Annotated in this window: 53 protein-coding genes; 32 read left to right on the forward strand and 21 right to left on the reverse strand. The window is 63.8% G+C overall.

The window, feature by feature from the left end; genetic code table 11:
• Positions 1-448: 448 nt before the first annotated feature.
• On the reverse strand, positions 449-1,225 hold the full coding sequence (locus NCR39_RS11690; RefSeq protein WP_250452338.1) for an enoyl-CoA hydratase: 777 nt from the start codon (positions 1,223-1,225) through the stop codon (positions 449-451).
• Between the two features lie 138 nt (positions 1,226-1,363).
• On the opposite strand from NCR39_RS11690, the gene paaN reads away from it, so the two are divergent.
• The 4 genes from paaN to paaK all read left to right on the forward strand — a co-directional run bounded on the left by paaN (position 1,364) and on the right by paaK (position 5,807).
• On the forward strand, positions 1,364-3,073 hold the full coding sequence (paaN, locus tag NCR39_RS11695) for a phenylacetic acid degradation protein PaaN (protein ID WP_250452339.1): 1,710 nt from the start codon (positions 1,364-1,366) through the stop codon (positions 3,071-3,073).
• 126 nt (positions 3,074-3,199) lie between these two features.
• Positions 3,200-3,991, forward strand: a complete 792-nt coding sequence (paaG, locus tag NCR39_RS11700) for a 2-(1,2-epoxy-1,2-dihydrophenyl)acetyl-CoA isomerase PaaG (RefSeq protein ID WP_250452340.1) — start codon at positions 3,200-3,202, stop codon at positions 3,989-3,991.
• A 58-nt stretch (positions 3,992-4,049) separates the two neighbouring features.
• Positions 4,050-4,436 carry a hydroxyphenylacetyl-CoA thioesterase PaaI gene (paaI, locus tag NCR39_RS11705; protein ID WP_250452381.1) on the forward strand — a complete coding sequence of 129 codons (387 nt, stop codon included), beginning with the start codon at positions 4,050-4,052 and terminating at the stop codon, positions 4,434-4,436.
• A 66-nt stretch (positions 4,437-4,502) separates the two neighbouring features.
• A complete protein-coding gene (gene paaK / locus NCR39_RS11710; RefSeq protein ID WP_250452341.1) occupies positions 4,503-5,807 on the forward strand; it encodes a phenylacetate--CoA ligase PaaK in 1,305 nt (434 codons plus the stop codon).
• 23 nt (positions 5,808-5,830) lie between these two features.
• Here paaK and mltA read toward each other — a convergent pair whose 3' ends face one another.
• Positions 5,831-6,997 (reverse strand): MltA domain-containing protein, encoded by a 1,167-nt coding sequence (gene mltA, locus NCR39_RS11715; RefSeq protein WP_040050050.1) that lies wholly within the window; start codon positions 6,995-6,997, stop codon positions 5,831-5,833.
• Here mltA and NCR39_RS29900 point away from each other — a divergent pair.
• Positions 6,996-7,145: a hypothetical protein gene (locus tag NCR39_RS29900; RefSeq protein ID WP_502800206.1), complete on the forward strand. Its 150-nt coding sequence runs from the start codon at positions 6,996-6,998 to the stop codon at positions 7,143-7,145. The two genes, mltA and NCR39_RS29900, sit on opposite strands and share 2 nt — an antisense overlap.
• Positions 7,146-7,157: 12 nt before the next feature.
• On the opposite strand, the gene apaG is transcribed toward NCR39_RS29900, so the two are convergent.
• Entirely contained in the window at positions 7,158-7,532 is a 375-nt protein-coding gene (apaG, locus tag NCR39_RS11720) for a Co2+/Mg2+ efflux facilitator ApaG/CorD (protein ID WP_250452342.1), read from the reverse strand.
• A 292-nt stretch (positions 7,533-7,824) separates the two neighbouring features.
• Between apaG and rpe the strand changes: the two genes are divergently transcribed.
• The 8 genes from rpe (at position 7,825) to NCR39_RS11760 (ending at position 15,006) form a co-directional block, all read left to right on the forward strand.
• Positions 7,825-8,514 carry a ribulose-phosphate 3-epimerase gene (gene rpe, locus NCR39_RS11725; protein WP_040050047.1) on the forward strand — a complete coding sequence of 230 codons (690 nt, stop codon included), beginning with the start codon at positions 7,825-7,827 and terminating at the stop codon, positions 8,512-8,514.
• Positions 8,511-9,251 carry a phosphoglycolate phosphatase gene (gene gph / locus NCR39_RS11730; protein WP_250452343.1) on the forward strand — a complete coding sequence of 247 codons (741 nt, stop codon included), beginning with the start codon at positions 8,511-8,513 and terminating at the stop codon, positions 9,249-9,251. Before rpe ends, gph begins: the two co-directional genes overlap by 4 nt.
• A gap of 397 nt (positions 9,252-9,648) precedes the next feature.
• Positions 9,649-11,145: an anthranilate synthase component I gene (trpE, locus tag NCR39_RS11735; protein WP_250452344.1), complete on the forward strand. Its 1,497-nt coding sequence runs from the start codon at positions 9,649-9,651 to the stop codon at positions 11,143-11,145.
• A 12-nt stretch (positions 11,146-11,157) separates the two neighbouring features.
• On the forward strand, positions 11,158-11,748 hold the full coding sequence (locus NCR39_RS11740) for an aminodeoxychorismate/anthranilate synthase component II (RefSeq protein ID WP_250452345.1): 591 nt from the start codon (positions 11,158-11,160) through the stop codon (positions 11,746-11,748).
• Positions 11,745-12,776, forward strand: a complete 1,032-nt coding sequence (trpD, locus tag NCR39_RS11745) for an anthranilate phosphoribosyltransferase (RefSeq protein ID WP_250452346.1) — start codon at positions 11,745-11,747, stop codon at positions 12,774-12,776. The genes NCR39_RS11740 and trpD overlap by 4 nt, the downstream gene beginning before the upstream one ends.
• A gap of 11 nt (positions 12,777-12,787) precedes the next feature.
• Positions 12,788-13,573, forward strand: coding sequence for an indole-3-glycerol phosphate synthase TrpC (gene trpC, locus NCR39_RS11750; RefSeq protein ID WP_250452347.1), 786 nt, complete (start codon positions 12,788-12,790; stop codon positions 13,571-13,573).
• Positions 13,574-13,585: 12 nt separating this feature from the next.
• On the forward strand, positions 13,586-14,239 hold the full coding sequence (locus NCR39_RS11755) for a CYTH domain-containing protein (RefSeq protein WP_250452348.1): 654 nt from the start codon (positions 13,586-13,588) through the stop codon (positions 14,237-14,239).
• The gene (locus tag NCR39_RS11760) at positions 14,236-15,006 is read left to right on the forward strand and encodes a uracil-DNA glycosylase (RefSeq protein WP_250452349.1); all 771 of its coding nucleotides are present in this window, start codon (positions 14,236-14,238) and stop codon (positions 15,004-15,006) included. Before NCR39_RS11755 ends, NCR39_RS11760 begins: the two co-directional genes overlap by 4 nt.
• 73 nt (positions 15,007-15,079) lie before the next feature.
• Here NCR39_RS11760 and NCR39_RS11765 read toward each other — a convergent pair whose 3' ends face one another.
• From NCR39_RS11765 to NCR39_RS11780, 4 genes are all read right to left on the reverse strand, one after another.
• Positions 15,080-15,676, reverse strand: coding sequence for an FMN-dependent NADH-azoreductase (locus NCR39_RS11765; protein WP_250452350.1), 597 nt, complete (start codon positions 15,674-15,676; stop codon positions 15,080-15,082).
• A 145-nt stretch (positions 15,677-15,821) separates the two neighbouring features.
• Positions 15,822-17,645, reverse strand: a complete 1,824-nt coding sequence (locus NCR39_RS11770) for a M61 family metallopeptidase (RefSeq protein WP_250452351.1) — start codon at positions 17,643-17,645, stop codon at positions 15,822-15,824.
• A gap of 112 nt (positions 17,646-17,757) precedes the next feature.
• Positions 17,758-18,489 (reverse strand): DsbC family protein, encoded by a 732-nt coding sequence (locus tag NCR39_RS11775; RefSeq protein WP_250452352.1) that lies wholly within the window; start codon positions 18,487-18,489, stop codon positions 17,758-17,760.
• Positions 18,490-18,549: 60 nt separating this feature from the next.
• Positions 18,550-19,722, reverse strand: coding sequence for a UbiH/UbiF family hydroxylase (locus NCR39_RS11780; protein ID WP_250452353.1), 1,173 nt, complete (start codon positions 19,720-19,722; stop codon positions 18,550-18,552).
• Positions 19,723-19,925: 203 nt separating this feature from the next.
• Between NCR39_RS11780 and ychF the strand changes: the two genes are divergently transcribed.
• Together ychF and NCR39_RS11790 are read left to right on the forward strand one after the other, a co-directional pair.
• Positions 19,926-21,020 carry a redox-regulated ATPase YchF gene (gene ychF, locus NCR39_RS11785; protein WP_250452354.1) on the forward strand — a complete coding sequence of 365 codons (1,095 nt, stop codon included), beginning with the start codon at positions 19,926-19,928 and terminating at the stop codon, positions 21,018-21,020.
• A 139-nt stretch (positions 21,021-21,159) separates the two neighbouring features.
• Entirely contained in the window at positions 21,160-21,471 is a 312-nt protein-coding gene (locus tag NCR39_RS11790; protein ID WP_250452355.1) for a DUF3761 domain-containing protein, read from the forward strand.
• A 32-nt stretch (positions 21,472-21,503) separates the two neighbouring features.
• On the opposite strand, the gene NCR39_RS11795 is transcribed toward NCR39_RS11790, so the two are convergent.
• The 3 genes from NCR39_RS11795 to NCR39_RS11805 all read right to left on the reverse strand — a co-directional run bounded on the left by NCR39_RS11795 (position 21,504) and on the right by NCR39_RS11805 (position 24,112).
• Entirely contained in the window at positions 21,504-22,709 is a 1,206-nt protein-coding gene (locus NCR39_RS11795) for an MFS transporter (RefSeq protein ID WP_250452356.1), read from the reverse strand.
• Positions 22,706-23,032 (reverse strand): hypothetical protein, encoded by a 327-nt coding sequence (locus NCR39_RS11800; protein WP_250452357.1) that lies wholly within the window; start codon positions 23,030-23,032, stop codon positions 22,706-22,708. The genes NCR39_RS11795 and NCR39_RS11800 overlap by 4 nt, the downstream gene beginning before the upstream one ends.
• Positions 23,033-23,155: 123 nt before the next feature.
• A complete protein-coding gene (locus NCR39_RS11805) occupies positions 23,156-24,112 on the reverse strand; it encodes a LysR substrate-binding domain-containing protein (RefSeq protein ID WP_250452358.1) in 957 nt (318 codons plus the stop codon).
• Between the two features lie 271 nt (positions 24,113-24,383).
• On the opposite strand from NCR39_RS11805, the gene ettA reads away from it, so the two are divergent.
• Together ettA and NCR39_RS11815 are read left to right on the forward strand one after the other, a co-directional pair.
• On the forward strand, positions 24,384-26,051 hold the full coding sequence (gene ettA / locus NCR39_RS11810) for an energy-dependent translational throttle protein EttA (RefSeq protein ID WP_250452359.1): 1,668 nt from the start codon (positions 24,384-24,386) through the stop codon (positions 26,049-26,051).
• Positions 26,052-26,186: 135 nt separating this feature from the next.
• Positions 26,187-27,311, forward strand: a complete 1,125-nt coding sequence (locus NCR39_RS11815; protein ID WP_250452360.1) for a DUF748 domain-containing protein — start codon at positions 26,187-26,189, stop codon at positions 27,309-27,311.
• On the opposite strand, the gene NCR39_RS11820 is transcribed toward NCR39_RS11815, so the two are convergent.
• The 4 genes from NCR39_RS11820 to NCR39_RS11835 are packed head-to-tail and all read right to left on the reverse strand — an operon-like array spanning position 27,312 to position 30,649.
• Entirely contained in the window at positions 27,312-27,935 is a 624-nt protein-coding gene (locus tag NCR39_RS11820) for an HAD family hydrolase (protein WP_250452361.1), read from the reverse strand.
• Entirely contained in the window at positions 27,932-28,483 is a 552-nt protein-coding gene (locus NCR39_RS11825) for an isochorismatase family protein (protein WP_250452362.1), read from the reverse strand. Before NCR39_RS11825 ends, NCR39_RS11820 begins: the two co-directional genes overlap by 4 nt.
• Before the next feature lie 13 nt (positions 28,484-28,496).
• Complete coding sequence (locus tag NCR39_RS11830; protein WP_250452363.1) at positions 28,497-30,326, reverse strand: aminopeptidase P family protein; 1,830 nt, start codon at positions 30,324-30,326, stop codon at positions 28,497-28,499.
• 50 nt (positions 30,327-30,376) lie between these two features.
• The gene (locus NCR39_RS11835; protein ID WP_250452364.1) at positions 30,377-30,649 is read right to left on the reverse strand and encodes a hypothetical protein; all 273 of its coding nucleotides are present in this window, start codon (positions 30,647-30,649) and stop codon (positions 30,377-30,379) included.
• Positions 30,650-30,850: 201 nt separating this feature from the next.
• Here NCR39_RS11835 and NCR39_RS11840 point away from each other — a divergent pair, with 201 nt between their 5' ends.
• The 7 genes from NCR39_RS11840 (at position 30,851) to NCR39_RS11870 (ending at position 37,010) form a co-directional block, all read left to right on the forward strand.
• Positions 30,851-31,663 (forward strand): galactosyltransferase-related protein, encoded by an 813-nt coding sequence (locus tag NCR39_RS11840; RefSeq protein WP_250452365.1) that lies wholly within the window; start codon positions 30,851-30,853, stop codon positions 31,661-31,663.
• Between the two features lie 170 nt (positions 31,664-31,833).
• On the forward strand, positions 31,834-33,129 hold the full coding sequence (gene hemA / locus NCR39_RS11845; RefSeq protein WP_250452366.1) for a glutamyl-tRNA reductase: 1,296 nt from the start codon (positions 31,834-31,836) through the stop codon (positions 33,127-33,129).
• Between the two features lie 94 nt (positions 33,130-33,223).
• On the forward strand, positions 33,224-34,306 hold the full coding sequence (gene prfA / locus NCR39_RS11850; RefSeq protein ID WP_040050007.1) for a peptide chain release factor 1: 1,083 nt from the start codon (positions 33,224-33,226) through the stop codon (positions 34,304-34,306).
• Complete coding sequence (prmC, locus tag NCR39_RS11855) at positions 34,303-35,130, forward strand: peptide chain release factor N(5)-glutamine methyltransferase (protein WP_250452367.1); 828 nt, start codon at positions 34,303-34,305, stop codon at positions 35,128-35,130. The genes prfA and prmC overlap by 4 nt, the downstream gene beginning before the upstream one ends.
• Before the next feature lie 79 nt (positions 35,131-35,209).
• Entirely contained in the window at positions 35,210-35,521 is a 312-nt protein-coding gene (gene grxD / locus NCR39_RS11860) for a Grx4 family monothiol glutaredoxin (protein ID WP_040050005.1), read from the forward strand.
• Between the two features lie 8 nt (positions 35,522-35,529).
• Positions 35,530-36,129, forward strand: a complete 600-nt coding sequence (locus tag NCR39_RS11865; RefSeq protein ID WP_250452368.1) for a UbiX family flavin prenyltransferase — start codon at positions 35,530-35,532, stop codon at positions 36,127-36,129.
• A 95-nt stretch (positions 36,130-36,224) separates the two neighbouring features.
• Positions 36,225-37,010, forward strand: coding sequence for a DODA-type extradiol aromatic ring-opening family dioxygenase (locus NCR39_RS11870; protein ID WP_250452369.1), 786 nt, complete (start codon positions 36,225-36,227; stop codon positions 37,008-37,010).
• 91 nt (positions 37,011-37,101) lie between these two features.
• Here the strand turns inward: NCR39_RS11870 and NCR39_RS11875 are convergent, their stop codons facing one another.
• On the reverse strand, positions 37,102-38,694 hold the full coding sequence (locus NCR39_RS11875) for an APC family permease (protein WP_250452370.1): 1,593 nt from the start codon (positions 38,692-38,694) through the stop codon (positions 37,102-37,104).
• A gap of 447 nt (positions 38,695-39,141) precedes the next feature.
• Between NCR39_RS11875 and NCR39_RS11880 the strand changes: the two genes are divergently transcribed.
• On the forward strand, positions 39,142-39,345 hold the full coding sequence (locus NCR39_RS11880; protein WP_016346375.1) for a cold-shock protein: 204 nt from the start codon (positions 39,142-39,144) through the stop codon (positions 39,343-39,345).
• A 63-nt stretch (positions 39,346-39,408) separates the two neighbouring features.
• Here NCR39_RS11880 and NCR39_RS11885 read toward each other — a convergent pair whose 3' ends face one another.
• Positions 39,409-40,659 (reverse strand): Hsp70 family protein, encoded by a 1,251-nt coding sequence (locus tag NCR39_RS11885; protein WP_250452371.1) that lies wholly within the window; start codon positions 40,657-40,659, stop codon positions 39,409-39,411.
• 219 nt (positions 40,660-40,878) lie between these two features.
• On the opposite strand from NCR39_RS11885, the gene NCR39_RS11890 reads away from it, so the two are divergent.
• Positions 40,879-42,330, forward strand: coding sequence for an MFS transporter (locus NCR39_RS11890; protein WP_250452382.1), 1,452 nt, complete (start codon positions 40,879-40,881; stop codon positions 42,328-42,330).
• Positions 42,331-42,337: 7 nt separating this feature from the next.
• Here NCR39_RS11890 and NCR39_RS11895 read toward each other — a convergent pair whose 3' ends face one another.
• Both NCR39_RS11895 and NCR39_RS11900 read right to left on the reverse strand, forming a co-directional pair.
• Positions 42,338-42,934 carry a nitroreductase family protein gene (locus tag NCR39_RS11895; RefSeq protein WP_250452372.1) on the reverse strand — a complete coding sequence of 199 codons (597 nt, stop codon included), beginning with the start codon at positions 42,932-42,934 and terminating at the stop codon, positions 42,338-42,340.
• Between the two features lie 85 nt (positions 42,935-43,019).
• Positions 43,020-44,303, reverse strand: a complete 1,284-nt coding sequence (locus NCR39_RS11900) for an MFS transporter (RefSeq protein ID WP_250452373.1) — start codon at positions 44,301-44,303, stop codon at positions 43,020-43,022.
• A gap of 118 nt (positions 44,304-44,421) precedes the next feature.
• Here NCR39_RS11900 and NCR39_RS11905 point away from each other — a divergent pair, with 118 nt between their 5' ends.
• Both NCR39_RS11905 and NCR39_RS11910 read left to right on the forward strand, forming a co-directional pair.
• On the forward strand, positions 44,422-45,081 hold the full coding sequence (locus tag NCR39_RS11905; RefSeq protein WP_250452374.1) for a TetR/AcrR family transcriptional regulator: 660 nt from the start codon (positions 44,422-44,424) through the stop codon (positions 45,079-45,081).
• Positions 45,081-45,632: a DUF1415 domain-containing protein gene (locus tag NCR39_RS11910; protein WP_502800207.1), complete on the forward strand. Its 552-nt coding sequence runs from the start codon at positions 45,081-45,083 to the stop codon at positions 45,630-45,632. Before NCR39_RS11905 ends, NCR39_RS11910 begins: the two co-directional genes overlap by 1 nt.
• A gap of 3 nt (positions 45,633-45,635) precedes the next feature.
• On the opposite strand, the gene NCR39_RS11915 is transcribed toward NCR39_RS11910, so the two are convergent.
• On the reverse strand, positions 45,636-46,502 hold the full coding sequence (locus NCR39_RS11915) for a class I SAM-dependent methyltransferase (RefSeq protein ID WP_250452383.1): 867 nt from the start codon (positions 46,500-46,502) through the stop codon (positions 45,636-45,638).
• A 383-nt stretch (positions 46,503-46,885) separates the two neighbouring features.
• Here NCR39_RS11915 and NCR39_RS11920 point away from each other — a divergent pair, with 383 nt between their 5' ends.
• Entirely contained in the window at positions 46,886-47,206 is a 321-nt protein-coding gene (locus tag NCR39_RS11920) for a hypothetical protein (RefSeq protein WP_040049997.1), read from the forward strand.
• Between the two features lie 48 nt (positions 47,207-47,254).
• On the opposite strand, the gene NCR39_RS11925 is transcribed toward NCR39_RS11920, so the two are convergent.
• On the reverse strand, positions 47,255-47,953 hold the full coding sequence (locus tag NCR39_RS11925) for a FadR/GntR family transcriptional regulator (RefSeq protein WP_250452376.1): 699 nt from the start codon (positions 47,951-47,953) through the stop codon (positions 47,255-47,257).
• Between the two features lie 264 nt (positions 47,954-48,217).
• On the opposite strand from NCR39_RS11925, the gene NCR39_RS11930 reads away from it, so the two are divergent.
• The 3 genes from NCR39_RS11930 (at position 48,218) to NCR39_RS11940 (ending at position 52,300) form a co-directional block, all read left to right on the forward strand.
• Complete coding sequence (locus NCR39_RS11930; RefSeq protein ID WP_250452377.1) at positions 48,218-49,348, forward strand: mannitol dehydrogenase family protein; 1,131 nt, start codon at positions 48,218-48,220, stop codon at positions 49,346-49,348.
• 120 nt (positions 49,349-49,468) lie between these two features.
• A complete protein-coding gene (locus NCR39_RS11935) occupies positions 49,469-50,749 on the forward strand; it encodes an MFS transporter (protein ID WP_250452378.1) in 1,281 nt (426 codons plus the stop codon).
• A gap of 9 nt (positions 50,750-50,758) precedes the next feature.
• Positions 50,759-52,300, forward strand: coding sequence for a UxaA family hydrolase (locus NCR39_RS11940; RefSeq protein WP_250452379.1), 1,542 nt, complete (start codon positions 50,759-50,761; stop codon positions 52,298-52,300).
• Positions 52,301-52,397: 97 nt separating this feature from the next.
• Here the strand turns inward: NCR39_RS11940 and NCR39_RS11945 are convergent, their stop codons facing one another.
• A complete protein-coding gene (locus tag NCR39_RS11945) occupies positions 52,398-54,032 on the reverse strand; it encodes an NAD(P)/FAD-dependent oxidoreductase (protein ID WP_250452380.1) in 1,635 nt (544 codons plus the stop codon).
• Between the last annotated feature and the right edge of the window lie 174 nt (positions 54,033-54,206).

The raw sequence follows: 54,206 nt of genomic DNA on the forward strand, positions 1-54,206 counted from the left end.
TCAACGTACTGACGATGATTATTGTCCTAAGACAAAAACCTTCCTCTTAATACTTCGTGTGAGACTCTTGATTACTTTTGCTATCGCCGATTCCGAAGAACCGGCCGCACTCGCCATCAAGCGCCCACACTTATCGGCTGTTAGTTTTTAAAGAGCACACCGCCTGACTTCTTACTTCACCGCACCGAGCACCTTGCTCAGCGCCGCTTCCGTCCGGCGTTTGCTGCATCAGCAGCAGAGAAGCGAGATTATGAACATCGCTTCGGAGTCTGTCAACAAGTTTTTGAACCGCTTTTACTTGCTGACTGCGCTTGAGAAACCTTTGCATCGCTCTCACCCGCACCCACGAAACTGCTTACTCCCGCTTCCTTCGCGTTCAGTGAATCGCGAAGGAACGGAATTCTAGTGAGTCGATGTGGGATATGCAAGCGATTTCGCAATTAAAGAATCACCGATGCTTGAACGCCGGCTTTCGCTTTTCGACGAACGCAGCCATACCCTCTTTCTGATCTTCCGTCGCGAACAGCGAATGGAATAAGCGCCGCTCGAAGTGGACGCCTTCCGCGAGCGTCGTCTCATATGCGCGATTGACGGCCTCCTTGGCCATCATCACGGCTGGCAACGAGAACCCGGCGATGATCGTCGCGGCCTCGACGGCCTCGTCGAGCAGACGGTCAGCCGCAACCACTCGAGACACCAACCCCGCCCGCTCGGCTTCCGCGGCGTCCATCATGCGCGCGGTAAGGCACATATCCATTGCCTTGGCCTTCGATACCGCCCGGGGCAGGCGCTGCGTACCGCCCGCACCCGGGATCACGCCCAGCTTGATCTCCGGTTGTCCGAATTTCGCGGTGTCGGCGGCAATGATGATGTCGCACATCATGGCAAGCTCGCATCCGCCGCCCAGCGCAAACCCCGCCACTGCCGCGATGACCGGCTTGCGGATGGAACGGATGGCTTCCCAGTTACGCGTGATGTAGTCGCCCTTGTAGACGTCCATGTAGGAATAACCCGCCATCATGCCGATGTCCGCTCCCGCCGCGAACGCCTTCTCACTGCCGGTCAACACGATGGCACCGATGTCCTCGTCGGCGTCGAAAGCCTTGAGCGCAACGCCAAGCTCGTCCATCAGCGCATCGTTGAGCGCATTCAGCGCCTTCGGACGATTCAGTGTGATCAATCCGACTCTGCCGCGTGTTTCCACCAGCACGTTCTCGTATGCCATTCGCTCCTCCTGGCGATCCTCTGGTAAGTCCTAATGACTGACGTTGTTGACCATCATCTCGATAATGCTACCATCACCAACCAACCGGTCGGTTAATTAATCGGCCTGCACCGTCCTTCACTTCTCTCTCTTGCGACCATGACACATCCGCTATTCACGAAGCACGAAGCGATGCTCGACAAAGCGCTCTCCGCTATCGAAACTCGCGGCTACTGGAGCCCGTTTGCCGAAATGCCGAGTCCCAAAGTGTACGGGGAAACGGCCAACGCGGACGGTGAAGCCGCCTTCAAAGCACATCTTGGCAAGACGTTCGAGCTCGATCAACCATCGACGGGCGATGTCGTCGGCGAAGAGCGATCGCCGTTCGGAACGTCGCTCGATATCAAATACCCAAAGGCCGATCCTGACGCTCTCGTTCGCGCCTCGCAGCAGGCGCATCAGCAGTGGCGCGCGGCGGGTCCGCAAGCCTGGGTTGGCGTCAGCCTCGAGATTTTGTCTCGGCTGAACCGGGCGAGCTTCGAGATCGGCTACAGCGTGATGCACACCACCGGTCAGGCGTTCATGATGGCGTTCCAGGCCGGCGGCCCGCATGCGCAGGACCGCGCGCTCGAAGCCGTCGTCTATGCCTGGGATCAGTTGCGGCGCATTCCGACCCAAGCGCATTGGGAAAAGCCGCAGGGCAAGAATCCGCCGCTCGCGATGCAAAAGCGCTTCACCATCGTCCCGCGCGGCACCGGTCTCGTGCTCGGCTGCTGCACTTTTCCGACGTGGAACGGCTATCCGGGCCTGTTCGCCGATCTCGCCACGGGCAATACCGTCATCGTCAAGCCGCACCCCGGCGCGATCCTGCCGCTCGCGATCACCGTGCGCATTGCCCGCGACGTGTTGCGTGAAGCCGGCTTCGACCCCAACGTCGTCACGCTTCTCGCCACCGAACCGAACGACGGCGCCCTCGTTCAACAACTCGCCGTGCGTCCGGAGATCAAGCTGATCGACTTCACCGGCAGCACGCAGAACGGCACCTGGCTCGAGCGCAACGCGCATCAGGCGCAGGTGTTCACCGAGAAGGCGGGCGTGAATCAGATCGTGATCGATTCCGTCGACGACATGAAAGCCGCCGCGCGCAACATTGCGTTCTCGCTCGCGCTGTACTCGGGCCAGATGTGCACCGCGCCGCAGAACATCTACGTGCCACGCGACGGCATCCGCACCGCCGACGGCCAGCTCAGCTTCGACGACGTCGCGAAAACGCTCGCTGGCGCAGTCGAGAAGCTCACGTCGGACCCCGCGCGCGCCGTCGAGCTGACCGGCGCGATTCAGAACGAAGGCATTGCGGCACGCGTCGCTGAAGCGCGCAAGATTGGCGACGTACTGCTCGATAGTCGGACGCTTCAACATCCTGCCTTCCCCGATGCACGCGTGCTCACGCCGCTTCTGCTGAAACTCGACGCACGTACGGACGAGCGCACGTTCACGAAGGAATGGTTCGGCCCGATTGCGTTCGTCGTCGCGACCGATTCCACGGCGCAATCGCTCGATCTCGCCGGCTCCATTGCGCAAGAGCACGGCGCGTTGACGCTCTCGGTCTACAGCACCGACGACGCCGTCATCGACGCCGCGCACGAAGCCGCGATTCGCGGCGGCGTCGCGCTCTCGATCAACCTCACCGGCGGCGTCTTCGTCAACCAGTCCGCAGCGTTCTCCGACTTCCACGGCACCGGCGCCAACCCGGCCGCGAACGCCGCGCTCGCCGACGCCGCGTTCGTCGCGAATCGCTTCCGCGTCGTGCAGAGCCGGATGCATGTTGCACCGGAAGCGGTTGCTGCGGAAGCTGGCCAAACGGCATAGGCAAAACAACGGGAAACGCAAAGTCGGAATCGGCTTATGCCATTCGGCCTAATGGAAAGCGCCGGGCCGCGCGTCTAGTATCGGCGTGTGAGGAATTCGAACGCGGCTCGCGCCCAAGGAGATGTCATGTCCGAGCAGTCTGTCCTGTTTCAAATCGATGGCGATACGCGCGTCGCGACCATCACGCTCAATCGCCCCGACAAGCTGAACAGTTTCACGCGCGAGATGCATGGTCAACTGAGCCGCGCGCTCGATGAAGCCGAATCGGGCAACGCGCGCGCAATCGTTCTGACCGGCGCGGGGCGTGCGTTCTGCGCTGGGCAGGATCTCGCCGATCTGGACTTCACTCCGGGATCGATGTCCGATCTCGGCGAGCTGATCGACGCGCACTTCAATCCGCTCGTGCGCCGTCTTCAGTCGATGCCGCTGCCGATCATCGCGGCAGTCAATGGCACGGCTGCGGGCGCGGGGGCGAACCTGGCGATGGCCTGCGACATGGTCATCGCGGCGCGTTCGGCGAGCTTCATTCAGGCGTTCGTGAAGATCGGCCTCGTGCCGGATTCCGGCGGCACATGGCTCTTGGCACGGCGCGTCGGTGAAGCGCGCGCGCTGGGACTCGCGCTCACCGGCGACAAGCTCGACGCAGGGAAGGCCGAAGCGTGGGGCATCGTGTGGCGCGTCGTCGACGATGCCGAGCTGCAGCCCGCAGCCGCGCGACTGGCCGCCCAGCTTGCGAAACAGCCCGTCCGCGCTGTCGCCGCGATCAAGCGAACGATGCGCGCGAGCGCAACGAACTCGTTCGACGCCCAACTCGACCTCGAACGCGACGTGCAGCGCGAACTCGGCGCATCGCCCGACTATATGGAAGGCGTCGCCGCGTTCAAGGAAAAGCGCGCGCCGCGCTTCGAAGGCCTGTGAATCGACTACGGAGAATCGTGTGACGCCTCAACAACTCGCCGAAGCCACGGCCAAGGCCATGTACGAAGCAGACGCGTGCTCGCGCGCGCTCGGCATCGAGCTAGTAGAAGTGCGGCCCGGCTATGCGCGCCTTCAGATGAACGTCCGCCCGGACTTTCTGAACGGCCACGCAATCTGTCACGGCGGCCTCATGTTCACGCTCGCGGACTCCGCGTTCGCCTTCGCGTGCAACTCTTATAACGTCAGCACGGTCGCGGCGGGTTGCTCAATCGAGTTTCTGCGGCCGGTACACGGCGGCGACCGCCTGACCGCGGAGGCGGCGGAGCAAGCGTTGAGCGGACGCACCGGCATCTACGATATTCGCGTCACCAATCGCGAAGGCGAAGTCGTCGCGATGTTTCGCGGCAAGTCCGCCCAGATCAAGGGCACCGTGATTCCCGCGTGACGGGACCGATCGATCAGGCGGACGCGGCCACGATCCGCGCCGCATAGCGACATGAAGGAGACATCGATGACTACACCGTTGCCGCTCGACGCGATCGAGAAGGCGAGCCGCGACGAACTCGTCGCGCTCCAGCTCGCGCGCCTGAAATGGTCGCTCAAGCACGCCTACGAGAATTCGCCGGTCTATCGGCGCAAGTTCGATGAAGCGGGCGTGCATCCGGACGACGTTCAGTCGCTCGCCGACCTCGCACGCTTTCCCTTCACGACAAAGAAGGACTTGCGCGACAACTACCCTTTCGGCATGTTCGCCGTGCCGCAAGAGCGCGTCGCGCGCATCCATGCATCGTCGGGGACGACGGGCAAGCCCACGGTCGTCGGCTACACGGCGAAGGACATCGAGACGTGGTCGGATCTCGTCGCGCGCTCAATCCGCGCGGCGGGCGCGCGTCGCGGAGACAAGGTGCACGTGAGCTACGGCTACGGCCTGTTCACCGGCGGGCTCGGCGCGCATTACGGCGCGGAGCGCGCGGGGCTCACGGTCATTCCCTTCGGCGGCGGACAGACCGAGAAGCAAGTGCAACTGATTCAGGACTTCCAGCCCGACATCATCATGGTGACGCCGAGCTACATGCTATCCATCGCGGACGAACTGGAGCGGCAAGGTCTCGATCCGGCGAGCTGTTCGCTGCGCATCGGCATCTTCGGCGCGGAGCCGTGGACGAACGACATGCGCCGCGCTATCGAGGAGCGCATGGGCATCGACGCCGTCGACATTTATGGCCTTTCGGAAGTGATGGGGCCGGGCGTGGCCTCGGAGTGCGCCGAAACGAAGGACGGTCCGACGATCTGGGAAGACCACTTCTATCCGGAGATCATCGATCCCGAAACCGACGAAGTGCTGCCGGACGGCGAATTCGGCGAACTCGTGTTCACGTCGCTCACGAAGGAAGCGCTGCCGATCATCCGCTATCGCACACGCGATCTCACCCGGCTCCTGCCGGGCACGGCGCGCACGATGCGTCGCATGGAGAAGATCACCGGGCGGTCGGATGACATGATGATCGTGCGCGGCGTCAATGTCTTCCCGACGCAGATCGAAGAATTGTTGCTGAAGCGGCCAGTGCTCGCGCCGCATTATCAGATCGTGCTGACGAAAGAAGGTCCGCTCGACGTGCTCACGCTTAATTGCGAGCCGTGCCCCGAATCGGCGCCGGACATCGCCGCGCTCGACAGCGCAAAGGCCGCGCTCGCCTATGACATCAAGGCGCTGATCGGCGTAAGTGCCGTGGTGAACGTGCTGCAGGTGAACGGCATCGAGCGGTCTGTGGGGAAGGCGCGGCGGGTGGTGGACAAGCGAAACGCGAAGGTCTAGTCAACGCTTCGCGCTTCGTCGGCTCACGAGTTCGGCATCAGGAGCCACATCCGGCCGCCCTGCTTCATGCGGCCGGCCAGATCGCCCGCGTCGTCGCCGAGGCCCCAGAAGTAGTCGGCGCGCACGCCGCCCTTGATTGCCGTGCCGGTGTCCTGAGCGAAGACCAGCCGGTTCATCGGCTGGTTGCTGAGCGGCCGTGTGGTCTGGAGGAACACGGGCGTGCCGAGCGGAATCGCGGAAGGATCGACCGCGATCGAACGTTCGGGCGTCAGAGGCACGCCGAGCGCGCCGACAGGGCCATCGCCGAGACTAGCCGTCATCACGTCGTTCGCGGGCATTTCGCGGAAGAAGACGAAGCGCGGATTCACGTCGAGCAGCGCATCGACGCGCGCCGGATTCGCCTTCGCCCACGCCTTGATGCCTTGCATCGTCGCCTGGGCCGGCGTGAGTTCGCCCCGGTCGAGCAACTCCCTGCCGATCGACCGATACGGCTGGTTGTTCGTCCCGCCGAAGCCCACGCGCATGACGCTGCCGTCTTCCATGACGACGCGCCCCGATCCCTGCACTTGCAGGAAGAACGCTTCGATCGGATCGTCCACCCAGACGAGTTCGTTGCCGTTCAGCACGCCCGAGCGTTCGAGCTGGGCGCGCGCGGGCAGCGCGGCGCCGGGCTTGTAGCGATACGGCCATCGATACAACGCGTACTGATACGCCCCGTGACGCGTGCGCGAGCCGCGCAAGAGCGGTTCGTAGTAGCCGGTCACGAGACCGTCGAGCGTGCCGTCGGTGTTCGCCAACTGGAATGGCGTGAAATAGGTCTCGAAGAAACTGCGCGCTTCGGACATGTCCAGGTCATCGAGACGCTGCGCCGCTGCGCACGCCCGCTGCCAATTGGGTTGGCGTGCGAGCCGGCTGCAATTCTGGCGCAGCGCGGCGGTCGCGCCGATGAGCGAATCGTCCTTCCAGCCGGGAACCTGCTGCCAGCTCACCGCAGTGAGCCGCGACGCGGCGCGCTGCCCCGTCGTGATCGGCGTGCCGCCCGCCGTGCTCGGCCCTGGCTTCACATAAGTGCCGCCGCCGCACGAGGCGAGGAGGACGGCCGTTGCAACCGATGCGGCCCAGGCCGCTCCCCGTGCCGCGCTTCGCACGATACTGCGCATACAATGCTCGTTCTTGATGGGAACCGCCATGTCTGATCTGTTCGACGAATATCCGATGCTGATTTTTGCGCTCGAGGCGCTCGTGGCGCTTGCCTTGCTGATTTTCATCGTCGCGTGGACGGCGTCGGGGAAGAAGAAACACCAGAATCGCGCGAACGACGCCGCCAAGCGCCGATAATTTCCGCAGCGCTCAATGCAGCGTGCGCGGCATGTGCAGCGCGAATTCGGCAATAGGCGCCTCGAAACGCTCGCCGTCTTCCGCGACGCAGAAATACTCGCCGCGCATGGTGCCGACGGGCGTCGCGATCACGGCCCAGCTCGTGTATTCGAATTGCTGGCCGGGCGGCAGAAGCGGCTGCTGCCCGATTACACCGAGCCCTTTTACTTCCTGCACGTGGTTGTCGCTGTCGGTGATGATCCAGTGACGCGAGATGAGTTGCGCGGCAACCTCGCCGGTGTTGCGGATCGTCAGTGTGTAGGCGAAGGCGTATTGGCGGCTGTCCGGGTCGGACTGGTCGGGCAGATATCGCGTCTCGACGGAAACGCTGAATTCGTACTGGCTCATTGTTGTTCCAATTCAATTCGTCGCTTCGCTGCCGGCAGACAACGAGCGGGTGCGCCGCTATTGGTCAGGCATTCTGCTTGATGCAGCCCGTGCCCGCAACATGGAATCCGGCGCGCCGGCCGCACGGCGCCGCGTCCACCTGGCCGTTCGGCCGACTTACGCCGCGAAAATCGCGGGTTAGAATCATGACTTCGACGCACGGCCGCACCGGGCCGCCCTTCCCGCCTGCCGGCTCGCGAGCTTCTAGGCTGTCGGGCTTTCATGCCTTCCGGCCCCCACATCAGATACGTCCATGGCGCAATTTCATATCGCTCCCAGCATCCTTTCCGCCGATTTCTCCCGGCTCGGCGAGGAAGTCCGCAACGTCGTCGCCGCCGGAGCCGACTGGATTCACTTCGACGTGATGGACAACCATTACGTGCCGAATCTGACCATCGGCCCGATGGTATGCGAAGCCATCCGCCCGCACGTGGATGTGCCCATCGACGTGCATCTGATGGTGCGTCCCGTCGATCGCATCGTGCCCGATTTCGCGAAAGCCGGCGCGAATGTGATCAGCTTTCATCCGGAAGGCTCGGATCACATCGACCGTACGCTCTCGCTGATCCGCGACCACGGTTGCAAGGCCGGCCTCGTGTTCAATCCCGCGACGCCGCTCAACTACCTCGACCACGTGATGGATCGCGTCGACCTCGTGCTGATCATGTCGGTCAATCCGGGCTTCGGCGGGCAATCGTTCATTCCCGAGGCGCTCAACAAGCTGCGCGAAGCGCGCACGCGCATCGACGCTTACCGCGAGCGCACGGGCCGCGAGATCCATCTGGAAATCGACGGCGGCGTGAAAGTGGACAACATCGCGGAAATCGCCGCCGCCGGCGCGGACACGTTCGTCGCCGGGTCGGCCATCTTCGGCAAGCCGGACTACAAACAGGTTATCGACGCCATGCGCGCCGAACTCGCGAAATCGGGAGCGCAACAATGAACGACACCACGACGGCGCTGCCCGTTTTCTCCGTCCGGCCAATCCGCGCGGCCATCATCGATCTGGACGGCACCATGGTCGATACCGCCGACGACTTCGTCGCCGCGCTCAACGGCATGCTCGCGCGCATCGGCGTGGAGCCGCCCGTCACGCGCGATGAAGTCGTGGGCTACATCGGCAAAGGCTCGGAAAATCTGATTCGCAGCGTGCTGGCCGCCCGGCTGCCGCATCCGCAAGCCACCGCGCAGTTCGACGACGCGCTCGCCACTTATCAAAGCGAATACGCGAAGATCAACGGCAAGCATTCGACGCTTTTTCCCGAGGTGAAAGAAGGCCTCGAAGCGATGCGCGAACTTGGCATCGCGCTCGCGTGCGTGACGAACAAGCCGCATCGCTTCGCGGTGGAACTGCTGTCGCACTTCGGCGTCGCGCAGTATTTCAAGGTGATTCTCGGCGGCGATTCCGTCGCGCTGAAGAAGCCTGATCCGCTCCCGATGCTCACCGCCTGCGACCGTCTCGACGTGCTGCCACGCGAAACGGTGGCGGTCGGAGATTCGGAAAACGACGCGCTCGCGGGCCGCGCGGCGGGCATGGCGACGCTCACCGTGCCGTACGGTTACAACCACGGGAAAGCTGTGCAATCAGTGAAGTCCGATGGTATAGTTTCCACGCTGCGCACCGCAGCCATGGCGATCGCCGCGACACTGGCGCCGCCCGACACCACACTGACTGAATAGTCCATCTCTCATGTTTCTCAACAGAAAACGGAGTCTGAGCAGCATCGACCGGGGAGCCTGGCCCTGGCGTCGCTGGTCGCGCTAACCTCGCCCGAGGTACGCCGAAGCCATGTCGCATTCTCTTGCACTAGCTTCGGCATCCGTTTTTTGTTTCGCTGCGCATTCCTGCGCCGTTTCCGTTGAACTGTCGTACACCGAGCGTTGCTTCGGCATGCGCTGCGTTGCGTGATGTTTGCCGCACGCAACGCACGGCCGTGCATGCTCCGATCGCCCGAACCGCATCCGCGCGGCCCGGGCGCATCCGCCGACAACGCGAGAAACAAGCCGATCGCAGCGCCCACGTTCTTCCCGATGCCGCGTTCTCTCATAACAGCGCGCGTCGATCAAGGATCGCACCATGACCGAACTCGAATTCCAATCGCTGGCGAATGAAGGCTACAACCGCATTCCGCTGATCGCCGAAGCGCTCGCCGACCTCGAAACCCCGCTGTCGCTTTATCTGAAACTCGCGCAATCCGAGCGCAACGGCGCGAACTCGTTTCTGCTCGAATCGGTGGTGGGCGGCGAGCGCTTCGGGCGCTATTCGTTCATCGGCTTGCCGGCCCGCACGATGGTGCGCGTGCAGAACGGCGTGTCGCAAGTCGTCACCGACGGCAACGTGACCGAAACCGACGAAGGCGATCCGCTCGCGTTCATCGAGCGATTCCAGAAGCGTTTCAAGGTGGCGCTGCGTCCGGGCTTGCCGCGTTTCTGCGGCGGTCTGGCCGGCTATTTCGGTTATGACGCGGTGCGCTACATCGAGAAGAAACTGGCGGACACCGCGCCGCCCGACGATCTCGGTCTGCCCGACATCCAGCTGCTGCTGACGGAAGAAGTCGCGGTCATCGACAACCTCGCGGGCAAGCTCTATCTCATCGTCTACGCCGATCCGACGAAGCCCGAAGCGTATGCCAAGGCGAAGCATCGTCTGCGCGAATTGCGCGCCCGGCTGCGCACGACCGTCCAGCCGCCGGTGACCTCCGCGAGCGTGCGCACCGAGACTTATCGCGAGTTCGCGAAAGAGGACTATCTGAACGCCGTGCGCCGCGCGAAGGAATACATCGCGGCGGGCGAACTGATGCAGGTGCAGGTCGGTCAGCGACTCATCAAACCGTTCCGCGACAACCCGCTTTCGCTGTATCGCGCGCTGCGGTCGCTCAATCCGTCGCCGTACATGTACTACTACAACTTCGGCGGCGATGTTCACGTGGTCGGCGCGTCGCCCGAAATTCTCGTGCGTCAGGAAAAGCGCGCCGAGGACCGCATCGTGACGATTCGTCCGCTCGCCGGCACCCGTCCGCGCGGCAACACGCCCGAGCGCGACGCCGAACTCGCCACCGAACTGCTCAACGATCCGAAGGAAATCGCCGAACACGTGATGCTGATCGACCTCGCGCGCAACGACGTCGGCCGGATCGCGGACACGGGTTCGGTCGCGGTGACGGACAAGATGATCATCGAGAAGTATTCGCACGTTCAGCACATCGTGAGTTCGGTGGAAGGCAAGCTCAAGTCCGGCATGAACAACTTCGACGTGCTGCGCGCGACCTTCCCTGCCGGCACGCTGTCCGGTGCGCCGAAAGTCCGCGCGATGGAACTGATCGACGAACTCGAGCCGGTCAAGCGCGGACTGTACGGTGGCGCGGTCGGCTATCTGTCGTTCAGCGGCGAGATGGATCTGGCCATCGCGATCCGCACCGGTCTCATCCACAAGGGCAATCTGTATGTGCAGGCGGCGGCGGGCGTCGTCGCGGATTCGGTGCCCGAGTCCGAATGGCAAGAGACGGAGAACAAGGCGCGCGCCGTGTTGCGCGCCGCCGAGCAAGTGCAAGACGGCCTCGACAGCGACTTCTGAGGAGACAAGACCATGCTGCTGATGATCGACAACTACGATTCGTTCACCTATAACCTGGTCCAGTACTTCGGCGAGCTTGGCGAGGACGTGCGCACCTATCGCAACGACGAAATCACGCTCGATGAAATCGCGAAGCTCGGGCCGGACCGCATTTGCCTGTCGCCGGGGCCGAGCAATCCGCAGCACGCGGGCATCACGCTCGACGTCCTGCGCGAGTTTTCCGGCAAGCTGCCCATTCTCGGCGTGTGCCTCGGCCATCAGGCGATCGGCGAGGCGTTCGGCGGGCGCGTCGTGCGCGCGCAGACCATCATGCACGGCAAGGTGAGCCAGATCGAAACCGACTGTAAGGGCGTGTTCTCCGATCTGCCCAAACACTTCAACGTGACGCGCTATCACTCGCTCGCAATTGAGCGTGAGTCTTTGCCCGACTGTCTGGAAGTGTCCGCGTGGACGCCGGACGGCGAGATCATGGGTGTTCGTCACCGTGAACTGGAAGTGGAAGGCGTGCAGTTCCATCCGGAATCGATTCTTTCCGAGCACGGCCACGCCCTGCTGGAGAATTTCGTGAAAAACACAGCAGCAGGCAAGGGCTCGAAACGATGACCATCACCGCACAGGAAGCGTTGCAACGCACGATCGAGCATCGCGAAATCTTCCACGACGAAATGCTGCATCTCATGCGCACGATCATGCGCGGCGAGATGTCGCCCGTGATGGCCGCCGCGATCATCACCGGCTTGCGCGTGAAGAAGGAAACCATCGGCGAGATCGCGGCGGCGGCGACCGTCATGCGCGAGTTCGCGAATCACGTCGAAGTCGAGGACAACTCGAATTTCGTCGATATCGTCGGCACCGGCGGCGACGGATCGCATACGTTCAATATCAGCACCGCGTCGATGTTCGTCACGGCGGCGGCCGGCGCGAAGGTCGCGAAGCACGGCAATCGCGGCGTGTCGAGCAAGTCGGGCAGCGCGGACGTGCTCGAAGCGCTCGGCGTGAACATCGACCTGACGCCGGAACAAGTGGCCGCATCCATTGCCGAAACGGGCATGGGCTTCATGTTCGCGCCGAACCATCATCCGGCGATGAAGAACGTCGCGCCCGTGCGACGCGAACTCGGCGTGCGGACCATCTTCAACATTCTCGGGCCGCTGACGAATCCGGCGGGCGCGCCGAATCAGCTTCAGGGCGTGTTCCATGAAGACCTCGTCGGCATTCAGGTTCGCGTGATGCAGCGGCTCGGCGCGAAGCATGTGCTCGTGGTGTACGGCAAGGACGGCATGGACGAAGTGTCGCTCGGCGCGTCGACGGTGGTCGGCGAACTGAAGCACGGCGAAGTGACCGAGTACGAGATTCATCCCGAGGACTTCGGCTTGCAAATGGTGTCGAACCGTTCGCTGAAAGTGCAGGACGCGCAGGAATCCAAGACCATGCTGCTCGGCGCGCTGAACAACAAGGCGGGCGTCGCGCGGGAAATCGTCACGCTGAACGCGGGCACGGCGCTTTACGCGGCCGATATCGTCGATTCGATCGCGGATGGCATGGCCGCCGCGCGCGAGGCGATTGCAAGCGGCGCGGCGCGCGAGAAAGTCGAAGCGCTCGTGAAGTTCACGCAGCAGTTCAAAAGTTAACGGAACCGGACATGAGTGACATTCTGGATCGCATCATCGCGGTCAAGCGCGAAGAGATTCGCGCCGCCGAACAAAGCGCCCCGCTCGAAGAACTGAAGCTCGAAGCGAGTTCGCGCGATTTGCGCGATTTCGTCGGCGCGTTGCGCGCGAAGCATGCGGCGAATCAGGCCGCCGTGATCGCCGAAGTGAAGAAAGCGAGTCCGTCGAAAGGCGTGCTGCGCGAGCATTTCGTGCCCGCCGACATCGCCCGTTCTTACGAGCAAGGCGGCGCCGCGTGCCTGTCCGTGCTCACCGACGTGCAGTTCTTCAAAGGCAGCGTCGCGTATCTGGAAGAAGCGCGCGCCGCGTGCAGCCTGCCGGTGCTGCGCAAGGACTTCATCATCGACCCGTATCAGGTGATCGAAGCGCGCGCGATGGGCGCGGACTGCATTCTGCTGATCGCCGCCGCGCTCGAACTCTCGCAGATGCAGGATCTCGAAGCCTACGCGCATTCGCTCGGCCTCACGGTGCTGGTCGAAGTGCACGACGCCGACGAATTGCGCAGCGCGCTGACGCTCAAGACGCCGCTCATCGGCATCAACAACCGCAATCTGCGCACGTTCCAGACGACGATCGACACGACCATCGGCATGCTCGAATCCGTGCCGGACGATCGCATCGTCGTGACGGAATCCGGCATTCTGTCGCGCGTCGATGTCGAGCGCCTGCGCGCGATGCACGTGCACACTTTCCTCGTCGGCGAAGCGTTCATGCGCGCCGACGATCCGGGCGCGGAACTCGCCCGCATGTTTTTCTGACCGGGCCGCATCGTGGGAATCGAACGGGAAATCAAGCTCGCGCTGCCGCCGTCGCAACATGACGACGTCGCGCGCTTCTTCGACGAGCGCACCGGGCCGGGCAAGCCGATGAAGCTCGGCAACGTGTACTTCGACACGCCGTCGCTGGCGCTCGCAGAAGCGAAGTCCGCGCTGCGCCTGCGCCGCACGCCGGATCAATGGCTGCAGACGTACAAGACGCTCGGCGAAGCGAAGGCCGGGTTGCATAGCCGGCACGAATGGGAATTGCCGGTGCAAGGCGAAGCGCTCGAAATCGATGCACTCGTCGCCGCCTGCGACGACGACGCCGCCCGCGACGCGCTCCAGGCCGCCGCGCCGGAGTTGATCGCGTTGTTTCGCACGGACTTCACGCGCATCGTGTGGGACGTGGAGCGCGAGGGATCGCAGATCGAAGTCGCGCTCGATTCCGGCGAGATCACGGCGGATGTCGATGGCGAGACGCGTCGCGCGGAAATCAGCGAAGTGGAAATCGAGCTGAAAAGCGGCGATGCCGACGCGCTCGAAATGCTCGCGGCGGAGTTGCGCGGCGCGTTCCCGGAGCTCGATCCCGAGGACGACAGCAAGGCGCAGCGCGGGTATCGGCTGCGCGAGCGGCCCGAGAGCAACATCAGCGACGCCGAAGCATGAATCGTCAGCCATCACTTTTTGACGACGCGGAAGCCGAGCGCACTCCCGACGCATCCGGCTTCACGACGCTCGAAAGCCAGTTCGACGCCCTGCCCGCCGACTGGCGGCGTCATTTGCAGGCGTTCATCGACAGCCCGCGCTACGCCGCGCTCTGCGAATTCGTCGATGCCGAGCGCGCCGCCGGCAAGACCGTCTATCCCGCCGATGTCTTCCGCGCGCTGCGCCTGACGCGCCCCGGCGACGTCAAGGTGATCATTCTCGGTCAAGACCCGTATCACGGCGAGGACAAGGGCGCGCCGCAAGCGCACGGCCTCGCGTTCTCGGTGCCCGCGCCGGTGCGCCCGCCGCCGTCGCTGCGCAACATCTTCAAGGAAATTCACGCGAGCCTCGGTTACGCCGCGCCCTCGCACGGTTGCCTCGATGCGTGGGCGGAGCAAGGCGTGCTGCTGCTCAACACGTCGCTCACGGTCGAGCGCGACAAGGCCGGCAGTCACGCGAAGCGCGGCTGGGAGCAATGCACCGACACGCTCATCCACGAGATGGCGGTTCGGCACGACGGCCTCGTGTTCATGCTGTGGGGCGCGCATGCGCAGGCGAAGCGCGGGTTGATCGAAGGCACGGGCAAGGCGCATTGCGTGCTGGAAGCGCCGCATCCGTCGCCGCTGTCGGCGCATCGCGGGTTTCTCGGCTGCGGGCATTTCGTGCGCGCCAACGAATTTCTCGTGCAGCACGGCAGAAAGCCGATCGACTGGCAATTGCCGGACTGAGTGCATCGACGAAAAAAACCCGCTGCGGTCTCGCGACCCAGCGGGTTTTTTCATGCACGAACGTATCGCCAGCTTACAGCGCGGCGATTGCCTCGCGCGCTTGCGCCAGCGCCGCGCCGGCTGCATCGGCGCCCATGTTCAGGCCTTCCGCGTAGATGAAGCTCACGTCCGTCATGCCGAGGAAGCCGAGGAACGACTGCAGATACGGCGTCTGCGAATCGTGCGGCGTACCGACGTACTTGCCGCCGCGCGCCGACACCACGAACACCTTCTTGCCCTTCACGAGCCCTTCGGGACCGTTCGCGGTGTAGCGGAACGTGATGCCCGCACGCGCGATCTGGTCGAAATACGCCTTCAATTGCGACGAAATGCCGAAGTTGTACAGCGGCGCCGCGATCACGACGATATCGGCCGCTTGCAGTTCGGCGATCAGCGCGTCGCTTTTCGCGGCAATCGCGCTTTGCTCCGCGCTGCGCTGGTCGGCGGGCGTGAAGAACGCGCCGAGCGTCGCGTCGTCGAGGTGCGGCAGGTTGTCGGCGAGCAGATTGCGGACGACCACCTTCGCGCCCGGATTGCTTTGTTGCAGCTTCGCGGTGAGTTCGTCGGCGAGCAGCGTCGATTGAGCGCCTTGCGAACGAGCAGCCGAGTTGATTTGCAGAATCGTCGTCATGATGGCTTCCTTCCTGTAGGGGTCCGGGCACTGGGAGCGCCCGCGTTAGGAAGCATTCTTATTTTTTCGACGTCCGGGAAAAAGCCGCGCGACCGTGAAGCATTGTTGCACCGGTAGAACAATCGCCGCGTGGCCTGTTCCAGGGTCAGCCTTTCAGCCAGCGCTCGCGCCATTGCTTCGACGGGCTGCGTCCGTCCATCGCGGCGAGCAGGTAGCGCGAGACTTCGGGCGCGTCGAGTTTCAGCTCCGTGCGACGCAACTCGTCGCGCCGGAACGCGTGAATCTCGATTTTCGCGCCCGGCATGTACCGCGACAGCAGGCCGTCCAGATTCGATCCGGTGACGCGCAAGCCGTCGATCGCGACGAGCACATCGCCTGCGGATAAACCCGCTTTCTGCGCCGCGCCGCCATCGTGGACGACCGCCAGCGTGCAATCCGCGCCGCCGCGCACGCGCGCACCGAGCGACGGCTTGCCGGACGTGCCGTTCGTCGGCAGATCGGGCGCGAGCGCGATGCCGAACGGCTCGAACAGCGCATCGAGCGGCAGATCGCGCGTGCCGCGCACGCCGTCGCGAAACAGCGTGCGCAGGTCCGCGCCGGTCGCTTCGGCGAAAAGCGCTTCCACTTCGTCTTCGCGAATGCCGCGCGCCTTTCCGCTGTAGAAATCGCGGCCGTAGCGTTGCCAGAGCAGACGCATGACGTCGTCGAGCGACTTGCGGTTGTCGGTCTGCGCGCGGATCGAGAGATCGAACGCCAGCGCGATCAGCGATCCCTTCTGGTAATAGCTGACGATGGCGTTCGGCGCGTTCTCGTCGGCGCGGTAATACTTCACCCACGCATCGAACGAACTCTGCGCGACGGATTGCTTCAACCGCCCGCTGCCGCGCAGCACGCCGCCGATGGTCTTGCCGAGCAGCGAAAAGTAATCGCTCGCGGTGATGAGCCCGCTGCGCACGAGCATTAGGTCGTCGTAATAAGACGTGAAGCCTTCGAACAGCCACAGCAGCGACGTGTAATTCTCCTGCGAGAGATCGTACGGCGCGAACGCGGCCGGCTTGATGCGCTTCACGTTCCACGTATGGAAATACTCGTGGCTGCACAAACCGAGATACGTGCGATACCCGTCGCTCATTTCCGGCCGGCCCTGCACCGGCAGATCGCCGCGATTGCAGATCAGCGCCGTCGATGCGCGATGCTCCAGCCCGCCGTAGCCATCCGTGACGGCGACGGTCATGAACACGTAGCGGTCCATCGGCGCTTTCTTCGTGCGCGGCTCGAAGAGCGCGATCTGCGCCTCGCACACGCGCTTCAGGTCGGCTTCGAGCCGCCGCATGTCGAGCGCGACGACGCGTCCCGAGATCACGATGTCATGCTTCACGCCATGCGCGGTGAATCCGCCGAGCGCGAATTCGCCGAGCGTGACGGGGTGATCGACCAGTTCGTCGTAGTTCGCCGCCTCGTAGCTGCCGAAGCCGTAGCGCTTCGTTCCGCGCGATTCGCCGAGCGCGGTCGCCACGCGCCAGTTGCGATGCGCGCCGCCCGCAGGCGGCTGGATATCCACGACGCACGGCGCGCCCGACTGCCCTTCCACCGCGAGGAAAACGCTCGTGCCGTTGAAGAAGCCGACAGTGTCGTCCAGATGCGCGGCGCGCACGGACATGTCCCACGCATAGACCTCGTAGCGCAGCGTGATCGGGCCGTCGCTCGGCGCGGCTTGCCACGCGTGCTTGTCCGTTTTCTCGATCGCGATCCGGCGCCCCGCCGCGTTGAACGCCTGCAGCGTGACGATGTTGCGCGCGAATTCGCGAATCATGTAGCTGCCCGGAATCCACACCGGCAACAGGAAGCGCTGACCGGCCGGGTCCGGCTCGGCGACGGTGAGCGTCACTTCGAAGAGGTGCGCGGCCGGATTTTTCGGAACGATGCTGTAGCGCACCGGTTGCGACATGGATGCGGTCAGGGAAGTCATCGCGTTGTCCTTTGTTCTTCTTTTGGGCGCTGCCCGGCGCGCGTGCGCGAGCGGCAGGCCGAAAATCAAAGGAGGCGCCAGCGCGCCTCCTCACCTTTGATCTTGCCGGCGTTCAGCGTACCGCCGAGATTTCCTTCTCCAGCCGATCCGCGGGCACCGCGCCCGGCAGACGGCGGCCATCGGCGAGGAACACGGTCGGCGTGCCGGTGACGTTCATCGAATGGCCGAGCTTCAGGTTGCTGTCGATGGCGGTGGTGTCGCACGTGGCGGCGGTGGTCGGCGCCTTGCGATCGAGCATCCACCCTTCCCAGCTCGTCGCGCGATCCTTCGAGCACCAGATCGACTTCGACTTGGCCGTGGAATCCGGCGACAGCACCGGATACAGGAACGTGTAGACGGTCACGTTATCGATGGATTTCAGCGACGACTCGAGCTGCTTGCAGTACGGACAGTTCGGGTCCGAGAACACGGCGATCTTGCGGCTGCCGTTGCCCTTCACGACCTTCACCGCGTTCTCGAACGGCAGCTTCGCGAAGTCGATCTTGTTGGTTTCCGCGAGCCGCGCTTCGGTCAGGTTCTTGCTGTTGCGCGTATCGACGAGATCGCCGATCAGAACGTAATTGCCGGCTGCATCGCTATAAACGATCTGCGAGCCGAGGTTCACTTCGTAGAGGCCCGGAATCGGCGTCTTGTCGATGCTCTTGATGGTCGCATCGCCCATGCGCGATTCGAGCGTCGACTTGAGCTTGTCGGTGGTTTGATCGGCCTGCGCCGTGCAGCCGAGGCCGAGCGTCACGGCGAGCGTCGTGGCCGCAGCGATCCCCAGGCGAAGAGTGGTTTTCATGCCGTTTCCCGTGAATGCGGGGCGACGCAGGCGAGCGCCCCGCTGAATGTGAGTTGACGCTTACCCGAGCGCCGCCGACACCAGCCAGCGCTTGGCGAGCGGCTGCGCCCCGACGAACGCCATGCCGGTATTGCGAATCGCGCGCGCGAGCGTGCCGGGCGCGGAAAAGAGCCGCTGCATGCCGTCGGTGACGATCATCAGCTTCTGAATGTCTTCGCGGCGCGCGCGTTCATAGCGGCGCAGCAGAATGGGATCGCCGAGATCGCGGAACGCTTCCTTGTTCGCGATTACAGCGGCGAGCGCGGCGACATCGCGCAGGCCGAGATTCATGCCCTGCCCGCACAGCGGATGAATGAGATGCGCGGCATCGCCGACGAGCGCGACGCGCGGCGCGACCAGCCGGTCCACCGTCTGCAGCCCGAGCGGAAAGCCCTGCGCGGGCGTCACGCATTCGAGCGCGCCGAGCGTGTATTGCGACGCCTCTTCGACCTTCGCGGCGAGCTGCGCCGGATCGAGCGCGATGAGTTCGTCGGCGTGCTCCGTGCGCGCGGACCAGACGAGCGAGACGTGATCGCCCGGCAGCGGCAACAGCGCGATAATTTCGGTATCGCGGAACCACTGATACGCGGTCTCGCCGTGCGGACGCTCCGACTTGAAGTTCGCGACGACGCCCGTCTGCCGATAATCGCGCCGGTCCATCTTCGCGCCCATTTGCGCGCGCACCCAGGAATGCGCGCCGTCCGCGCCGATGATGAGGTCCGTCTGCAGCGTCTCGCCGCTCGAAAGCGTGACGAAAGCCGCGTCTTCATCGATCGTCATGCCTTGCGCGCGCGCGTCGAACCACGAAAGGCTCGGCTGGAAGCGCAAGGCGGCGTCGAGCGCCTGTTCGATCAGCGTCGATTCGACGATCCACGCCAGTTGCGGCACCGACGCCTGGAACGCCGAGAAGTGCAGTTCCGCGTGGGCGTCGCCGAACACGCGCATGTCGAAGACGGGGCCGAGCCGCGAGCGATCGAGCGCCTGCCAGACGCGCAGCCGTTCCAGAAGCGTCTGCGAACTGGACGACAGCGCGTAGATGCGCGAATCGAACATGGCGCCCGGCGGCAAGCCTGCCGCTTGCGGCGCGAGCAGCGCGGTGCGCAGGCCGGACTGGGCGAACGCGAGCGCGGCCGTCTTGCCGACGAGCCCGCCGCCCACGACGACCGCGTGAAAGGTCAAGGGATGCGAAGTCATGTCGGGCATTATAGCCGCGAGGGTTGCGGGGGTTTTGACGCTTGCGCGGGCGGGAACGCACAGGCCGCGCGGCGGTACAATGTCGGTTTGCCCGGCCGCGGATGCGGCCCCGGCGCTGGCGCGCGCTTTTCTGCCGCCGCCCGGCGCGCATCGTTTGACGAACCCGCGCGGCGAAGCGCCGTCTCACCAGTTCGAAGGATTCCATGAGCCTCCAATGCGGCATCGTCGGCTTGCCTAACGTCGGCAAGTCCACTCTTTTCAATGCACTGACCAAGGCGGGCATTGCCGCCGAGAATTACCCGTTCTGCACGATCGAGCCGAATGTCGGCGTCGTCGAAGTGCCGGACGCGCGCCTCACCGCGCTGGCCGAAATCGTGAAGCCCGAGCGCATCCTGCCGGCGGTCGTCGAGTTCGTCGATATCGCGGGCCTCGTGGCCGGCGCGAGCAAGGGCGAAGGTCTCGGCAACCAGTTTCTCGCGAACATCCGCGAGACGGATGCCATCACGCACGTCGTGCGCTGCTTCGAAGACGAGAACGTGATTCACGTCGCGGGCAAGATCGATCCGATCGCGGATATCGAAGTCATCAACACCGAACTGGCGCTGGCGGATCTGGCGACGGTCGAAAAGGCGCTCACGCGTTACTCGAAGGCCGCGAAATCGGGCAACGACAAGGAAGCGGCGAAGCTCGTCGCCGTGCTGGAAAAAGTGCGCGCGCAGCTGGATCAGGCGAAGCCGGTGCGCGGCCTCAACCTGAACGAAGACGAACAGGCGCTCATCAAGCCGTTCTGCCTGATCACGTCGAAGCCGACGATGTACGTCGCGAACGTGAAGGACGACGGCTTCGAGAACAATCCGTATCTGGATGCCGTGCGCAAGCATGCAGAAGCGGAGAATGCGCCGGTGATCGCGGTGTGCGCGGCGATCGAAGCGGAAATCGCCGATCTCGACGACGCCGACAAGCAGGACTTCCTCGCCGACATGGGCATGGACGAGCCGGGGCTGAATCGCGTGATTCGCGCGGGTTTCAAGCTGCTCGGCCTGCAGACGTACTTCACGGCGGGCGTGAAGGAAGTGCGCGCGTGGACCATCCATATCGGCGATACGGCCCCGCAAGCCGCCGGCGCGATCCACACCGACTTCGAGCGCGGTTTCATTCGCGCGCAGACCATTTCGTTCGATGACTACGTCGCGTACAAGGGCGAACAAGGCGCGAAGGAAGCCGGGAAGATGCGGGCGGAAGGCAAGGAATATGTGGTGCACGACGGGGACGTGATGAATTTCTTGTTCAACGTCTAAACGGCGCGACAAGACAAGTCAAAGACTGTCAAAGCGGGTTGATTCGAAAAGCGGAGTGCCTGAAAAATGGTGCTCCGCTTTTTTCATGGGCGGTATCGGGCGAATATCGCCGACAACAACAACGAGAGAGACCGAAAGCATGAATCAATCTTCAGGAATCCGTACGTTCATCGTGGGCTGCGCAGTGGCGCTGGCGGCCGTCGTCGTGCCTTGCGCACCGGCGAATGCTTACTACAATGGCCACTACCAGCAGCAACCCGACGAATCCGACCTCGACAATCACGGCCAGTACGTGAACCGCGATGGCAACGTCGTCCACGCACCGGCGCATTCGCGCTCGGGCGCCGTGCCGGAAGGCGCGAGCGCGCAATGCCGCGATGGATCTTATAGCTTCAGCCGGCACCACAGCGGCACGTGCTCGCGGCATGGGGGCGTGGCGCGGTGGGAATAGGCGCCGGGCGGCGCCGCGCAAATCACGCGTGACTACCCGACGTCTGGCGTCGCTGACTCTGGCGCAACGTTCGGGCGTCGTACGTCGAGTGTGGCCATTACGCCGATGAACGCCATCGCAGAGAAAGCCGCCAGCGGAACGAACACGCCGCGCTGCCAGCTTTGCGCATAGAGAAGCGCGAGCACTGCAAGCACGGGGAATCCGTATGCATTGCACGATGCCACGATCTGTCCGACTCGATGCGCCGGTTGTGTCGCGATGAGCTGCTTGCGCAGACTCACGCGCAAGAGTCCGAATCCGACACCACACAGGAAGAACGCTAGCGCCAGTAAGGGAAGCCAATACGGCATCGCCAAGAGCGCGACGAATGGCAGCGGAACGCAGCAAGCAAGCGCGATGATCAAGGCGCGTCGGATCGGCTCCGCCAGATTCACCACCTTCTCGTAGGCGATACCGATGCACGCCATGCCCAGCCCGATCGCGGCGTCCAGCACGGCCGCATGCTCCACGGCCCCATGTCCCTTCGAGTTCGCGACTAGCGGCAACACCATATTGACGAGCGTCAGGCATGGCCACACGAGCGCGAGCGTCAGCAGAACGGTCCAGGCAGTCGGCGGCGCGACGCAGACGCCATCGATCATCGTCGCGGCTCTCGCCCCGGTGGCTCGGGGCAGCGTCTCATTCCATACGACGCGCCGCAGCGCAGGCACAGCAAACAGAAGCAGCGCCGCCACGTAGAGAATCGCTGCTGCGAAGAACGGCATGGCATCGCCCCCATGACGAACGAGCAAGCCAAGTGGCAAGCCGCCAAGCATCAGCCCAGCTTGGGTCGCCGCGCTTTGCCGCGCGTTGAGTCTGTCGCTTTTTCTCGCGGCGAGACTGCCCGCGATCGTGGCCAGAAGCGCATCCCAGGCGCCCTCGAGCAAAAAGAAGATGGACAGCACCATGAAGTTGATGATGAGCAGCGCGACAGGGTGATGCAGGAACGGCGTAAAGGCCAGCGCGCACGCGCATAAGCCGGCGATGCCCCGAAGCGTCAGCTTGCCGCTATTCACCCGCTCGAGCAGACGACGCGCGAACGGAGCGGCGATCACCGCAGGCAAGAATTCCCCGATCGCCGACACGGCAAGCGCCACGGCGCCGCCGTTGGCCGATCGGACGAGGTTCCATGCAACCGCGAGAAACAACAAGCCATTCGCGAAGCGATAAACGAAGGTAGCCAGTAAGAACAGATTCATGGAGCCTCCGCTACCGCGCGCTGCAGCGGCGCCATTCGATACGACACCGACGCGAACAGCCTTTCGATCCAGCCGCGGGTGCTGTCCGCGCTATCGGTTGCGACGACGCCGGCAAGCGGCGTCTCATGGGCCTGGTATGTGATATTGCAAGGCAGAAACGCGCCGACAGGCAGTTCATGCGAATGAACGACCGGCGTCAACATCCAGCAGATCCGGCCGAACGCCGGCGCAGCGACTGGTCGCTCGACATTCACGTAGCTTTCTTTCACAACACGCGACAATTCGCGATTAATTATTAGGAATGTTGAATTAAATTTATCCATGAGCGCGTATTGAGGTCTCAGGCATGCGCGTGGCGTTCGGCCGCCATCGACAATACAGCCCTGAACGATGCAGCAATCCTATCCAACCCCTTCACTGCCGACCAATCAAACGTTTGAATACAACTATCGAATTCGCTCATCCGTCACCGCTGCGCCTGCCCGATGCTCCGCTGTCATAGCAGCTCGACGGATCCAGTCAACGAACCGTCCGGTCGCGACGTCGCCGGGTCCCTCAGCGGTAACAAGCCAGTAGCCGATACCTCCTTCGCAAGTCGCGCCGGGAACGGCTTCAACGAGCGCGCCGGCGGCCAACCGTCTTTCGATCAGGCGATGTCGCCCCATCGCGATACCCTGCCCAGCGACAGCCGCTTCGAGAACGATGTTGTAATCGTGCAGCATGATCTTCGGAATGCCCGATAGATCGGCTCCGAAGCGGGCGCTCCAGGTTTCCCATTCAAAGTGGCGGTGGGCATACGACATCAGCAACGGCCCTCGACACAGCGCGGACGCATTTGCGAATGGCCCGTGCTCTTCCAGATAAGCCGGACTGCAAACCGGAGACAGCCGCTCCGGCATGAACATTGAGGCGGTGACGTTCGGCCAGTGGCCTTCGCCGTAGCGTATCGCGACATCGGCGCCGCCCGCGCCCAGGTTCGCCAGCTCTATCGATGGCAGTAACTGAAGATGAATGTCGGGATTCTCGGCGCTGAAGTCCGCGAGCCTCGGCGCCAGCCAGTGCGTCCCGAACGATGACAGCAGGCTCACTCGCAGACGCGCCCCGGACCTGCCGCTGCCGCGCACCTCGCGCGTTGCCTCTGCGATCCACTCGAGCGCCTGACGCACTTTGACGTAATACCGGCGGCCCTCGGGCGTCAGTTCGATGTTGCGTGCGTGCCGCACGAACAGCGGCGCGCGAAGATGTTGCTCCAGCTTGTGAATCTGATGGCTTACTGCGCTCTGCGTGACGGCGAGTTCGCTTCCGGCGCGAACGAAGCTCAGATGGCGTGCCACGGATTCGAAAACGCGCAGCGTAAGAAGGGGCGGCAAATCTTGAGTGAGGGGTTCGTTGAAACGATGCATAGGTAGCACAACAATCGAAAGCGGTCGTCAAAGGCGGCATCTCGCCGCGCCGATATCATCGTGTATTGCGCGAGCCCTGAGAACTGCGGAAGCCGCGACGTACGCCGTACGCCCCGCTCGACGAACGCCCCCGAAGTACAATGAGGGATTGTTTCTGCCCGCATCGTCGCATCGTCAACGGGCGGCACGGGAAGCACGCCGCGCATGCGCCGCCCCGCCTCCGTGCATGCGGTATCCGTCCCCGATCAACGCACACATCGCACTCATCCACATGGCCCAATACGTCTTCACCATGAACCGCGTCGGCAAGATCGTCCCGCCGAAGCGTCAGATCCTGAAAGACATTTCCCTCTCGTTCTTCCCCGGCGCGAAGATCGGCCTGCTCGGGCTGAACGGTTCCGGCAAGTCCACGCTGATCCGCATCATGGCGGGCGTCGACAAGGACATCGAGGGCGAAGCGCAGCCCATGCCGAACCTGAACATCGGCTATCTGCCGCAGGAGCCGCAACTGGATCCGCAGCAGACCGTGCGTCAGGCCGTTGAGGAAGGTCTTGGCGACGTCTTCCAGGCGCAAAAGAAGCTCGACGAAATCTACGCCGCCTACGCCGAGCCCGATGCCGACTTCGACGCGCTCGCCGCCGAACAGGCCAAGTACGAAGCCATCCTCTCGACGAGCGACGGCGGCAGCCCCGAACAACAGCTCGAAGTCGCCGCCGACGCGCTGCGCCTGCCCGCGTGGGACGCGAAAATCGAACATCTGTCGGGCGGGGAAAAGCGCCGCGTCGCGCTGTGCAAGCTGCTGCTGCAAAAGCCCGACATGCTGCTGCTCGACGAACCGACCAACCACCTCGACGCCGAATCCGTCGAATGGCTGGAGCAGTTTCTGACGCGCTATCCGGGCACGGTCGTCGCCGTGACGCACGATCGCTACTTCCTCGATAACGCCGCCGAATGGATTCTCGAACTCGACCGCGGCCACGGCATTCCGTGGAAGGGCAACTATTCGAGCTGGCTCGATCAGAAGGAAGACCGCCTGAAGCAGGAAGAAGCCAGCGAATCCGCGCGTCAAAAGGCCATCAAGAAAGAACTGGAATGGGTGCGCCAGAATCCGAAGGGACGCCAGGCGAAATCGAAGGCGCGTATCGCGCGATTCGAGGAACTCAACAGCCAGGAATACCAGAAGCGCAACGAAACGCAGGAAATCTTCATTCCGATCGGCGACCGGCTGGGCAATGAAGTCATCGAATTCAAGAACGTCAGCAAGGCGTATGGCGATCGTCTCCTGATCGACAACCTGAGCATGAAGATTCCGGCGGGCGCGATCGTCGGCATCATCGGGCCGAACGGCGCCGGTAAATCGACGCTCTTCCGCATGCTCACGGGCCGCGAACAGCCGGATTCGGGCGAGATCGTCCAAGGGCCGACGGTCAAGCTCGCCTATGTCGATCAAAGCCGCGACGCGCTCGGCGCCGACAAAACCGTGTTCGAGGAAATCTCCGGCGGCGCCGATGTGCTCACGGTCGGCAAGTACGAAACGCCGTCGCGCGCGTATATCGGCCGATTCAACTTCAAGGGCAGCGACCAGCAAAAGCTCGTCGGCAATCTGTCGGGCGGCGAGCGCGGGCGGCTGCATCTCGCGAAGACGCTGATCGCGGGCGGCAACGTGCTGCTGCTCGACGAACCGTCGAACGATCTCGACGTCGAAACGCTGCGCGCGCTCGAAGACGCGCTGCTGGAATTCGCCGGCTCGGTGATGGTGATCTCGCACGATCGCTGGTTCCTCGACCGGATCGCGACGCACATCCTGGCGTTCGAAGGCGAGTCGCACGTCGAGTTCTTCGACGGCAACTATCAGGAATACGAGGCGGACAAGCGCAAGCGCCTCGGCGAAGAAGGCGCGAAGCCGAAGCGCCTGCGTTACAAGCCGATCTCGCGCTGATCGGCCGAAGCGCGCCTCAATGCGGGGGCGCGCACCGACGCCGCGCACGAAAATGGCGACTGTCTCGGGCACGTCGCCATTTTCGTTTGTGCGGCGGTTTTGCCAGGTCGATGACTTGCACGGGAGACGCAACACATGGCGGCATCGGGCGCGCAGCGGGGAGCGCGGTGGGCAGTGGGAATCGTCATCGCGGTGATCGCGGTGGCGATCGGCGGATGGTTCTTCGTCGCGCATCAGATGAAGGAGCGCATTCGCGAGACGCTAGGGTCGAACGGTTCCGTCGATGAAATCGATGTCGGATTCGGGCACGTCACGCTCACGCGCGTACGGCTGCGCGGCCCGAAAGGCTGGCCCGCCAGCGATGCGATGCGCGCGGAACGCATCGTGCTCGACGTGGACATGCGCGCGGCGCTGTCGAATCGCGTGCATTTGCGCAGCGTGAGCGTCGACAACTACTATCTGTCGATCGTGCGCGCCGCCGATGGCCGCGTCCTCATTCTTCCCGGCCTCAAGGAAACAGCGCGCGCCGCCGACGCGAAAACCGACGATAAAGCCACGCAGCACGCGCAGGAAGAGAAGCAGATCGATCGCGTTTCGTTCGAGCGCGGCGCGATGGAGTTCTACGACGCATCGGTGCAGCAGCCGCCGTATCGCGTGCTCATCAGCGATGCGCGCGCGACCGTCGATCATCTGCATCTGCCGGCGCTGACCGAGCGCACGTCGCTGTCGATGACCGGCTCGATCAAAGGTCCGTCGCACACGGGCACGGTCACGTGGGACGGCTGGATGGTCATTTCCAGCAAGGATTCGCAGACGCGCGCGACGCTGCGCAGCGTCGATATTTCCACGCTCGATCCGTATCTGCTGAAGAAAGCGGGCGCGAAAGCCGCGGTGACGGGCGGCACCATTGACATGACGATCGACGCAGGCGTGCGCGACTATCGCATTCACGCGCCCGGCTCGATCACGCTGAATCACTTGCAGATCAGCGACGGCGGCGGCCCGCTCGACACGTTCCTCTCCATCCCTACAAAAGCCGCCATCGCCGCGCTGAAGGATCGCAAGGACGAGATCAAGCTGGACTTCGTGCTCGACGGCGATCTGCGCGATCCGAAGTTTTCGTTGTCGGAGAGTCTGTCGAAGAAGCTCGCGGCGGGCTTCGCGAAGGCGCTGGGCGTGAGCGCGGAAGGCGTCGCGAAGGGCGCGGGCGAAACGGTGCGGGGAATCGGCAACGCGCTGAAGAATCTGCTTTCGCAGTAGTTATATCGGCACGTTCAGCGCGCGCAGCTTCGTTTCGGTGTCCAGCGCGCCGGTGTAATGAACGCCGTGCCAGCCGAGATCGGTCGCGGCCTGGGCGTTATGCAGATTGTCGTCGATGAACACGAGTTCGTTTGCCTGAATGCCCGGCAGATGCTTTTCGATTTCCGCGCGCATCAACGCGAAAATCTGCGGATTCGGCTTGATGACGCCGACGCGCCCCGACACGATGATCTCCCTGAAACGGCGCAGCACGTCGAAGCGCTCCCACGCGTACGGAAACGTCTCCGCCGACCAGTTCGTCAGCCCGAAAAGCGGCACGCCGGCCGCGTCCAGCCGATCGACCAGCGCGACGCCCTCTTCGAGCACGCCCGCCACCATTTCGTGCCAGCGCGCATAGAACGCGCGAATCAGCGCTTCGTGCTCGGGATAAAGCGCGACGAGTTCGGCGGTGCCTTCCTCGATGCTTTGCCCGCCGTCCTGCTGCACGACCCAGTCCATCTTGCAGACGTTATCGAGAAACCAGCGGCGCTCGGTTTCGTTCGGGATCAGTTGCCGGTAGAGATAGTCACGGTTCCAGTCGATCAGCACGCCGCCGAAATCGAAAACTACTGCTTTGATGGTCATGCGAACTCCATTTGCAAAATATCCGCGAGCAAGCGCACCTTCACGCCGTTGCCCGACATCGACGAATTCGACCAGACGAAATTCTGATGCTCGACGATTCCCGGGGCGGCGAGGTGCGGCTTGTCGTGCGTCGTGTGAAGATCGGACGCGATGATCGTTGCGATGCCGTCGCGTTCGGCGCGGCGCGCAGTCGCGTTGACGCAAAACTCCGACGCGTAGCCGCAGATCACCACGGTATCGACGTCCTTCGCGCGAAGGCGCTCCGCGAGCGGTGTGTTCTGGAAGGAATCGCCGACCGTCTTGTGGATGACTTCGTCGCCCGGCTCGCACACGAGCGACGCGGGCAATCGCCAGGCATCGCTGCCTCGCGCGAGCGGTCCGCTTGCGTCGCTTTCGTGCTGGACGATGAACACCGGCGCGTTCGTCGCGCGCGCCGCCGCCGTCAGCCGATTGATGCCGCCGATCACTTCGTTCGCGCGATACGCGGGTTTGGCCGCGCCGAAGAACATCTCCTGCACGTCGACCACGATGACCGCCACTTTGCTCATCAACGCTCCGTTTTCAAACCGCCACCGTCCGCTTCTCCAGCCACGCCTTCGCCGCGCCCTCGACCAGCGGCGACACACGCCGGCGCACCGTCTCGTGGTACGCATTGAGCCACGCGCGCTCGTCGTCGCGCAACAGCGAAAGGTCGATGCAGCGCGTATCGATCGGGCACAGCGTCAGCGTTTCGAACGACAGGAAATCGCCGAATTCCGTCTTCCCCGCGCTCTGATTCATCACCAGATTTTCGATGCGGATGCCCCACTTGCCCGGCCGATAAATCCCCGGCTCGATCGACGTGATCATGCCCTCTTCCATCGCCGTCCACGGTTCGGCGGGCGCGTAATGCGAAATCACCTGCGGCCCCTCGTGCACGTTCAGGAAATAGCCGACGCCGTGGCCCGTGCCGTGCCCGTAATCCGCGCCCGCTTCCCAAATCGGCGCGCGCGCGATCGAATCGAGCATCGGCGAACGGATGCCGCGCGGAAAACGCGCGCGTGAAAGCGCCATCGTTCCCTTCAGCACGATCGTGAAATCGCGCTTCTGCTCCGCCGTGACCTCGCCGATGGGCACGACGCGCGTGATGTCCGTCGTGCCGCTCAGATATTGACCGCCGGAATCGATCAGCAGCAACCCGTTGCCTTCGATCACCGAATGCGACGCCTCCGTCGCGCGGTAATGCGGCATCGCGCCGTTCGCGTTGAAGCCGGCGATGGTCGCGAAACTCAGCGTCACGAAGCCCGGCCGACGCGCGCGCGCCGCCGTCAGTTTCTCGTCGATCGTCAGTTCCGTGATGCGCTCGCGGCCCAGCGCGTCCTCGAACCACGCGAAGAATTCGGCGAGCGCGGCGCCGTCCAGCTCCATCGTCGCGCGGATGTGCTCGGCCTCCGCAGGCGTCTTGCGCGACTTTTCGAACGTCGACGGATTCACCGCTTCCACGATCTTCACGCCCGCCGCCACTTTCTCCAGCAAGCCATGCGTGATGCGGCGCGGATCGACGAGCAGCGTCGCGCCGGCGGGCACGGCCGCGAGCGCCTGCGGCGCGCTGGCGTACGGCGCGACGCGCACGTTGTCGCGCGCGAGGGCTTTCTTCAGCGCGTCCGGCGTCTTGCCGTCGGCGACGAAGATCGTCGCGTCGTCCAGCCCGACGAGCGCATGCGCGACGAACACCGGGTTGTAGCTCACGTCGCCGCCGCGCAGGTTGAAGAGCCAGGCGAGGTCGTCGAGCGTCGAGACGAAATGCCATTGCGCGCCCTTCGCGCGCATCGCCTCGCGGATTTTCGCGAGCTTGTCCGCGCGGGCGACGCTCGCGTGCGGCGCGGCGTGTTCGTAGACGGGCGCATCGGGCAGGCCGGCGCGCTCCGGCCAGACGGAATCGAGCACATCCACGTCCGTGCGCAGCGCGACGCCGCGCGCAGTCAGCGCATCGGACAGCGCGCGCGCCGCCGCGACGCCGAGCACCGCGCCATCGACCGCGACGACGCCGCCCGCCGGAACGTTCTCCGCGAGCCATTCGACGTGCGGCGCGGTCTGCTGTCCGCCCATCATCTTCATCAGCACGATGCCGGTGCCGGCGAGTTGCGTTTCGGCCTGCGTCCAGTAGCGGCTATCGACCCAGACGCCCGCGAAATCCTGCGTCACCACGAGCGTGCCGACCGAACCGGTGAAGCCCGACAACCACTGGCGCCCTTGCCAGCGCGCGGGCAAATACTCGGAAAGATGCGGATCGGCCGATGGCACGAGCACGGCGTCGAACCGGTCCGCCGCCAGCCGGCGACGCAGCGTGTCGATGCGCCGGGCGAAAGTCGCGGCGTCGGGAGTGGCGGAAGTTGCAACGCGATCGTTCATGATGACCTGCCTTGAATGCCGAATGAGATGCGATGGAGATGCGATGGAAATTAGCGGCGCCCCGCCAGCGCGACAGTCGCCGTGACGACGAAGAGCGCGAAGAGCGTGCACGCGAACCATTCGAGCGTGTCGCCGTCGTGATAGACATCGACGATATTGCCGAACATGCGCGCGACGACGGCCGCCAGCACGCCCGCCACGACGGCGGTCCAGATGCGCCCCGCCGCGCCCGGCCCGACACGGCCGGCGCGCCGCAGCGGATGCAGCCACCAGGCCGCCGCGCCGATCACCGCGCCGAGAAAAATCATGCCGATCCAGCTCATCGGGCGCGCAGCTCCATTGGCTTCGATTAAGAAACGGCGCGGGCGCCGGGTTAAGCGGATGAGTTTAGGGGGCCAGGTTGGCGATGGCAAGCGGTCCGAAATCGAGATAAACGGGAAGCTGAATATGCCTAGAATGAGTGAATCGATCGCTTATCGAGAATTGCCCGCTTAGTCGACGGCGATATCCGGACGCAACGCATCATGAGCGAAAACAGCCTGATTTCCCTCGGCGGTCTCGAACTGATCATGACGTATCGCGGCGCGACGCAGGAACGGCGCGACAATCTTCGCGGCGTGCTGCGTCATCTGGACTCGACGTACTCGGATTACACCGTTTATCTGATCGAAGCGGACGCGACGCCCACGTTCCATTGGTCCGGTTTTGGCGACGAGAGAATCCGCCATCTCTTCATTCACGACGACGGCCCGTTCGCGCGGGCGAGGCTGTGCAACCTCGGCGCGAAACTCTGCACGGGCGATGTCATCTGCTTTCACGATGCCGACATGGTCGCCAATCCGGATTTATTTCCCGCTTGCGTCAATGCACTTCGAGACGGCGCTCATAGCGACGCGCTTTGTCCGTTCTTGCGCGTGATTAATGTCGCCGGCGCGTTCAGAGAAGCATTTATTCGCTCCGGAAACTATTCGGCGTTGAAACCGTATCTCGAAGCTGATTTACCGGAAGAAATGGAACTGCTTTATGCAAACACGGCGGGCGGAATCGTGCTGATCAAGCGCGCGGAATATAGGCGCGTCGGCGGTTACGATCCGCAATTCATCGGCTGGGGCGGCGAGGACGACGACCTTCTCACGCGCGCGACCCGCCTCGGCGTGCGCTGGCATTCCGTCCCGGAGCAACGCGCCGCACTCTTTCATCTTCACCACGATGCGGCTTCACGGCGCGACGCCATCGCGGCCGCGCAGCGCAATCGCGAAGCCGCCGCGCGAACCGGCGCGATGCCGCTCGCGGAACTCGAAGCCCGCGCCGCCGAACTCGCGAAGTTCTTCAATTGAAAGCGCTGTGCGGTCGATTGTCGCGCTCAAGAAACGTCGCTTTCCCACGAACAGAGGCGCGGCGGCGTGCGGTCCGGCCCCGAATGCCGCGTATAAATGAACGGATTCGTAAAACGCTATAATATTGGGCTATCTGAAAGGCCAACGGCTTAGGCCGAACGCATAAGTACATGCAGCTCCTCACGATCGGAATCAATCACCACACTGCGCCTGTCGCCTTGCGCGAACGCGTGGCGTTTCCGCTCGAACAAATCAAGCCGGCGCTTTCCGCGCTGAAGGACGTCTGGCTCGGTCCGAAGGTCAAGGCAGCGCCCGAAGCGGCCATCCTTTCGACCTGCAATCGCACCGAACTCTACTGCGCAACCGACGACACCGCCGCCCGCGAAGCCGCCGTCCACTGGCTTTCGCAGTATCACAATCTGCCCGTGTCCGAACTCGCGCCGCACGTGTACGCGCTGCCGCAGTCGGAGGCCGTGCGCCACGCGTTCCGCGTCGCGTCGGGGCTGGACTCGATGGTGCTCGGTGAAACGCAGATCGTCGGACAAATGAAGGACGCCGTGCGCACCGCGTCCGAAGCCGGTGCCCTCGGCACGTATCTGAACCAGCTTTTCCAGCGCACGTTCGCGGTCGCGAAGGAAGTGCGCTCGACGACCGAGATCGGCGCGCAGTCCGTGTCGATGGCCGCCGCCGCCGTGCGCCTCGCGCAGCGCATTTTCGAGAACGTGTCGAGCCAGCGCGTGCTGTTCATCGGCGCGGGCGAAATGATCGAACTGTGCGCCACGCACTTCGCCGCGCAGAATCCGCGAGAACTGGTCGTCGCGAATCGCACGGCCGAGCGCGGCGAAAAGCTCGCCGGGCGCTTCAACGGCCGCGCCATTCCGCTGTCCGACCTGCCCGCGCGCATGCACGAGTTCGACATCATCGTGTCGTGCACCGCGTCCACGCTGCCGATCATCGGTCTCGGCGCGGTCGAGCGCGCGGTGAAGGCGCGCCGGCATCGTCCTATTTTCATGGTCGATCTCGCCGTGCCGCGCGACATCGAGCCGGAAGTCGGCAATCTGCAGGACGTGTTTCTCTATACCGTCGACGACCTCGGCGCCATCGTCCGCGAAGGCAATGCGTCGCGGCAAGCCGCCGTCGCGCAGGCCGAATCGATCATCGAAACGCGCGTCGCGAACTTCATGCAGTGGCTGGACGCGCGCAGCATCGTGCCGGTCATCCGCCACATGCACACGCAGGCCGACGCGCTGCGCCGCGCCGAAGTCGAACGCGCGCGCAAGATGCTCGCGCGCGGCGACGATCCCGCCGCCGTGCTCGAAGCGCTGTCGCAATCGCTCACGAACAAGCTCATTCACGGCCCCACGCACGCGCTCAACCGCGCGGGCCGCGAAGAGCGCGACCAGCTCATCGACCTGATGAGCGGCTTCTACCGCCACGGATCGTCGTCCGAATCGTCGGACCGTTAGCGGCGTCCTCTTCGCTATTTCCCATGCTTTCGCGCTTTGCGCGGCAGCGTCCCGATTGCAGTCTTTCCTGGAGCGCAGCCTCCATTTCCGCCCGATGAAAACGAGCATGCAAAGCAAGCTCGACCAGCTTGCAAAACGGCAGGTCGATCTCAACGAACTGCTGAGCCGCGAAGACGTGACGTCCGACATGGACCAATATCGCAAGCTCACGCGCGAACACGCGGAAATCAGTCCGATCGTCGATCAATACGCGCTCTGGCGTCAGGCGCTCAACGACGAAGCGACCGCGCAGGAATTGCTCTCCGATCCTTCGATGCGCGATTTCGCCGAAGAGGAAATCGGCGAGGCGCGCGAGCGCATGGCGAAGATCGAAAGCGAATTGCAGACGATGCTCCTGCCGAAAGATCCGAACGACGACCGCAACATCTTCATCGAAATCCGCGCGGGCACGGGCGGCGACGAATCGGCGCTGTTCGCGGGCGACCTGCTGCGCATGTACCTGCGCTACGCGGAGCGCAACCGCTGGACCGCCGAGACGATGTCCGAAAGCGTCTCCGATCTCGGCGGCTACAAGGAAGTCATCGTGCGGCTCGCGGGCCAAGGCGCGTATTCGCGGCTCAAGTTCGAATCGGGCGGCCATCGCGTGCAGCGCGTGCCGGCGACGGAAACGCAAGGCCGCATTCACACGTCGGCGTGTACCGTCGCGGTAATGCCCGAAGCCGATGAAATCAGCGAGGTCGTCATCAATCCGGCCGATTTGCGCATCGATACGTTCCGCGCGTCGGGCGCGGGCGGGCAGCACATCAACAAGACGGATTCGGCCGTGCGCGTGACGCACTTGCCGACGGGCATCGTCGTCGAATGTCAGGACGACCGCTCGCAGCACAAGAACAAGGATCGCGCGCTGAAAGTGCTCGCCGCGCGCATCAAGGACAAGCAGTATCACGAGCAGCACGCGAAGGAAGCCGCGACGCGCAAGAGCCTGATCGGTTCCGGCGACCGCTCCGAGCGCATCCGCACCTACAACTTTCCGCAAGGGCGCATGACGGATCACCGCATCAACCTGACGCTCTACAAGCTCGAATACATCATGGACGGCGATCTCGACGAACTGATCGGCGCGCTCGTGTCCGAGCATCAGGCGGAGCAGCTTGCGGCGCTCGGGGAAGCCGAGTGACGACCGCAGCGGATCTGCTTCGCGCCTCGCGGCTGCCCGCGCTGGAAACGCGCGTGCTGTTGATGCACGTGCTCGGCTGGCGTCGCACGCAGCTGATCACGCGCGACCATGAATCGCTCGATGCAAAAGCCGTAGCGCGTTTCGAGGCGCTGGCGCAGCGGCGTCTGAACGGCGAGCCGATCGCGCAACTGACCGGCAAGCGCGAGTTCTTCGGTCTCGAATTCGAGGTGTCGCCGGACGTGCTGATTCCGCGCCCGGAAACGGAGTTGCTGGTGGAAACGGCGCTCGACGCCATCGCGGATACGCCGAATGCGGGCGTGCTCGATCTCGGCACGGGAACCGGCGCGATCGCGATTTCGATCGCGCACGCCCGCCCGGATGCGCGCGTCTGGGCAATCGACCGCTCGCCCGCCGCGCTCGGTATCGCGCGGCGCAACGCGCGCACGCTGCTCGGTGCGGCGCACGCGGTGACGTTCATCGAAAGCGACTGGACCGCGAAGGTCGATCCGTCGCTGCGCTTCGAGGTCATCGCGAGCAATCCGCCGTATATCGCGAAAGACGATCCGCATCTCACGCAAGGCGATTTGCGCTTCGAGCCGCGCGGCGCGCTCACCGACGACGCCGACGGCCTTTCCGCTATTCGCATCATCATCGATACGGCGCCGCTGCTGCTCGCGCCCGGCGGCGTGCTGTGGATCGAGCACGGCTACGATCAGGCCGACGCCGTGCGCCAGTTGCTGACCGCGCGCGGCTTCACCGATGTCCGCTCCGTTCGCGATCTCGCGGGCATCGAGCGTACGAGCGGCGGCGCGTTTATCGGCTGAACCGGCGCCGAACCGCGCAGGCGAAATCCGCTATCATTTCAAGACCCAAGTCCAACCGACATTCAAGCGCAGGAACGCCATGGATACGCAAGAACGCATCAAGCAGATCGTCGATCAAAACCCGGTCGTCCTTTTCATGAAAGGCACGGCGCAATTCCCGATGTGCGGCTTCTCCGGCCGCGCCATTCAGGTGCTGAAGGCGTGCGGCGTCGATCAGATCATGACGGTGAACGTCCTCGAAGACGACGGCATCCGCCAGGGCATCAAGGAATTCTCCAACTGGCCGACCATTCCGCAGCTTTATGTGAACGGCGAGTTCATCGGCGGATCGGACATCATGATGGAGATGTATCAGTCGGGCGAACTGCAGCAGCTCTTCGCCGCTGCCTGAGTTCGCAAGTGAATGCGCCCGCTGCCGCAAAGCGACGGCTGATCGTCGCGATTACCGGCGCCTCGGGCGCGATCTACGGCGTGCGTCTGCTCGAGACGCTGCGCCGTCTGGGCGGCGTCGAAACGCATTTGCTCGTTTCGCCCGCCGGCTGGCTGAATATCCAGCACGAACTCGATCTCGATAAAGCCGACGTCCACGCGCTCGCGGACGTCGTCCACAATCCGCGCGATGTCGGCGCGAGCATCGCGTCCGGTTCTTTCGCGACCGACGGCATGATCGTCGCGCCCTGTTCGATGCGCACGCTCGCGAGCGTCGCGCACGGTCTCTCCGACAACCTCATCACCCGCGCCGCCGATGTCGTCCTCAAGGAACGTCGCCGGCTCGTGCTGCTCGTGCGCGAAACGCCGTTCAACCTCGCGCATCTGCGCAACATGACGTCCGTAACGGAAATGGGCGGCGTGATCTTTCCGCCGCTGCCGGCGTTCTATCACAAGCCCGCGTCCATCGACGAAATGGTGGATCACACGGTCGATCGCGTCGTCGATCTGCTTGGCGTTGCGCAGCCTGTGGCGGCTGCGTGGCAGGGAATGCGCGGCGAAACCGACTAATTAGCAACTGTACGGACACAATTCATTGCCTACACCGCCGTTTATAAACGGCGCGGCAAGCCGTACATTCATGGCATCAACTTTGGATCGCTGCCATGAGCCGATTTCCCACCGTCTTTATTTCCCACGGCGCGCCGACGCTGCCGATCGACCCGTCGATGCCGTCCGGCGGATTCGCGTCGCTCGCCGCGACCTTGCCGCGCCCCCGCGCCATTTTGATGCTGTCCGCGCACTGGGGCACCGGCGAGCCGGTCGCGAGCACTGCGGAGCGGCCGGATACCATCCACGATTTCTACGGCTTTCCGCGCGCGCTGTATGAACTGCGCTATCCCGCGCCGGGCGCGCCGGACGTCGCGAGACGCGCCGCCGCGCTGCTCGGCGAGGACGGCATCGCGGCCGCGACGACCATCCACGGGCTGGACCACGGCGCGTGGGTGCCGCTGCTGCTCATGTTCCCCGACGCCGACGTTCCCGTCGCGCAACTTTCGATTCAGCCGCGCCGCGACCCCGCGCATCACTTTCGCGTTGGCCGGGCGCTGCGCGAGTTGCGCGATGACGGCGTGATGATCGTCGGTTCCGGGCAGATCACGCACAATCTGCGCATGGCCGATTTCAGCGCGCGTCCGGAAGATGCGGACCCGCGCGTCGCCGAGTTCACCGACTGGTTCGAAGCGCGCCTCGCCGCACGCGATATCGATGCCCTCCTCGATTACCGCGCCCGCGCGCCGCACGCCGCGCTGATGCATCCGACCGACGAGCATTTGCTGCCGGTGTTCGGCGCGCTCGGCGCGGCGGCGGACGATTATCGGCTGGGCGTGCAGTCGCTCGGCACGTTCCAGCGCGCGCTCGCGATGACGAACTATGTGTTCACGGACGCCTGAACGTCGCCCGGACATGGCTGAAAAGAAAGAAGCCCGCCTGATCGCTCAGGCGGGCTTCCGTTTTACCCGCGGTCGCTAGAACCGAGGCAGCTTACGCGCCGACTTCATGAAGAATGTCGTCGCGGCTTTCGCGCTCGGTGAGGTAATCCGTGCGATAACCGGTGTGCACGCCCCAGTAGTAGAAAATCAGCGACAGCACCGCCACCACGGCCATATCCCAGCCGTACGGCAGCAGCCCGCTTCCGCCGAATTCCTTGCTGCCGATAAGCGACATCACCGCCATCGACGGCAAATAGCCGATCAGCCACCACGCCGCCTTCAGATCGCGGCCCCAGCCGGCGAAACCCGTCTTGGCCTGAAAGTAGAAGTACACCGGCAGCGCGACGACCATCAGCAGAATGATGTGCCCGGTCAGCGGCCACTTCGCCCAATACAGCACGAGCGATGCGCACACGAACGCGAACGGCGCGATCACGCCCATCAGCGGCAGCGTCAGCGGACGATCCAGATCCGGCGCGGAGCGGCGCAGCGCCATCAGGCTGATCGGGCCGGTCAGATACGAAATGACCGTCGCCACCGAAATGACCGCCGCGAGCGTGCCCCAGCCGCGGAAGAAGAACATGAAGATGAACGCGACGATCAGGTTGAACCACATTGCCTGACGCGGCACGCCGTAGAACGGATGCACGTTGCCGAACATCTTCGGCATCGTGTTGTTGCGCTCCATCGCGTAGATCATGCGCGTGGTCGTCGCCATGTAGGTCGTGCCGGTGCCGCTCGGGCTGACGAACGCATCGATGTAGAGCAGCACGGCGAGCCAGTTCAGATTCAGCGCGATCGCCAGTTCGGCGAACGGCGACGCGAAGTGGAAGTGCTTCCAGCCCTGCGCGACATCGCCCGGATTCACCGCGCCGATATACGCGATCTGCAGCAGCACGTAGATCACGAGCGCGATCAGGATGGATCCGACCACCGCGAACGGCACGCTGCGCGCCGGATGACGCGCTTCGCCCGCCAGATTCACCGGGCTCTGAAAGCCGTTGAAGCTGAACACGATGCCGCTCGTCGCCACCGCCGTCAGCACGGCCGGCCAGCCGTAGGGCGCGAAGTTCGACGCGGTGCCGAAGTTCTCCGCATGGAATCCCGAGAACACGAGACCGGCGATGGTCGCGCCAGGAATCAGGAACTTGAAGATGGTGATGGCGGTATTCGCGCGCGCGAACACTTTCACGCCCCAGTAATTGAGCATGAAGTAGATGATCACGAGCAACGCGGACAGCGCGAGGCCGCTCGTGGTCAGCGTCTCGTTCACGAAGAGCGCGTGCGCCCAGTCGTAGGGCCAGGTGCTCATATATTGAATCGATGCTTCCGCTTCGATCGGAATCACCGACACGATGGCGATCCAGTTCGCCCACGCCGCGATGAAACCGACGAGCGCGCCATGCGAATAACGCGCGTAACGCACCATGCCGCCGGACTCGGGGAACATCGCGCCCAATTCAGCGTAGGTCAGCGCGATGGCCAGAATGACGACCGCGCCGATCACCCAAGCGCAGATCGCGGCGGGACCGGCAATCTGCGATGCTTTCCAGGCTCCGAACAGCCACCCCGAACCGATGATGGATCCAAGGCCGGTCAGCATGAGCGCCAACGGCCCGATATTTCTTTGTATCGAACTCTTCACTATCCTTCTCCAATGTCTCGCGTCGCCCGCGAGTCGAACACGGCAAGCCGCGCCCGCCGGGATGCCGGCAACCGAACCGACGATCCAGCGACGCTGGTGCAACCCCTCTAACGAGGCGCGTAGTTTAACGGTTGCACCTTTCTAATGCAGTGCAGTCTGTCAGGAAACACCCTTTTTTAACGGGCAAGTGACGGACGGCGGGCGAAAAGTCGGTTCATGGAAGGATCGGCAACCTGTCTCAAAAAAACCCCCTCAGACTGGTCGGATATTATTTGACCGCGAAATGGTTTCGCCGTATAAACCTTCTTGCAGGATTTCAAGTGGCGAGTGAAGTGGTTCTTTCGTAGTTCGCCATTACGGTACTCCGGTTGGTCCCATTGCCCCTTCCTTGATTTTCATGCACCCCTGGCTTCGGCCTTAATCATCAAATTTTTTGGAATAAGTAATATGGAAACCGGTACCGTCAAGTGGTTCAATGACGCAAAGGGCTTTGGCTTCATCACCCCGGATGGCGGCGGCGAAGACCTGTTCGCGCACTTCTCGGAAATCCGCATCGAAGGCTTCAAGACGCTTCAGGAAAACCAGAAGGTGACCTACGAAGTGAAGACTGGCCCGAAGGGCAAGCAAGCTGCGAACATCAAGCCGGCCTAAGCCTGCTGAGTTCAAGAAAAAACCCCGCGCATGCGGGGTTTTTGCATTGGTGCGCCGGAATTATCAGGCGAATACGCGCTGCGCGTAGATGCCGAGTCCGGTCGCCACGCTCGCGAGCCGGTCGCCGAACACCGGCTGCGCGCCGGGAAATGCCGCCGCGAGCGCATCCGAGAGAAAGCGCAGGCCGGTCGTGCCGCCGGTGAAATAAACCGCGCCGACATCCGCCGCGCCGACGCCCGCGCGCTTCACCGTCTCGAGCGCCGTATCGACGATACGCCGCGTCTCGTCCTGCCCCGCGTCGATCAATTGCTGCTCGTCGAACGGCACGCGCAGCGCTTCCTCGATTTCCTCCATGTCGATCTCCGTCACGCCGCCCGCCGATACGTCGATCTTCGCTTCTTCCGCGTGCGCGGTCAGCGCGTGCCCGAGCCGGCGATCGACGACGCGCATCAGCCGGTCGTGATGACGCGGCTCGACGTAAAGATGACGCATGAGCCGCAACTCGCCGACGCGCTTCGGCCCATAGACCGTATTGATCAAATGCCACGTCGCGAGATCGAAATACACGCGATTCGGCACTTCGCGGCCTTGCGGGTCGAGCGCCTGATAACCGAGCTGACGCAGAATGGTCGCGAGTTCCACGCGCCGGTCGAAGTCCGTGCCGGCTACATGCACGCCGTGATGCGCGAGCACGTCGCCTTTGCGGTCCAGATGACGCGCGCGCTCCGGCCCGACGCGCACGAGCGAAAAGTCCGACGTACCGCCGCCGATATCCGCGACCAGCACGAGCCCTTCTTGCGTGAGACGCGCTTCGTAGTCGAACGCGGCGGCGATCGGTTCATACTGAAAATGAATCTCGCTGAAGCCGACGGCATGCGCGCACGCTTCGAGCTGCTTTTGCGCCATGCGGTCGGCGCGCGGATCGTCGTCGACGAAGAACACCGGGCGGCCCAGCACCGCGCGCGTCAGCGGCTCGGCGGCCACCGCCTGCGCCTTCTGCTTCAGATGCTGCAGGAACAGCGTGATGACGTCGGTATATTTGATAGCCGAGCCGTCGCCGAGATCGGTGACGTTGTCGGCAAGCGGTGAGCCGAGAATGCTCTTCATCGAGCGCATCAGGCGGCCGTCGAAACCGTCGATGTACGCCTCCAGCGCCGCGCGGCCGTAGCACTGGTTGTTCTCGTCGGTGTTGAAGAACACGGCGGTCGGCAGCGTGGTCGCGTCGCCTTCGACGGGCGCGAGCCGCATACGCAGGCCGTCGGGCAAGGCAACGGCGGAATTCGACGTGCCGAAATCGATCGCGCAGTAATTCATGGGATTTGCGGCGGCGTCGCGGGGCAACGCCGCGTATCAAAAAATCGTGGACGGCGTTTTTAACACGTCCAGCGCAGCGCATCAATCGCGGAAAAGATAAATATAACCCGGCGCATTGATCTCACGAAAGTGGAATGCACTTTGCGCGCCGCGCTAGGTTTCAGGCCATCGACGCTCCGGGATATGAACGAGACTACCGCACCGCAAGAGAATCGTTCGATGGAAACGCCCGGCGATCGGCCGGAGATCATCGAAACCGACCTGCCCGGACGGCTCGATCGCCTGCCGTGGGGCCGTTTTCATACGCTGATCGTGTCGGCGCTCGGCGTCACCTGGTTGCTCGACGGGCTCGAAGTCACGCTCGCCGGCGCCGTCGCGAGCGCGCTGAAGACGAGTCCCGCGCTGCAGTTTTCGAACGCCGATGTCGGCATTGCCGGGAGCGCGTATATCGCGGGCGCGGTGCTCGGCGCGCTCGGTTTCGGCTGGCTCACGGACCGGCTCGGACGCCGCAAGCTCTTTTTCATCACGCTGTTTCTCTACGTCGCCGCGACCGCCGCGACGGCGTTCTCGTGGAATCTCGCGTCGTTCGTGCTGTTTCGCTTCCTGACCGGCGCGGGCATCGGCGGGGAATACACGGCCATCAATTCGACGATTCAGGAATTCACGCCCGCCCGGTTGCGCGGCTGGACCGATCTCGCGATCAACGGCACGTTCTGGGTCGGCGCGGGAATCGGCGCGGCGGGGTCGATCGTGCTGCTCGATCCCGGCATGCTGCCGCCCGACTGGGGCTGGCGCGCGTGCTTTCTGATCGGCGCGGCGCTGGGACTCACCATCCTCTTCATGCGGATGTGGGTGCCGGAAAGCCCGCGCTGGCTCATCACGCACAATCGCGCGGACGAGGCGCGGCAAGTCGTCGACGAAATCGAAGCGCATTTCAGGGAACACGGCGTCGAGATTCCGGATACGCCCGTCAAGCCGCTGCGTCTGCATGCGCGCGAACACACGCCGCTCAGGGAAGTCGCGCATACGCTTTTCAACGTGCATCGGCGGCGCTCGCTCGTCGGCTTGACGCTCATGACCGCGCAGGCGTTCTTCTACAACGCGATTTTTTTCACCTACGCGCTCGTGCTGACGGACTTCTATCACGTGCCGGGCGATCACATCGGCTGGTATGTGCTGCCGTTCGCCGCCGGCAATTTTCTCGGTCCGCTCGTGCTCGGCCGGCTTTTCGACGTGCTCGGCCGGCGACGCATGATCGCGTTCACGTACGGCATTTCTGGCGTGCTGCTGACGCTGAGCGGCTGGATGTTCACGCAAGGCATGCTCACCGTCACGACGCAGACGGCCGCCTGGATGGTGATCTTCTTCTTCGCGTCGGCGGCGGCGAGTTCCGCGTATCTGACCGTGAGCGAGACGTTTCCGCTCGAAATCCGCGCGCTCGCCATCGCCGTGTTCTATGCGTTCGGCACGGCGCTCGGCGGCATCATCGGGCCGACGCTGTTCGGGCGGCTCATCGACACGCACGAGCGCGGCGCGGTGTTCGTCGGCTATCTGATCGGCTCGGGGCTGATGCTGGCGGCGGCGATCGTGGCGGGCATCTGGGGCGTCGCGGCGGAACGCAAGTCGCTGGAAGACGTGGCGCGCCCGCTTTCCGCCGCCGACGAAGCCTGACGCGCGTTCACTCGAACGCCTTGCCCCACGCGCCATCGAACGCGGTTTCGCCGATCGCCCGACGCGCTCGCGGCGCGGCCTCGCGCTCGCGCAGCGCTTCGTCGAGCTGGCTGGCGTCGCCGTGATGCCCGATCGAGATCATCGCGATCAACTGCGCGTCTTCGGGAATCGCGAACGCCGCGCGGAACGCGTCGCGGTCGAAGCCGCCCATTTGATGCGTGGCGAGTCCCATCGCGTGCGCCTGGAGCACGAGCGCCATCGACGCCGCGCCGGTGTCGTACGTCGCCGTGCGGTTCGGCTCGCCCTTCGGCGTGAGCGTCGACGCCGCGACGCAGATCAGCACCGGCACGCTCGCGTTCCACTTCTGGTTGGACGGCGCGAGCGTATCGAATGCGCGGTGGAACGCGGCTTCATCGCGATGACGGTCGAACACGACGAACCGCCACGGCTGCAGATTATTCGACGACGGCGCCCAGCGCGCCGCCTCCAGCAGCTGATGCAACTGCGCGCGATCGACGGGCTTGTCGGCATACGCGCGCGGACTCCATCGGCCGGCGATCAGTTCGTGGATGTCGACATCGGTCGGAGCGGGTTTTGCGCTCATGGCGGATTCCTCGTTCGGTTGAAAGGCGAACGGCGCGCTTCGGCAAACGCGCGCCGCTTCGACGACAGCATAGAACAAGGACGCGTCAGGTCGCAGCGACGCCCACCGTGCGCCGCGCGCGGTTGATGCGCAGCACCGCGACCGCCGCGACGAGGCACAGGCTGCCCGAGATCATCGTGGCGACGGTGTAGCTGCCGAGGCTCGAGCGCAGCATGCCGCCGCCGAGCGCCGCGAACGCCGCGCCCAGTTGATGCCCGGCGACGATCCAGCCGAACACGATCGGCGCGGATTCCTTGCCGTAGACATCGGTGGCGAGGCGCACGGTCGGCGGCACGGTGGCGATCCAGTCGAGACCGTAGAACACGGCAAAGAGCGGCAGACCGAAGAAATCGATGCCGAACGCGTACGGCAAATAAATGAGCGAAAGCCCGCGCAAACCGTAGTACCAGAACAGCAGCACGCGGGCGTTGAAGCGGTCGGAGAGCCAGCCGGAAAGCGTCGTGCCGAACAGATCGAAGATGCCCATCGCGGCGAGCAGCGTCGCGCCCTGCACCTGGGTCATGCCGTAGTCCGAACACATGGCGATCAGATGCGTGCCGACATAGCCGTTCGTGCTCGCGCCGCAGACGAAGAAGCTGAAGAAAAGCAGCCAGAAATCGCGCGTCTTGCTCGCCGACGACAGCGCGCCGAACGCCACCTTGATCGGATTTTTCGGCGCGGGCGCGGGACCGGCCGGCGCGTCGGCTGTTTCGCCGACGGGGCGCAGCGCGAGATCGGCGGGACGCTCGGGCAAGAGCCACGCGACGAGCGGCAGCACGAGCGCGGTGGCCGCCGCCACGACGAACACCACCGGCCGCCAGCCGTGATGTTCCGAAAGCGATGCGAGGAACGGCAGGAACACGAGCTGGCCGGTCGCGGAACTCGCGGTGAGGATGCCCATCGCCAGGCCGCGATGCGTCGTGAACCAGCGATTCACGACCGTCGCCGACAGCGTGAGCGCCGCGACGCCCGTCGCACCGCCGACCATCACGCCCCACACGAGCACCATTTGCCACGGCGCGGTCATCAACGACGAAAGGCCGACGCCTGCGGCCAGCGTCGCGAGCGCGCCGAGCACCGTCGGACGGACACCGAAGCGTTGCATCGCGGCGGCGGCGAACGGGCCGGTCAGGCCGTACAGCGCGAGATTGACGGAAATGGCGAGCGAGATCGTGCCGCGCGACCAGCCGAACTGCTTTTCGAGCGGCAGCATCATCACGCTCGGCGTGGCGCGCGTGCCGGCCGCCGCGAGCAGCACCAGAAACACGACGCCCACCGCGATCCATCCGTAATGCATCCGGCCGTTCAGCCGTCTCGCTACCCAGTTCATCGTCGCTCCGGTTCGTTATCTTTCGTTTGAATTCGTGACCGCTCTGTCACATCAGAGTTGCGAGCTTAGTTACCGATCGGTAACATGTCAAGGCCGATGCACATTCGAAGGAACCGCCTTGACACGATCATCCGCCGATCAGCCTAAATCCACGGCTCGCCGCCAGGTTCGCACCGACGCCGCGACCGCGCAGGAGCAACTGCTCGACGCGGCGCAGGCCTTGTTCTATCGCGAGGGCATTCGCGCGGTCGGCGTCGATGCCGTCGTGGAGCGCGCGGGCGTCAACAAGATGAGCCTTTACCGGCAGTTCGCGTCGAAGGACGAACTCGTCGTCGCGTATCTGGAACGCATGGACGACGGATTCCGGCGCCGTTTCGAAGCGAGCGTCGCGAAGCACCCCGAAGCGCCGTCGAAACAGCTCGTGCAAGTGTTCGAAGATCTGGTCAGGCGCGCGTCCGCGCCGGATTATCGCGGCTGCCCGTTCGTCAACGTCGCGTGCGAGTTCGGCGATCCGGCGCATCCGGCGCGGCAACTCGTCGAACGGAACAAGGCTTATGTGATGTCGCGTTTCATCGAAATATCGCAGGCGGCGGGCGCGAAAAATTCGCAGGAACTGGCAGAATCGCTCGCGCTGCTGATCGACGGCATCTACGCGACCAGTCAGACTTACGGCCCCGGCTCCGGGCCGCTGTGTGCGGCGCCGCGCATCGCGCGAACGTTGATCGACGCGGCGTGTGCGCCGGAGCGCATCCACGACGGAATTCAGGAAAACTCATGATGGACGCACCCACCCGCGACGAAGTGATCGCGGCCACGCAGCATTGGCTCACGCGCGCCGTGATCGGCCTCAATCTGTGCCCGTTCGCCAAGAGCGTGCACGTGAAGGGACAGATCCGCTATGCCGTGAGCGACGCGCGCAACGTGGAAGACGTGGTCGTCGAACTGGCCGACGAGTTGCGCCTGTTGCATGAAAGCGATCCCGAAGTCATCGACACGACGCTTTTCATCACGCCGCACGCGTTCCCCGACTTCACCGATTACAACGACGCCCTCTTCTTCGCCGACCGCCTGCTCAACGATTTGGGGCTCGCGGGCGATCTGCAGATCGCGAGCTTTCATCCGCAGTATCGGTTCGACGGCACCGAACCGGACGATATCGACAACTACACGAATCGCGCCCCGTTTCCGATCTTCCATTTGATTCGCGAGGCGAGCATCGATCGCGCGGTCGCCGCCTTTCCCGATGCCGCCGACATCTACGAGCGCAACATCGCAACGCTGCGCCGCCTAGGTCCCGACGGCTTCAAGGCGTGGATGGACAAGCGCTGAACATCAAGCGAAGAAACGCTCGCGCAACGCTTCGAGGCCGAGCGTTTCCAGCACTTCCGAAAGCCGCTGCGCCGGCCGGCCGCGCGGCAAGTCCTTGAACTGGGCGATGATGAGCTCGTTCTTCATCGAATGCTCCCAGCCGACGAGTTCCGTCACGCTCACCTGATAGCCGTGCGATTCGAGTTGCAGGCATCGCAACACGTTCGTGATCTGGCTCCCAAATTCGCGCGTATGCAGCGGATGCCGCCACATTTCGGTCAGCACGTTCTTGGACAGCGCGTGTCCCTTATTCTTGCGCAGCACCGACGCGACTTCGGCCTGACAACACGGCACCACCACGATGTATTTCGCCTTCTTTTGGAGAGCGAAGTGGATGGCGTCGTCGGTTGCGGTATTGCATGCGTGCAATGCGGTGACGATATCGACCGTATCCGGCAATAAATTCGAGTCAATCGATTCGGCCACCGACAGATTCAGAAACGACATGCCGTCGAAGCCCAGGCGCGCCGCTAATTCTTCCGATTTTTGTACAAGCTCCTCGCGCGTCTCGATGCCATAGATGTGTGACCGATCGCGCAGAGACTTGAAGAAGAGATCGTAGAGAATGAACCCGAGGTATGACTTCCCCGCACCGTGATCGACAAGCGATACGGAACCCTGGCGCTGATGCACATCGGACAGAAGCGGTTCGATGAACTGAAACAGGTGATAGACCTGTTTCAGCTTGCGGCGGCTGTCCTGGTTCATCTTGCCGTCACGCGTGAGGATGTGCAGTTCCTTCAGCAGTTCGATCGACTGACCGGGACGGATTTCGTGTTTGTTGGACGGATCGGGCGCGCCCGGAGCCGGCGCTGTGGACTTCTTGGCCATCGTGATCAGGTGACTGGTGAATGAAAAGCGGAGCATGTTCGCGCTGAATGTGCGCTAACCGCTGGTTCTGCCGTCTCAAAAGAGGAAGTTTACCCAAAAGCGCAGAGACGCTCATTGTTCCGGCCATCGAATCATCGGCATATGCGATATCAGCGCATGGAACGAATCGTGCAACGTTTGGCAATGAGGCCATTGTTACAGACGGCACAAGAGCGTGGTCACTGGCTGCCACGCGCCCATGCAGCATGCAGCACCAATAGTCAGTAACGAGCCGCGTCTCGACACGCAGTGCGCGTCGTCACCGCGTCCGGTTCCGTTACGTAACAGCTAACGCACAGCGCGGCGATGCGACTCGCCGGCGCCATGATCAAGAGAGGACGGCGATGGATGCGATCCCGGACAAGAAAGCAGAAAAACAGTTTCAGGAGATGCTCGCGACACTGACGGCGATGCCCGCGTGGAGCGAGAAGCAGCAACTCGAGCTCGAGATGGCGCGAGAGATTTCCGTGGAGATGTTGCGACTCGCCGAGTCGATGCGCGACGGCTCCACCGACATCGAAACGTGCCTCACGATGCTCAAGTACGCCAAGGTGATGGACTTCGTCCTGACGACGCTCGCGTCGCGCCGCGAGATCGCGCCGCAGACGCTGCGCGTGATCTTCAAGCTCGCGGGCCTGAAGGTGGATGAAGCCTATCCGGGCTGACCCGTCCGGTCTCCCGAAGCCGGCGCGTCTTCCGAGGACGCGCCGGCTTCAGCCTTTGCGCCGCGTCATCAGACGCGCCGCGGAATTGCGCATGTGCCGCTGCATCGCGGCCTGAGCCTGCACGGCGTCGCGCGCTTCGAGCGCCTCGAGAATCTCGCGGTGTTCCATCAGCGCGGCGGCCCACGTCTCTTCCCCTTCGAAATGCCCCCGCAGCGTGGACGACAGCGGACTGTGCCGCTCGTCGTATAGCGCGCCTACCGTGCGCACCAGCACGTCGTTGCCCGACATCTGCGCGATGCCGATGTGAAACGCGCGGTCGGCGCTCATCGGTATCTGGCCGTTTTCCACTTCGCGCGCCATCGTTTCGTACACGGCCCGCAGCGCCTTCAGCGCTTTCGGTTTCGCGAACGGCGCGACGCTCGCTGCAATCGCGCCTTCGATCACCCCGCGCGCATTCATGATCTCGATCGGACTTTCGCCCAGCTCGGCTTCGCTCGCGGGCGGCTTGACCGTCGGCGTCGCGCAGATATACACGCCCGAGCCCATGCGAATCTCGACGCGCCCTTCCAGTTCGAGCGCGACGAGCGCCTCGCGCACGGATGGCCGCGATACGCCCAGCGTCTGCGCAAGCTCGCGTTCCGATGGCAGCCGGCCGTTCGGCGCGAAGTCCTTCTGGCCGATCATGCCGCGCAATGTGTCGGCGATCTGCAGGTAGAGACGGCGCGTTTCGGCGGGTTTCACACTCACGGGCGTGCTCCTCAAGGCTCGGGGAAAACGTGAATTGTAATCAGGCGAAGGGTTGGCGCACCGTGTGGCGGGCGTTTCGACGATTTCCGCCGCTTACAAGTGGCTTGACCAATTTCGATACGAACCACTAGTATGCAATCTGGTAAGGCCACGCGGCCAATTTTTTTGCATCGCGTTGGAACCGTTTCCAAGCCGTCACGACCCACATACAACTTTCGCCGCCGCGGCACGTCCGTGCCTGATGCGGCGGCGAGCGACGCCATCATGAGCAATCCGATCCTTCAGTTCGGCACGAGCCGCTTCCTGCAAGCGCATGTGGACTTCTTCGTCACCGAAGCGGCGCGGCGCGATCCGGCGAGCGCGCTCGGCAAGATCACCGTCGTGCAGACCACGTCGAGCGCGGACAGCCGCGCGCGCACCGACGCGTTGAAGGCGAACAAGCGCTATCCGGTGCGCATTCGCGGACGCCGTCGCGATGAGACGATCGACACCACGGTCGAATGCGATTCGATCACCGAAGCATTGCACGCGAACGAAGACTGGCCGCTCCTGCTGCAACGGATACAGCGCGATGTAAAAGTGATCGTCTCGAACACGGCCGACGCAGGCTACGCGCTCTTCGACGAAGACACCGCCGATCTGCTCGACGGCCAGCGCACGCCGCGCGGCTTCGCGGCCAAGCTCGCGGTGCTGCTGCACGCGCGCTTTCGCGCGGGCGCCGCGCCGGTCACGCTGCTGCCGTGCGAGCTGATCTCGCGCAACGGCGACACGCTGCGCGATCTCGTGTGCGGCATCGCGCGCAAATGGAACGCGGACGACGCGTTCATCCGCTATCTCACGAACGAGTGCGTCTGGGTGAATTCGCTCGTCGACCGCATCGTGTCGGAGCCGATCCAGCCGGTCGGCGCGATCGCGGAGCCTTACGCGCTTTGGGCCATCGAGCGTCAGGCGGGCATGGTGCTGCCGTGCGAGCACGAGGACATCGTCATCACGGACGATCTTGCGCACTACGAACGGCTCAAGCTGCTGCTTCTGAATCTCGGCCACACGATGCTCGCCGAAATCTGGCGCACGCGCGGCGGCGCTGCCGACATGACCGTCCTCGACGCGATGCGCGATCCCGCCTTGCGCGAGCCGCTCGAAGCCGTCTGGCGCGATGAAGTGTTGCCGGTCTTCACGGCGCTCGGCCAGCACGATGTCGCGACCGAATATCTGGCGAGCGTGCGCGATCGCTTCGAGAACCCGTTTCTCGTACACAGGCTTTCGGACATCGCGCGCAATCACGACGAGAAAAAAACGCGGCGCTTTCAGCCGGTCATCGATCTTGCACGCGAGTTCAAGCTCGATATCGGGCAAACGCGCCTGTGCGACGCGCTGAACGCGAACGCAACCTGAACCGTCACGCGATTTCGCCGGCAGAGCGGAACGCGCGTTCCATTTCTTAAACACGACCCACCGCGTCACGAGCGCGCGCGGGCCGAATAAACGAAGTGCCGCTTCTTGAGGAGACAGACGATGCGGAAAATGCGTTGGGTAGTGATATTTCTGGCCTTTCTGGCCATCGCGATCAATTACATCGATCGGGCGAACCTGGCGGTTGCCGCGCCGCAAATCGAAAAAGCGCTCGGCATCGGGCCGGCTGAAATGGGCTTTATCCTGAGCGGGTTCTTCTGGACCTACGCGCTCATGCAGATGCCGTTCGGCTGGTTCGTCGATCGCGTCGGCGCGCGCATCGCGCTGCCGCTCGCGGTGGGCTGGTGGTCGGTCTTCACGGCGCTGACCGCCGTCGCGACGAGCGTCGCGGGCATGTTCGGCTGCCGGCTGATGCTCGGCATCGGCGAAGCGGGCGCGTATCCGTCGTGCGCGAAACTCGTGTCGCAATGGTTCACGAAATCGCAGCGCGCGTTCGCGACCAGCATCTTCGATTCGGGCTCGCGCGTGGGCTCCGCGCTGTCGATTCCGGTCGTCGCGTTCATCATCAGCTCGTTCGGCTGGGAAGCGTCGTTCATCATCACCGGCGTGATCGGCTTCGTGTGGATTCTCGGCTGGTTCCTGATCTACCGTAACAAGTCGAAGGGCGATCTGACGGGCGAAACCGATGTCGCGCCGGTCCCGGTCGCGCCGAAGAACAAGGTGTCGTGGGGTTCGCTCTTCAAGTACCGCACGCTGTGGGGCATGATGCTCGGCTTCTTCTGCCTGAACTTCGTCATCTACTTCTTCATTACGTGGTTCCCGAGCTATCTGGTGCAGGCGCACGGCTTCTCGCTCAAGTCGCTCGGCACGCTCGGCACGATTCCCGCGCTGATGTCGATTCCCGGCGGCTGGCTCGGCGGCTTCGTCTCCGACTCGCTCTTCAAGCGCGGCTGGAGCCTCACCTCCGCGCGCAAGACCTGCATGGTCGGCGGCATGCTGATGTCGTCGGTCATCACGCTCTGCGCGTTCGTGACCAACATCTATCTGATGCTCGCGTTCTTCGGCATCGCCTATGCGAGCCTCGCGTTCGCGGCCGCCAGCATCTGGTCTCTGCCGAGCGACGTCGCGCCGACGCCGGATCACGTCGCGTCGATTGGCGGCATCCAGAACTTCGCGTCGAATCTCGCGGGTATCGTCATCACGACGTTCACCGGCGTGATGCTCGCCATCACCAAGGGTTCGTTCGTCATTCCGCTGTGTGTCGCGGGCGGCTTCTGCTTCCTCGGCGCGTTCAGCTATCTTTTCCTTGTCGGCAAGATCGAGCCGCTGGATCAAGCCGACAGGGACGCGCTGGACGATCGGCGCGCACCGTCCACGATCTAAGAAACCATCATGTCCACCACATCCACCGACCATACTGTCATCCGGCTGCATCCCAACGACGACGTCGTGATCGCGACGCGTCAGCTCGTCTCCGGCGCGCGGATCGCGTCGGAGGATCTCGTCGTCACGGGCCTGATTCCGCCGGGGCACAAGATCGCGACGCGCGACATCGCCGCGGGCGAGCCCGTTAAGCGCTACAACCAGATCATCGGCGTGGCGCGCGAGGCGATCGCGCGCGGTCAGCACGTGCATACGCAGAATCTGTCGATGGCCGATTTCGCGCGCGAGCACGAATTCGGCATCGACAAGCATCCGACGCCGTTCGTCGATACGCCCGCGACGTTCATGGGCATCCGGCGCGACGATGGCCGCGTCGCGACGCGCAATTTCATCGGCGTGCTGACGAGCGTGAACTGCTCGGCGACGGTGGCGCGCGCGATCGCCGATTACTTCCGGCGCGACGTGCATCCGGAAGTGCTCGCGGATTACCCGAACGTCGATGGCGTGATCGCGCTGACGCATGGTCTCGGCTGTGGCATCGACATGCAGGGCGAAGGTCTGGGCATCTTGCGGCGCACGCTGGCGGGTTACGCGGTGCATCCGAATTTCCATTCGGTGCTGTTCGTCGGGCTGGGATGCGAGACGAATCAGATCGCCGGCGTGCTCGAATCGAGCGGGCTGAAGGACGGCGAACGGCTGCGCAGCTTCACCATTCAGGACAGCGGCGGAACGAAGAAGACGATCGAACGCGGCGTCGCGATGGTCAAGGAAATGCTCGCCGACGCGAATCGCGTGCAGCGTGAGCCGGTGCCGGCGTCGCATTTGATCGTCGGATTGCAGTGCGGCGGCTCGGACGGCTATTCGGGCATTTCGGCGAATCCTGCGCTGGGCGCGGCCGTCGACAAGCTCGTGAGTCACGGCGGCACGGCGATTCTTTCCGAAACGCCCGAAGTGTACGGCGCGGAACATCTGCTCACGCGGCGCGCGGTGAGCCGCGAAGTCGGTGAAAAGCTGCTCGCGCGCATCAAGTGGTGGGAGCAGTATTGCGAGCGCAACGGCGCGGCGATGGACAACAATCCGTCGGCGGGCAACAAGGTGGGCGGGCTGACGACGATTCTGGAAAAGTCGCTCGGCGCGGTCGCCAAGGGCGGCACGACGAATCTCGTCGAAGTCTACGAGTACGCAGAGCGAATCGACGCGAAGGGCTTCGTCTTCATGGATTCGCCCGGCTACGATCCGATGTCCGCGACGGGGCAAGTCGCGTCGGGCGCGAATCTCATCTGCTTCACGACGGGGCGCGGCTCGGCTTACGGCTGCGCGCCCTCGCCTTCACTGAAGCTCGCGACAAACACCGCGCTGTGGGATCGGCAGGAAGAGGACATGGACATCAACTGCGGCGGCGTGATCGACGGCACCGCGACCATCGACGAACTCGGCGAGCAGATTTTCCAGATGATGCTGGACTGCGCGTCCGGCGTGGCGTCGAAGAGCGAGTTGAACGGCTACGGACAGAGCGAGTTCGTGCCCTGGCAAGTGGGTGTGGTGACCTGAAGCTTTTGCTGTGCTCCGGGCGGTGGCAGGCGCGGTTCGCTTGCTTCCGCCCGGATGTTGGTTGGCTGGTTCGCCGTGGCTTTTCCCAAGCCGCGCATTACAGCGTCGCGGAATACTCCGCCATCATTTTCAGCGCGACGGCCTCGGCCACTTCGATACCATCGATCGCCGCCGAATAAATCCCGCCCGCGTAGCCCGCGCCTTCCCCTGCCGGATACAGTCCATCGACATTGACGCTCTGATAGTCATCTTTGCGCCGCACGCGCAACGGCGATGACGTCCGCGTTTCGACGCCGGTCAGCACCGCGTCGTGCATCGCGAAGCCGGGGATCTTCTTGTCGAGTTCGGGCAGCGCCTCGCGGATCGCTTCGATCACGTAGTCCGGCAGCGCCGTGCTGAGATCGGTCGGCTTGACGCCCGGCTTGTACGACGGCGCCACGGAACCCAGCGACGTCGACGCGCGCCCCGCGATGAAGTCGCCGACGAGCTGCCCGGGCGCGCTGTAATCGCCGCCGCCGAGTTCGAACGCGCGCTCTTCCCACATTCTTTGAAACGCGATGCCAGCCAGCGGGCCGCCGGGATAATCTTCCGGCGTGATGCCAACGACGATGCCCGCATTCGCATTACGTTCCGCGCGCGAATATTGGCTCATGCCGTTGGTGACGACGCGCCCCGGCTCCGACGTCGCCGCCACGACCGTTCCGCCCGGACACATGCAGAAGCTGTAGACGGCGCGTCCGTTGCTGCAGTGATGCACGACCTTGTAGTCCGCTGCGCCCAGTCGTTCGTGACCGGCGAATTTGCCGAAACGAGCGCGGTCGATCACGCCCTGCGGATGTTCGATACGGAATCCGAGCGAAAACGGTTTGGCCTCCATGTAGACGCCGCGGTTGTGCAGCATCTCGAAGGTATCGCGCGCGCTATGACCGACGGCGAGCACAACGTGATCGCAGCGCAACGTCTCGCCGGTCGACAGACGCAGGCCGCGCACTTTGCCGCCGTCGATATCGATATCCTCGACGCGATGCTGGAAGCGCACTTCGCCGCCAAGTTGATGAATCATCGCGCGCATCTTCTCGACCATGCTCACCAGCCGGAACGTGCCGATATGCGGCCGGCTCAGATAGAGAATGTCGTCGGGCGCGCCGGCTTTGACGAACTCGTCGAGCACTTTGCGGCCGTAGTGCTTCGGATCCTTGATCTGACTGTAGAGCTTGCCGTCGGAAAACGTGCCGGCGCCGCCCTCGCCGAACTGCACGTTCGATTCAGGATTGAGTTCATTACGCCGCCACAGCCCCCACGTGTCTTTCGTACGCTCGCGCACGGCTTTTCCGCGTTCGAGGATGATCGGTCGAAAGCCCATCTGCGCCAGGATCAGTCCCGCAAAGAGCCCACACGGTCCCATGCCGATGACGACAGGGCGCTGCATGGTCGAGCGCTCGGGGGCTTTGGCGACGAAGCGGTAAGCCATGTCCGGCGTGACGCCGCAATGCGGATGCGGTTGAGCTTTGAGGCGTTCGAGCGCGGACGCTTCGTCCTTGAGCGTGACATCGATGATGTACGTGAGCTTGATGTCGGCCCGCTTGCGAGCATCGTGCGCGCGACGGAAGACGTGGAAGTGCACGAGTTCGTCGGCGGCCACACCGATTTCGCCGAGACGCGCGATGACAGCCGGTTCGATAGCCGAATCGGGATGATCGAGCGGGAGCTTGATTTCGCTGAGACGTAGCATGGGGACTCGATGGCAACAGCCGTGCGGAATTTCGATGTGGGATTCTAGCGCGCAAGCGTTCCACGCTGATCTGACGCCAGGCGCAAAGCGCGCATGAAACGCAAAAACCCCACCTTTTCGGGGTGGGGTTTTTGTTTGCGGCATGAGGAGCCTGACGATTACCTACTTTCACAC

The sequence above is a fragment of the Caballeronia sp. ATUFL_M2_KS44 genome (genome assembly GCF_023630965.1).
Taxonomy (GTDB): domain Bacteria; phylum Pseudomonadota; class Gammaproteobacteria; order Burkholderiales; family Burkholderiaceae; genus Caballeronia; species Caballeronia concitans.

Coding starts and splice junctions, on each gene's coding strand:
- NCR39_RS11690 (WP_250452338.1), bottom strand. CDS start 1,225: ATGGCATACGAGAACGTGCTGGTGGAAACACGCGGCAGAGTCGGATTG.
- paaN (WP_250452339.1), top strand. CDS start 1,364: ATGACACATCCGCTATTCACGAAGCACGAAGCGATGCTCGACAAAGCG.
- paaG (WP_250452340.1), top strand. CDS start 3,200: ATGTCCGAGCAGTCTGTCCTGTTTCAAATCGATGGCGATACGCGCGTC.
- paaI (WP_250452381.1), top strand. CDS start 4,050: ATGTACGAAGCAGACGCGTGCTCGCGCGCGCTCGGCATCGAGCTAGTA.
- paaK (WP_250452341.1), top strand. CDS start 4,503: ATGACTACACCGTTGCCGCTCGACGCGATCGAGAAGGCGAGCCGCGAC.
- NCR39_RS29900 (WP_502800206.1), top strand. CDS start 6,996: ATGTCTGATCTGTTCGACGAATATCCGATGCTGATTTTTGCGCTCGAG.
- mltA (WP_040050050.1), bottom strand. CDS start 6,997: ATGGCGGTTCCCATCAAGAACGAGCATTGTATGCGCAGTATCGTGCGA.
- apaG (WP_250452342.1), bottom strand. CDS start 7,532: ATGAGCCAGTACGAATTCAGCGTTTCCGTCGAGACGCGATATCTGCCC.
- rpe (WP_040050047.1), top strand. CDS start 7,825: ATGGCGCAATTTCATATCGCTCCCAGCATCCTTTCCGCCGATTTCTCC.
- gph (WP_250452343.1), top strand. CDS start 8,511: ATGAACGACACCACGACGGCGCTGCCCGTTTTCTCCGTCCGGCCAATC.
- trpE (WP_250452344.1), top strand. CDS start 9,649: ATGACCGAACTCGAATTCCAATCGCTGGCGAATGAAGGCTACAACCGC.
- NCR39_RS11740 (WP_250452345.1), top strand. CDS start 11,158: ATGCTGCTGATGATCGACAACTACGATTCGTTCACCTATAACCTGGTC.
- trpD (WP_250452346.1), top strand. CDS start 11,745: ATGACCATCACCGCACAGGAAGCGTTGCAACGCACGATCGAGCATCGC.
- trpC (WP_250452347.1), top strand. CDS start 12,788: ATGAGTGACATTCTGGATCGCATCATCGCGGTCAAGCGCGAAGAGATT.
- NCR39_RS11760 (WP_250452349.1), top strand. CDS start 14,236: ATGAATCGTCAGCCATCACTTTTTGACGACGCGGAAGCCGAGCGCACT.
- NCR39_RS11765 (WP_250452350.1), bottom strand. CDS start 15,676: ATGACGACGATTCTGCAAATCAACTCGGCTGCTCGTTCGCAAGGCGCT.
- NCR39_RS11770 (WP_250452351.1), bottom strand. CDS start 17,645: ATGACTTCCCTGACCGCATCCATGTCGCAACCGGTGCGCTACAGCATC.
- NCR39_RS11775 (WP_250452352.1), bottom strand. CDS start 18,489: ATGAAAACCACTCTTCGCCTGGGGATCGCTGCGGCCACGACGCTCGCC.
- NCR39_RS11780 (WP_250452353.1), bottom strand. CDS start 19,722: ATGACTTCGCATCCCTTGACCTTTCACGCGGTCGTCGTGGGCGGCGGG.
- ychF (WP_250452354.1), top strand. CDS start 19,926: ATGAGCCTCCAATGCGGCATCGTCGGCTTGCCTAACGTCGGCAAGTCC.
- NCR39_RS11790 (WP_250452355.1), top strand. CDS start 21,160: ATGAATCAATCTTCAGGAATCCGTACGTTCATCGTGGGCTGCGCAGTG.
- NCR39_RS11795 (WP_250452356.1), bottom strand. CDS start 22,709: ATGAATCTGTTCTTACTGGCTACCTTCGTTTATCGCTTCGCGAATGGC.
- NCR39_RS11800 (WP_250452357.1), bottom strand. CDS start 23,032: ATGGATAAATTTAATTCAACATTCCTAATAATTAATCGCGAATTGTCG.
- NCR39_RS11805 (WP_250452358.1), bottom strand. CDS start 24,112: ATGCATCGTTTCAACGAACCCCTCACTCAAGATTTGCCGCCCCTTCTT.
- ettA (WP_250452359.1), top strand. CDS start 24,384: ATGGCCCAATACGTCTTCACCATGAACCGCGTCGGCAAGATCGTCCCG.
- NCR39_RS11815 (WP_250452360.1), top strand. CDS start 26,187: ATGGCGGCATCGGGCGCGCAGCGGGGAGCGCGGTGGGCAGTGGGAATC.
- NCR39_RS11820 (WP_250452361.1), bottom strand. CDS start 27,935: ATGACCATCAAAGCAGTAGTTTTCGATTTCGGCGGCGTGCTGATCGAC.
- NCR39_RS11825 (WP_250452362.1), bottom strand. CDS start 28,483: ATGAGCAAAGTGGCGGTCATCGTGGTCGACGTGCAGGAGATGTTCTTC.
- NCR39_RS11830 (WP_250452363.1), bottom strand. CDS start 30,326: ATGAACGATCGCGTTGCAACTTCCGCCACTCCCGACGCCGCGACTTTC.
- NCR39_RS11835 (WP_250452364.1), bottom strand. CDS start 30,649: ATGAGCTGGATCGGCATGATTTTTCTCGGCGCGGTGATCGGCGCGGCG.
- NCR39_RS11840 (WP_250452365.1), top strand. CDS start 30,851: ATGAGCGAAAACAGCCTGATTTCCCTCGGCGGTCTCGAACTGATCATG.
- hemA (WP_250452366.1), top strand. CDS start 31,834: ATGCAGCTCCTCACGATCGGAATCAATCACCACACTGCGCCTGTCGCC.
- prfA (WP_040050007.1), top strand. CDS start 33,224: ATGAAAACGAGCATGCAAAGCAAGCTCGACCAGCTTGCAAAACGGCAG.
- grxD (WP_040050005.1), top strand. CDS start 35,210: ATGGATACGCAAGAACGCATCAAGCAGATCGTCGATCAAAACCCGGTC.
- NCR39_RS11870 (WP_250452369.1), top strand. CDS start 36,225: ATGAGCCGATTTCCCACCGTCTTTATTTCCCACGGCGCGCCGACGCTG.
- NCR39_RS11880 (WP_016346375.1), top strand. CDS start 39,142: ATGGAAACCGGTACCGTCAAGTGGTTCAATGACGCAAAGGGCTTTGGC.
- NCR39_RS11885 (WP_250452371.1), bottom strand. CDS start 40,659: ATGAATTACTGCGCGATCGATTTCGGCACGTCGAATTCCGCCGTTGCC.
- NCR39_RS11890 (WP_250452382.1), top strand. CDS start 40,879: ATGGAAACGCCCGGCGATCGGCCGGAGATCATCGAAACCGACCTGCCC.
- NCR39_RS11895 (WP_250452372.1), bottom strand. CDS start 42,934: ATGAGCGCAAAACCCGCTCCGACCGATGTCGACATCCACGAACTGATC.
- NCR39_RS11900 (WP_250452373.1), bottom strand. CDS start 44,303: ATGAACTGGGTAGCGAGACGGCTGAACGGCCGGATGCATTACGGATGG.
- NCR39_RS11910 (WP_502800207.1), top strand. CDS start 45,081: ATGGACGCACCCACCCGCGACGAAGTGATCGCGGCCACGCAGCATTGG.
- NCR39_RS11915 (WP_250452383.1), bottom strand. CDS start 46,502: ATGGCCAAGAAGTCCACAGCGCCGGCTCCGGGCGCGCCCGATCCGTCC.
- NCR39_RS11920 (WP_040049997.1), top strand. CDS start 46,886: ATGGATGCGATCCCGGACAAGAAAGCAGAAAAACAGTTTCAGGAGATG.
- NCR39_RS11930 (WP_250452377.1), top strand. CDS start 48,218: ATGAGCAATCCGATCCTTCAGTTCGGCACGAGCCGCTTCCTGCAAGCG.
- NCR39_RS11935 (WP_250452378.1), top strand. CDS start 49,469: ATGCGGAAAATGCGTTGGGTAGTGATATTTCTGGCCTTTCTGGCCATC.
- NCR39_RS11940 (WP_250452379.1), top strand. CDS start 50,759: ATGTCCACCACATCCACCGACCATACTGTCATCCGGCTGCATCCCAAC.
- NCR39_RS11945 (WP_250452380.1), bottom strand. CDS start 54,032: ATGCTACGTCTCAGCGAAATCAAGCTCCCGCTCGATCATCCCGATTCG.